This is a genomic window from Flavobacterium filum DSM 17961, assembly GCF_000425465.1.
Taxonomy (GTDB): Bacteria; Bacteroidota; Bacteroidia; order Flavobacteriales; family Flavobacteriaceae; genus Flavobacterium; species Flavobacterium filum.
The window spans coordinates 180,600-238,270 of record NZ_KE384381.1 but is presented as its reverse complement, the minus strand read 5'-3'; the positions used below and the strand labels follow the sequence as shown (position 1 = coordinate 238,270).

At 33.5% G+C, this 57,671-nt stretch carries 54 protein-coding genes and 1 tRNA gene (2 of these 55 cut by a window edge); 34 read left to right on the top strand and 21 right to left on the bottom strand.

The genetic code is table 11. The features are described from left to right. The 4 genes in view from H601_RS0114070 to H601_RS0114055 are tightly spaced (at most 58 nt apart) and all read left to right on the top strand, a layout consistent with a single transcriptional unit that may run on beyond the window. On the top strand, nucleotides 1-494 hold the 3' portion of the coding sequence (locus H601_RS0114070; RefSeq protein ID WP_026712086.1) for a mevalonate kinase family protein. The gene continues 445 nt to the left of window position 1, outside the view; only the last 494 of its 939 coding nucleotides appear in the window; the start codon falls outside the window, past its left edge; it ends in the stop codon at nucleotides 492-494. Nucleotides 495-515: 21 nt separating this feature from the next. Then, nucleotides 516-1,466, top strand: a complete 951-nt coding sequence (locus H601_RS0114065; protein WP_026712085.1) for a geranylgeranylglycerol-phosphate geranylgeranyltransferase — start codon at nucleotides 516-518, stop codon at nucleotides 1,464-1,466. 58 nt (nucleotides 1,467-1,524) lie between these two features. Next, complete coding sequence (locus tag H601_RS0114060) at nucleotides 1,525-2,400, top strand: pseudouridine synthase (protein ID WP_026712084.1); 876 nt, start codon at nucleotides 1,525-1,527, stop codon at nucleotides 2,398-2,400. Next, the gene (locus H601_RS0114055; protein ID WP_026712083.1) at nucleotides 2,400-2,762 is read left to right on the top strand and encodes a nuclear transport factor 2 family protein; all 363 of its coding nucleotides are present in this window, start codon (nucleotides 2,400-2,402) and stop codon (nucleotides 2,760-2,762) included. The genes H601_RS0114060 and H601_RS0114055 overlap by 1 nt, the downstream gene beginning before the upstream one ends. 67 nt (nucleotides 2,763-2,829) lie before the next feature. Here H601_RS0114055 and H601_RS0114050 read toward each other — a convergent pair whose 3' ends face one another. Beyond that, complete coding sequence (locus tag H601_RS0114050; RefSeq protein ID WP_026712082.1) at nucleotides 2,830-4,956, bottom strand: M3 family metallopeptidase; 2,127 nt, start codon at nucleotides 4,954-4,956, stop codon at nucleotides 2,830-2,832. Between the two features lie 108 nt (nucleotides 4,957-5,064). Further along, nucleotides 5,065-9,135: a T9SS type B sorting domain-containing protein gene (locus tag H601_RS0114045; protein WP_026712081.1), complete on the bottom strand. Its 4,071-nt coding sequence runs from the start codon at nucleotides 9,133-9,135 to the stop codon at nucleotides 5,065-5,067. A 374-nt stretch (nucleotides 9,136-9,509) separates the two neighbouring features. Here H601_RS0114045 and H601_RS0114040 point away from each other — a divergent pair, with 374 nt between their 5' ends. From H601_RS0114040 to H601_RS0113955, 18 genes are all read left to right on the top strand, one after another. Continuing rightward, complete coding sequence (locus H601_RS0114040) at nucleotides 9,510-10,832, top strand: site-specific integrase (RefSeq protein WP_026712080.1); 1,323 nt, start codon at nucleotides 9,510-9,512, stop codon at nucleotides 10,830-10,832. 220 nt (nucleotides 10,833-11,052) lie between these two features. Then, nucleotides 11,053-11,382: a hypothetical protein gene (locus tag H601_RS0114035; RefSeq protein ID WP_211223564.1), complete on the top strand. Its 330-nt coding sequence runs from the start codon at nucleotides 11,053-11,055 to the stop codon at nucleotides 11,380-11,382. A gap of 189 nt (nucleotides 11,383-11,571) precedes the next feature. Next, nucleotides 11,572-12,441 (top strand): DUF3347 domain-containing protein, encoded by an 870-nt coding sequence (locus tag H601_RS0114030; protein ID WP_026712078.1) that lies wholly within the window; start codon nucleotides 11,572-11,574, stop codon nucleotides 12,439-12,441. A 5-nt stretch (nucleotides 12,442-12,446) separates the two neighbouring features. Continuing rightward, nucleotides 12,447-12,917 (top strand): TlpA family protein disulfide reductase, encoded by a 471-nt coding sequence (locus tag H601_RS0114025; RefSeq protein WP_026712077.1) that lies wholly within the window; start codon nucleotides 12,447-12,449, stop codon nucleotides 12,915-12,917. Nucleotides 12,918-12,919: 2 nt separating this feature from the next. Continuing rightward, the gene (locus H601_RS0114020) at nucleotides 12,920-13,417 is read left to right on the top strand and encodes a heavy-metal-associated domain-containing protein (protein WP_026712076.1); all 498 of its coding nucleotides are present in this window, start codon (nucleotides 12,920-12,922) and stop codon (nucleotides 13,415-13,417) included. Continuing rightward, nucleotides 13,417-14,226 (top strand): hypothetical protein, encoded by an 810-nt coding sequence (locus H601_RS0114015; RefSeq protein WP_026712075.1) that lies wholly within the window; start codon nucleotides 13,417-13,419, stop codon nucleotides 14,224-14,226. Before H601_RS0114020 ends, H601_RS0114015 begins: the two co-directional genes overlap by 1 nt. Nucleotides 14,227-14,233: 7 nt before the next feature. Then, nucleotides 14,234-14,893: a class I SAM-dependent methyltransferase gene (locus tag H601_RS0114010; protein WP_026712074.1), complete on the top strand. Its 660-nt coding sequence runs from the start codon at nucleotides 14,234-14,236 to the stop codon at nucleotides 14,891-14,893. Between the two features lie 13 nt (nucleotides 14,894-14,906). Further along, a complete protein-coding gene (locus H601_RS0114005) occupies nucleotides 14,907-15,602 on the top strand; it encodes a DUF3347 domain-containing protein (protein WP_026712073.1) in 696 nt (231 codons plus the stop codon). A 1-nt stretch (nucleotide 15,603) separates the two neighbouring features. Next, a complete protein-coding gene (locus H601_RS0114000) occupies nucleotides 15,604-16,074 on the top strand; it encodes a heme-binding domain-containing protein (protein WP_026712072.1) in 471 nt (156 codons plus the stop codon). Nucleotides 16,075-16,079: 5 nt separating this feature from the next. Next, the gene (locus H601_RS0113995) at nucleotides 16,080-17,360 is read left to right on the top strand and encodes an efflux RND transporter permease subunit (protein ID WP_026712071.1); all 1,281 of its coding nucleotides are present in this window, start codon (nucleotides 16,080-16,082) and stop codon (nucleotides 17,358-17,360) included. 11 nt (nucleotides 17,361-17,371) lie between these two features. Continuing rightward, the gene (locus tag H601_RS0113990) at nucleotides 17,372-19,309 is read left to right on the top strand and encodes an efflux RND transporter permease subunit (RefSeq protein ID WP_035656081.1); all 1,938 of its coding nucleotides are present in this window, start codon (nucleotides 17,372-17,374) and stop codon (nucleotides 19,307-19,309) included. Between the two features lie 43 nt (nucleotides 19,310-19,352). Next, nucleotides 19,353-20,549 carry a TolC family protein gene (locus tag H601_RS0113985; protein WP_245571664.1) on the top strand — a complete coding sequence of 399 codons (1,197 nt, stop codon included), beginning with the start codon at nucleotides 19,353-19,355 and terminating at the stop codon, nucleotides 20,547-20,549. Between the two features lie 2 nt (nucleotides 20,550-20,551). Continuing rightward, the gene (locus H601_RS0113980; RefSeq protein ID WP_026712068.1) at nucleotides 20,552-21,799 is read left to right on the top strand and encodes a heavy metal-binding domain-containing protein; all 1,248 of its coding nucleotides are present in this window, start codon (nucleotides 20,552-20,554) and stop codon (nucleotides 21,797-21,799) included. A 2-nt stretch (nucleotides 21,800-21,801) separates the two neighbouring features. Beyond that, nucleotides 21,802-23,019: an efflux RND transporter periplasmic adaptor subunit gene (locus H601_RS0113975; RefSeq protein WP_026712067.1), complete on the top strand. Its 1,218-nt coding sequence runs from the start codon at nucleotides 21,802-21,804 to the stop codon at nucleotides 23,017-23,019. A gap of 20 nt (nucleotides 23,020-23,039) precedes the next feature. Further along, a complete protein-coding gene (locus H601_RS0113970) occupies nucleotides 23,040-25,577 on the top strand; it encodes a heavy metal translocating P-type ATPase (RefSeq protein ID WP_026712066.1) in 2,538 nt (845 codons plus the stop codon). A 13-nt stretch (nucleotides 25,578-25,590) separates the two neighbouring features. Next, nucleotides 25,591-26,463 (top strand): DUF2911 domain-containing protein, encoded by an 873-nt coding sequence (locus tag H601_RS0113965; RefSeq protein WP_026712065.1) that lies wholly within the window; start codon nucleotides 25,591-25,593, stop codon nucleotides 26,461-26,463. A gap of 41 nt (nucleotides 26,464-26,504) precedes the next feature. After that, the gene (locus H601_RS0113960) at nucleotides 26,505-28,769 is read left to right on the top strand and encodes a multicopper oxidase family protein (protein WP_026712064.1); all 2,265 of its coding nucleotides are present in this window, start codon (nucleotides 26,505-26,507) and stop codon (nucleotides 28,767-28,769) included. Nucleotides 28,770-28,864: 95 nt separating this feature from the next. Then, the gene (locus H601_RS0113955) at nucleotides 28,865-29,167 is read left to right on the top strand and encodes a heavy-metal-associated domain-containing protein (protein ID WP_156900418.1); all 303 of its coding nucleotides are present in this window, start codon (nucleotides 28,865-28,867) and stop codon (nucleotides 29,165-29,167) included. 84 nt (nucleotides 29,168-29,251) lie between these two features. Here H601_RS0113955 and H601_RS15865 read toward each other — a convergent pair whose 3' ends face one another. From H601_RS15865 to H601_RS0113915, 8 genes are all read right to left on the bottom strand, one after another. Further along, nucleotides 29,252-29,971, bottom strand: a complete 720-nt coding sequence (locus H601_RS15865; RefSeq protein WP_051220768.1) for a hypothetical protein — start codon at nucleotides 29,969-29,971, stop codon at nucleotides 29,252-29,254. 22 nt (nucleotides 29,972-29,993) lie between these two features. After that, nucleotides 29,994-30,254 (bottom strand): hypothetical protein, encoded by a 261-nt coding sequence (locus tag H601_RS0113945; RefSeq protein ID WP_026712062.1) that lies wholly within the window; start codon nucleotides 30,252-30,254, stop codon nucleotides 29,994-29,996. 11 nt (nucleotides 30,255-30,265) lie between these two features. After that, nucleotides 30,266-33,298 (bottom strand): Eco57I restriction-modification methylase domain-containing protein, encoded by a 3,033-nt coding sequence (locus tag H601_RS0113940; RefSeq protein WP_026712061.1) that lies wholly within the window; start codon nucleotides 33,296-33,298, stop codon nucleotides 30,266-30,268. Nucleotides 33,299-34,014: 716 nt separating this feature from the next. Further along, on the bottom strand, nucleotides 34,015-35,226 hold the full coding sequence (locus H601_RS0113935; RefSeq protein ID WP_026712060.1) for a primase-helicase family protein: 1,212 nt from the start codon (nucleotides 35,224-35,226) through the stop codon (nucleotides 34,015-34,017). Further along, entirely contained in the window at nucleotides 35,223-35,546 is a 324-nt protein-coding gene (locus tag H601_RS0113930) for a hypothetical protein (protein WP_026712059.1), read from the bottom strand. The genes H601_RS0113935 and H601_RS0113930 overlap by 4 nt, the downstream gene beginning before the upstream one ends. A gap of 5 nt (nucleotides 35,547-35,551) precedes the next feature. Continuing rightward, nucleotides 35,552-35,839, bottom strand: coding sequence for a helix-turn-helix domain-containing protein (locus tag H601_RS15860; protein ID WP_035656078.1), 288 nt, complete (start codon nucleotides 35,837-35,839; stop codon nucleotides 35,552-35,554). A gap of 93 nt (nucleotides 35,840-35,932) precedes the next feature. After that, nucleotides 35,933-36,805, bottom strand: a complete 873-nt coding sequence (locus tag H601_RS0113920) for a hypothetical protein (protein WP_026712058.1) — start codon at nucleotides 36,803-36,805, stop codon at nucleotides 35,933-35,935. Nucleotides 36,806-36,952: 147 nt separating this feature from the next. Continuing rightward, nucleotides 36,953-37,034: transfer RNA gene (locus H601_RS0113915), tRNA-Leu, on the bottom strand. Nucleotides 37,035-37,169: 135 nt separating this feature from the next. Between H601_RS0113915 and H601_RS0113910 the strand changes: the two genes are divergently transcribed. The 4 genes from H601_RS0113910 to H601_RS0113890 all read left to right on the top strand — a co-directional run bounded on the left by H601_RS0113910 (nucleotide 37,170) and on the right by H601_RS0113890 (nucleotide 40,839). Then, entirely contained in the window at nucleotides 37,170-38,558 is a 1,389-nt protein-coding gene (locus H601_RS0113910; protein ID WP_026712057.1) for a dipeptidase, read from the top strand. Nucleotides 38,559-38,748: 190 nt separating this feature from the next. Then, on the top strand, nucleotides 38,749-39,042 hold the full coding sequence (locus H601_RS0113905) for a type II toxin-antitoxin system HigB family toxin (RefSeq protein WP_026712056.1): 294 nt from the start codon (nucleotides 38,749-38,751) through the stop codon (nucleotides 39,040-39,042). A gap of 5 nt (nucleotides 39,043-39,047) precedes the next feature. After that, nucleotides 39,048-39,413, top strand: a complete 366-nt coding sequence (locus H601_RS0113900; protein ID WP_026712055.1) for a helix-turn-helix domain-containing protein — start codon at nucleotides 39,048-39,050, stop codon at nucleotides 39,411-39,413. A 325-nt stretch (nucleotides 39,414-39,738) separates the two neighbouring features. Beyond that, nucleotides 39,739-40,839, top strand: a complete 1,101-nt coding sequence (locus H601_RS0113890; protein ID WP_026712053.1) for a DUF4407 domain-containing protein — start codon at nucleotides 39,739-39,741, stop codon at nucleotides 40,837-40,839. Between the two features lie 68 nt (nucleotides 40,840-40,907). Here the strand turns inward: H601_RS0113890 and H601_RS0113885 are convergent, their stop codons facing one another. The 8 genes from H601_RS0113885 to ruvC all read right to left on the bottom strand — a co-directional run bounded on the left by H601_RS0113885 (nucleotide 40,908) and on the right by ruvC (nucleotide 47,461). Next, a complete protein-coding gene (locus H601_RS0113885; RefSeq protein ID WP_026712052.1) occupies nucleotides 40,908-42,110 on the bottom strand; it encodes an NAD(P)/FAD-dependent oxidoreductase in 1,203 nt (400 codons plus the stop codon). A 100-nt stretch (nucleotides 42,111-42,210) separates the two neighbouring features. After that, nucleotides 42,211-42,936 (bottom strand): PH domain-containing protein, encoded by a 726-nt coding sequence (locus H601_RS0113880; protein ID WP_026712051.1) that lies wholly within the window; start codon nucleotides 42,934-42,936, stop codon nucleotides 42,211-42,213. A 49-nt stretch (nucleotides 42,937-42,985) separates the two neighbouring features. Then, nucleotides 42,986-43,357 (bottom strand): MmcQ/YjbR family DNA-binding protein, encoded by a 372-nt coding sequence (locus H601_RS0113875; RefSeq protein WP_026712050.1) that lies wholly within the window; start codon nucleotides 43,355-43,357, stop codon nucleotides 42,986-42,988. Nucleotides 43,358-43,417: 60 nt separating this feature from the next. After that, a complete protein-coding gene (locus tag H601_RS0113870; protein WP_026712049.1) occupies nucleotides 43,418-43,789 on the bottom strand; it encodes a four helix bundle protein in 372 nt (123 codons plus the stop codon). Between the two features lie 67 nt (nucleotides 43,790-43,856). After that, nucleotides 43,857-44,621 carry a cyclase family protein gene (locus H601_RS0113865; RefSeq protein ID WP_026712048.1) on the bottom strand — a complete coding sequence of 255 codons (765 nt, stop codon included), beginning with the start codon at nucleotides 44,619-44,621 and terminating at the stop codon, nucleotides 43,857-43,859. 179 nt (nucleotides 44,622-44,800) lie between these two features. Then, a complete protein-coding gene (gene hemW, locus H601_RS0113860) occupies nucleotides 44,801-45,958 on the bottom strand; it encodes a radical SAM family heme chaperone HemW (protein WP_026712047.1) in 1,158 nt (385 codons plus the stop codon). A gap of 38 nt (nucleotides 45,959-45,996) precedes the next feature. Further along, the gene (locus tag H601_RS0113855; protein WP_026712046.1) at nucleotides 45,997-46,824 is read right to left on the bottom strand and encodes a DUF6252 domain-containing protein; all 828 of its coding nucleotides are present in this window, start codon (nucleotides 46,822-46,824) and stop codon (nucleotides 45,997-45,999) included. 79 nt (nucleotides 46,825-46,903) lie between these two features. After that, a complete protein-coding gene (gene ruvC, locus H601_RS0113850; protein ID WP_026712045.1) occupies nucleotides 46,904-47,461 on the bottom strand; it encodes a crossover junction endodeoxyribonuclease RuvC in 558 nt (185 codons plus the stop codon). A gap of 89 nt (nucleotides 47,462-47,550) precedes the next feature. On the opposite strand from ruvC, the gene H601_RS0113845 reads away from it, so the two are divergent. The 7 genes from H601_RS0113845 to clpX all read left to right on the top strand — a co-directional run bounded on the left by H601_RS0113845 (nucleotide 47,551) and on the right by clpX (nucleotide 54,203). Continuing rightward, on the top strand, nucleotides 47,551-48,471 hold the full coding sequence (locus tag H601_RS0113845; protein WP_169628274.1) for a lysylphosphatidylglycerol synthase domain-containing protein: 921 nt from the start codon (nucleotides 47,551-47,553) through the stop codon (nucleotides 48,469-48,471). After that, the gene (locus H601_RS0113840; protein ID WP_026712043.1) at nucleotides 48,468-49,553 is read left to right on the top strand and encodes a glycosyltransferase; all 1,086 of its coding nucleotides are present in this window, start codon (nucleotides 48,468-48,470) and stop codon (nucleotides 49,551-49,553) included. Before H601_RS0113845 ends, H601_RS0113840 begins: the two co-directional genes overlap by 4 nt. Nucleotides 49,554-49,602: 49 nt before the next feature. Further along, nucleotides 49,603-50,367 (top strand): alpha/beta fold hydrolase, encoded by a 765-nt coding sequence (locus H601_RS0113835; protein ID WP_026712042.1) that lies wholly within the window; start codon nucleotides 49,603-49,605, stop codon nucleotides 50,365-50,367. Nucleotides 50,368-50,399: 32 nt separating this feature from the next. After that, nucleotides 50,400-50,747: a phage holin family protein gene (locus H601_RS0113830; protein ID WP_026712041.1), complete on the top strand. Its 348-nt coding sequence runs from the start codon at nucleotides 50,400-50,402 to the stop codon at nucleotides 50,745-50,747. 96 nt (nucleotides 50,748-50,843) lie between these two features. After that, nucleotides 50,844-52,169, top strand: coding sequence for a trigger factor (gene tig, locus H601_RS0113825; protein WP_026712040.1), 1,326 nt, complete (start codon nucleotides 50,844-50,846; stop codon nucleotides 52,167-52,169). A 93-nt stretch (nucleotides 52,170-52,262) separates the two neighbouring features. Beyond that, nucleotides 52,263-52,922, top strand: a complete 660-nt coding sequence (gene clpP / locus H601_RS0113820; protein WP_026712039.1) for an ATP-dependent Clp endopeptidase proteolytic subunit ClpP — start codon at nucleotides 52,263-52,265, stop codon at nucleotides 52,920-52,922. A 48-nt stretch (nucleotides 52,923-52,970) separates the two neighbouring features. After that, nucleotides 52,971-54,203: an ATP-dependent Clp protease ATP-binding subunit ClpX gene (gene clpX / locus H601_RS0113815; protein WP_026712038.1), complete on the top strand. Its 1,233-nt coding sequence runs from the start codon at nucleotides 52,971-52,973 to the stop codon at nucleotides 54,201-54,203. Nucleotides 54,204-54,223: 20 nt separating this feature from the next. Here the strand turns inward: clpX and H601_RS16565 are convergent, their stop codons facing one another. Beyond that, nucleotides 54,224-54,385 carry a hypothetical protein gene (locus H601_RS16565; protein ID WP_156900417.1) on the bottom strand — a complete coding sequence of 54 codons (162 nt, stop codon included), beginning with the start codon at nucleotides 54,383-54,385 and terminating at the stop codon, nucleotides 54,224-54,226. Nucleotide 54,386: 1 nt separating this feature from the next. Then, nucleotides 54,387-55,913 (bottom strand): GH3 auxin-responsive promoter family protein, encoded by a 1,527-nt coding sequence (locus H601_RS0113805; RefSeq protein ID WP_026712037.1) that lies wholly within the window; start codon nucleotides 55,911-55,913, stop codon nucleotides 54,387-54,389. A 126-nt stretch (nucleotides 55,914-56,039) separates the two neighbouring features. On the opposite strand from H601_RS0113805, the gene H601_RS0113795 reads away from it, so the two are divergent. After that, nucleotides 56,040-56,834 carry a DUF2797 domain-containing protein gene (locus tag H601_RS0113795; protein ID WP_026712036.1) on the top strand — a complete coding sequence of 265 codons (795 nt, stop codon included), beginning with the start codon at nucleotides 56,040-56,042 and terminating at the stop codon, nucleotides 56,832-56,834. On the opposite strand, the gene H601_RS0113790 is transcribed toward H601_RS0113795, so the two are convergent. After that, a protein-coding gene (locus tag H601_RS0113790; protein ID WP_026712035.1) for an AsmA-like C-terminal region-containing protein crosses the window boundary here: on the bottom strand, nucleotides 56,835-57,671 show its final stretch. The gene runs 1,773 nt beyond the window's last position; only the last 837 of its 2,610 coding nucleotides appear in the window; the start codon falls outside the window, past its right edge — the gene reads right to left on this strand; its stop codon occupies nucleotides 56,835-56,837.

Below are 57,671 nucleotides of genomic sequence, written 5' to 3'. Positions count from 1 at the left end.
TAGATCCGTTAAACAGTTATTTAAGTTTGCCAATTTTAATCAATTCCAAAGATAATATCGAGCCTACCGGAATTCCATCTCAGGTAGCCAATGGAAAAGGAGCTGTATTTTTGTTAGATTCCGGAATTGTTGGAGAAACAGCACCGATGGTCAACATTTTTATGGAAAATTTGAAAGACCAAGGTTTTCGTACCATGTTGAAAAACCAATTTGTAAAATATACCGATGCTTGTGTAGAAAACTTTTTACAAGGCGACATTAAATCGCTTTTTAGTAACACTAAGAAGTTATCTAAAGTGGTATTGAATAATTTTAAACCCATGATTCCCGAACAATTTCATCAAGTTTGGCAAAAAGGGATTGACACCAACGACTATTATTTAAAATTGTGTGGTTCCGGTGGTGGCGGTTATATTTTAGGATTTACTCAAGATTTAGAAAAGGCCAAAGCTTCCCTAAAAGACTATAAATTAGAAGTGGTTTATCAATTTTAATATTGATTTAAACACTTCAGTATGACTTTATCTAGAAAAAATAAATTGATATTGATGAAAATCATCAGTTTATTTTCTGTGGTTAGAGGGTACAATATTCCAATAATCATAATAGCTCAATACCTGTCAGCTATCTTTATTTTGGCTGAAAAGCGAGCTTTAGACGTGGTATTGGATTTTAATATGTTTATCATTGTGTTGGCATCAACGCTTACTATAGCCTCCGGTTACATCATCAATAGTTTTTACGACAGTCAAAAAGACTTGATTAACAAGCCTAACAAAACGATGTTGGATCGTTTGGTTTCCCAAAAAACGAAACTACAAGTATATTTTGGACTTAATTTTTTTGTTTTTCTGATTGCCTTTTTGGTTTCTTGGCGAGCGGTTTTGTTTTTTTCTGTCTATATTTTTCTGATATGGTTTTATTCACATAAACTAAAAAAATACCCCATTATTGGAAATGTAACAGCGGCTTTGTTGGCTGTTTTGCCTTTTTTTGCCATCCTTTTGTATTATCAAAAAATTGATGCGATTCTTCAAAATTTGAATAATGAAAAGTACTATGTCATTTTTGCACATGCATCATTCCTTTTTTTGTTGATTTTGATTCGGGAAATGATCAAAGATTTAGAAAATATTAAAGGTGATTTAGTTTTAAATTATCGAACTATTCCCGTAATTTTAGGTGAAAATTTTTCTAAAAAAATCATTACATTTTTAGTTTTATGTACGGTGATTCCGGTTTATATACTTATTGAAATGTATGATGTGGGTTATATGGATAGTTACTTTTATCTCAGTTTCATCATTTTGATTTTCTTTTTGGCCAAATTGTGGAAATCCACTTCAAAAGAGAACTACCTACTTTTGCATAATATTCTGAAATTTATAATTGTAGCCGGGGTTTTATGTATTGTCTTGATCAAACCTTCTGTTCTAATTCACGGAAGAGAAGTGTTGGATATTTAATCAAAAATCGATTTACATTCCCAATTTTCAATTCCGTATCTTTGCAAAAATTTTTAAGATGAACAAAAAAGACGGAAGCAGCAGAAAATCAACTTCCAACAAAAATACAAGTGGAAAGCCAAGTGGTTTTAGCAAACCGAAACCGGCTATGGCGAAGCGTTCGCAAAAACCAAAAAAAGCTAAGCCTAATCCAGATGTAACTCCTGCTAAACCTAAAGTAAAATCGGATGATATTCGTTTAAATAAATACATTGCCAACTCCGGTGCTTGTTCGCGTCGTGATGCGGATATTTACATTCAATCTGGAAATGTAAAAGTGAATGGTGAAGTGATTACAGAAATGGGTTATAAAGTAAAACCCGGCGATGTGGTAAATTTTGATGGAGCGAACATTACACCTGAGAAAAAAGAATATGTGTTGTTGAATAAACCAAAGAACTTTACCACCTCAGTTGATGATGAACGCGATATGCGAAATGTATATGAGTTGATTAAAAACGCAACGCCAACTAAATTACAACCCGTTGGTAGAATGGATAAAAATACAACCGGTTTGTTGCTTTTTACGAATGATACCGATATGATTCGAAAATTTAGTTTGCCGAATCAAAAATCAACCAAAATTTACCAAGTTTCGTTAGATAAAAACTTAAAGTTTGAAGATTTAGAAAAGATTCAAGGCGGAGTTTCTTTTGATGAACACCGACTTTATGTAGATGAAATCAGTTATATTGAAGAGCAACCTAAAACTGAAATAGGAATCAAACTAAGAACTGCCAACGTAAAAGTAGTTCGCTCTATTTTTGAAAAATTTGGGTACAATGTTCTAAAAGTGGACCGTGTGGCATTCGCCGGATTAACCAAAAAGAATTTACCGCGAGGCAACTGGCGATTTTTAACCGAACAAGAAATCATCAATTTAAAAATATTTTAATGAGTGCCGAAGTAAATTTGTCTATTGCTTACAAATGGTTTGACGCCTTCAATCAACATAATTTAGAGCAATTGTTGTCGCTTTATGACGACCAGGCACAACATTTTAGTCCGAAACTAAAAATCAGAAAACCGGAAACGAATGGTTTAGTCATTGGTAAAGAAGCCATGCGAGAATGGTGGAAAGATGCGTTTGATCGATTGCCAACGTTGCATTACAAAGTAACTTCATTGACAGCAAATTCAGATCGTGTATTTATGGAATATGTTCGTTCTGTTGAAAATGAAGAAGAAATGTTGGTAGCAGAAGTGTTAGAAATAAGAGACGCTAAAATTATTTTTTCAAGAGTTTATCACAGTTAAATAAAATAAAAAATCCCGAAAAATAAAAGCTTTCGGGATTTTTTTGAATTAATAGTAACCTTATTTATTATTTTGTTTGCTTGTCTAAACCGCGTTTTTTCAACAAAGGTTGAATGCTTGGTTCACTTCCTCTAAATTTTTTGTATAATTCCATTGGTTCTTCTGTTCCACCTTTTTCCAAAACATTTTTGCGGAAAGAGTTAGCTTTTGCTGCATTGAATAATGAAGTTTGTTTGAATTGATCAAAAGCATCTGTATCCAATACTCCTGACCAAATGTAGCTGTAATATCCTGCGGCATATCCACCGGCAAAAACATGACTGAAATAATTGGCTCGATGTCTTGGAATAATAGATTTAATTAAACCCAAACGTTTCATGGCATCCATTTCAAATTGATTGGCAGAACCTGAGATTCTCCCATCAGAATTGTGAAAATCCATGTCTAAGAAAGCAGAAGCTAAATATTCAACTGTTGCAAAACCTTGCCCATACGTTCCTGAATTCTCTAATTTTTTGATTAATGCATCGGGAATTGTTTGACCTGTTTTATAATGTTTGGCATACATTTTCAATACTTCCGGGTCAGCGGCCCAATTTTCCATCACTTGTGAAGGAAGTTCAACAAAATCTCTTGGAACACTAGTTCCGGCTAGACTTTTGTATGTTACATTCGATAATAATCCGTGTAAGGCATGTCCAAATTCGTGGAAATAAGTTGTCACTTCATCAAACGTAAACAAAGCGGGTGCATTTTCTGTTGGTTTAGAAAAATTACACACAATGGAAATTACCGGAGCAATTCGTTTACCGTTAACGGTTTTTTGTGGTCGATAAGAGGTCATCCAAGCACCACCTCTTTTAGAAGCTCTGGGATAAAAATCCATATATAAAACACCAAGATGTGTGCCGTCTTTTTCTAATACTTCCCAAACAGTTGCCTCCGGATGATAAGAAGGAACGTTTTTCAATTCTTTAAATTTTAGACCGTATAGTTTTTCACAAACCAAGAATACACCGTTGGTGACTGCTTCTAAACTAAAATAAGGTCTTAATTCTTGCTCGTCTAAATCGAATTTTTCTTTTCTGATTTTTTCGCTGTAATAACGCCAGTCATAAGGTTGTACGTCATCATTTATTCCTTCAGCCACCATCATTTGTTTGATTTCCGCTTCTTCTATTTTTGCTTTTGCAATGGCAGGTTCCCATAATTGGTTTAAAAAATCAAGTACTTTTTCTGGTGATTTTGCCATACTTTCTTCTAAAACATAGTGAGCAAATGTTGGATAACCTAATAATTTAGCTTTTTCAGCTCGCATAGCTGCTATTCTAACCGCATAGGTATTATTATCAAATTCATTACCATTGTTGCAACGGTTTTTATAAGCTTCCCAAATTTCTTTTCTTAATTTTCTGTTGGAAGAATACTGTAAAAATGGCATCACACTTGAGTTAGACAAGGTAATCATCCATTTACCGGGTTTTCCTTTTGCTTTTGCAGTCTCAGCTGCGGCGGCAATTAAATCATCTGATAATCCGGAAAGTTCCTCTTTGGTGTTGGCAACATATTCGAAGTTGTTTGTTTCCGCTAAGATATTTTGACCAAATTTTAACGTTAAAACAGCCATTTCGCTATTAAGTTCTCTTAGTCGTCTTTTTTCGTCATCATTTAAATTTGCACCACTTCTAACGAAAGCTTTGTATGTTTTTTCAAGAAGTTTGTGTTGTTCCGCATTTAATTTTAATTTACTTTTTGCATCCCACAATTGTTTTACTTTTCCAAAAAGTTGACTGTTTAAATAAATATTATCGTTGTGTGAAGATAGCAATGGAGCAACTTCTTTGGCAATATTTTGAATTTCATCATTTGTGTTTGCCGAATTCATGTTGTAAAAAACAGTAGAAACATTGGAAAGCAGCTCGCCCGAATTTTCCATTGCTAAAATCGTATTTTCAAACGTTGGAACACTTTTATTGGTTGCAATCGCTTTGATTTCCAATGCGTGTCTTTTTATCCCTTCTTCAATAGCCGGTTTAAAATGTTCATTTTTAATCAAATGGAAAGGAGGAACATTAAATGGGGTATCATAAGGATTCAAAAAAGGATTGGTAGAAAAAGGTCTTTTAATTTCCTGAGCCTCTGTTTGTCCCAATGTTAATCCCATGATAACTAGTGCTAAAAATTTGTTTTTCATTGTTTATTTTGTTTGCCAAGCCAAAATAGTAATTTTTCAAAAGTGCGAAAGTTAGATTAACTTATTTTTAAGACAAAAGCCAGTCAAATCTGACTGGCCTCTGCGATATTAATTTTCTCTATTGATATAAATCCATCCGGTTTTGGCTTCACTGTTCCTAAAATGAATGACATAATAATAGGTTCCCGTGGGTAATTCTTTGCCATCATTGGTTTGACCTATCCACTCTGTTTTATAATTATTCTTTTGATATACTTCAAGACCATAACGATTAAAAATACTCAGTTTTTCAACATCAAGTAATTCTAAATCAAAATAATCATTGGCTCCGTCGCCATTAGGCGAAATACCTTTTTGAATGCCGCAGAAAATATTGTTAATGGTTATGGGTTGTTCAACAAAACATCCGTCAGCTGTTGTAATTCGAATGGAAAATTGAATTGGGAAGGTTTCTGTTTCAGAAGTACTTCTTACATATTCAGTCACATTAAAAGTAGGAGCATTCAACCCAACTGTTTGACCATTTTGGTTGAGCCATTCGTAACTTGTTACAATTAAATCTGAATTGTTTGCCAATTGTGCACCAATCATAAATACATTGTTTTCACAATCAGTAGTTACATCAATTTCAATTTCCGGTAAAACAGAAATAGTTACTAAAGTTGTGGTTGCACATCCTGAACTTGGTGTAAATAAATATTGCGTTGTTTGTAAAGTATTCACACTTGCAGGATTCCATGTTCCGGTGATACCGTTATCAGATAAAGTTGGCAATAAAACACTTGGGCTATTGTAGCAAACATTTTCCACCAAGTTAAAAGTGGGAATAACAGGTTGATTTACTGTTACCGTAAATTGAAAAACACTACTACATTGACCGGCATTTGGGGTGAAAGTATATACTGCCGAATTGGTGTTGCTTACCGTAGTATTATTCCAATTTCCCGAAATAGAATTGTTGGATAAATTTGGCAAAACCGGAACCGCATCACCAGCACAAATGGTTAAACTGTTTCCAAAAGAAAATGTTGGCACTACATTTTGATTCACATTTACGGTTAAAGTAAATGATGAAGCACATTGATTTGGATTAGGCGAAAAAATATAAGTTCCCGATTGGGTATTGTTGATGGTTGGAACATTCCACGTTCCTGAAATGCTATTGTTGTCAACTAGTGGCAAAGTTGGTACAGCATCTCCACTACAAATGGTTATCGTATTTCCAAAATTAAAAATTGGAGCAACTTGTGGATTTACTGAAACAGTTAAGGTAAAATTCACTGCACATTCAGAATTGTTAACGATAAAAGTATAAGTGCCGTTTGTAGTATTATCAATTGCTGCCGGACTCCAATAGCCATTTACGCCATTGTTGTCAACATCCGGTAAAACGGGAACGGTATCGCCTTCGCAAATGGTAAGTGTGTTACCGAAATCAAAAACTGGGGTTGCAAAATTTATAATATTAACGGTTAATATAAAATTAGCGGCACATTGACCGGCATCAGGTGTAAAAGTGTAAATTCCACCATCGGTATCGTCAATTTGTGACGGATTCCAACTTCCTATAATTCCATTATTATCAATAGTAGGAAGTAGAGGAGCTTGAACACTAGTACAAATAGAAATTGAATTATTAAAATTGAATACCGGTGTGATGACATCATTTACGGTAACGTTTAAAGTATATTCCGAAGCACATGGATTATTATCAGGTGTAAAAATATAAGTGCCTGATAAAGAATTATCTATAGAAGTTGGATTCCAATTTCCAGTAATTCCATTGTTGTCAATCATAGGTAATGAAGGAACAGCCTCTCCGTTACAAATAGAAATCGCATTTCCAAAATTAAAAACAGGCACTGTTGACGTAGAAACCGATACAGTTAAAGTAAAAGTGGAATAACATTGAGTGTCATTCGGGGTAAATATATACGTATTTGATTGTGTATTGTCAATTGTGGTTGGATTCCAAGTTCCATTTACTCCATTGTTATCAACAGTTGGTAAAACCGGTACATCATCACCTGAACAAATGGTTAAGGTATTGCCAAATGTAAATACCGGAACATTATTTTCATTTGGATTGGCTAATACAACAATTACTGCTTGTGAAACACAACCCGTTTGAACATCTCTAACAAGTACAGTATAGGTTCCGGGAGTTAAATTTCCAAACAATGGATTCGTTTGAAAGGTCGAACCATTATCAATACTGTAATCGAAAGAACCCGAGGAAACATTGATAAACTGACCAATATTCGTATAATCTTGTGGGTCAAATGCTTCCCAGTCAGCCGGATTCCATGTGGTGCTTGGTGCTATAGCGGTTGGTAATCTACGGTAAGTATATCCGGGTTCGTTATTTGGTGTAAAAGCAATTCCGTCTGTTCTTCCCCAAAGATCAATCAATACATCTGAGGCAGAAGTCAAACGAATGTTATCATCGATATTTACGCCACCGCAACTCGCAAAAACCAAATCCGGAACTACACCGCCTTGATTTCCGTTACTGCCAATGGAGACAACTTTTACAGTATTATGAGGTATTAAACCACTCAATAGTAAATTACAGGACGGATTGGGACCACCGTTATTATAAACTTTAATTCGGTAATTCGCTAAATCAATCATATTTCCGGTTCCGTTGAATAATTCAATATAGGTTAAAGAACCAAGCGACTCATCTGTAATTTCAGAAATAATTAAATCAGGATAAACATTTCCGGTAGAAATTGGATTGGTTATTTCAATACTGCCGGTTGGTGTGGCACATGTTGGTTGTACAACAGTAATTTCCGGTACAATTTGATTGTTCAACAACGCCAACACGGCTAGGGCTGAATTGCTTTCACAACCATTAACGGTTTGTGTAACATAGTAGGTGGTGTTGTTTACAATTGGAGTACTAGTGGCTAAAGGAATAGTTGCATCTTGATCGGCATACCATTGTAAATTAACTCCATTTACGATTAAATCAGCTAAAGTAAAGATAACAGTTGCATCATTACAAATCAACTGAACAGTGTCTCCGGTTGGAGCTAATGGAGCTGGATTAATAGTTAAGCTTACCGGAGTTCTGGTCGAACTAATACAGTTTGAAGTTGTGTTTTGAGCTTCTGCGTAATAAACTATTGTGCCAACACTAGATAAAGTTGGGTCTGTAACAATTGTGCCATCAACGGGTGCATCATACCACACAATAATTGACCCATCATTTGTAGTAGCTTGGGCAGTTAAGGTTTGAATGGGACTGTCTTCACAAACCGATTGATTTCCGCCGGATGTAGGTGGATTAACTGTTGGGTCATTTAGAGAAATTGTCGTGTTTATAGTAGTTGAACAATTGTTTATCACAAAGTTAAAGTTACTGTAGCTACCGGCATTTAATCCTGTAATCACAAACTGTCCATTATTGTCGGCGATTATAGAAATTGGCCCAACTGATGATCCATCGTCATTATAGGACAATGAATAAGAAGAATTTGGATTTAAATTTTCAATGGTAATTGTTCCTTCTGTTCCTGAACAAGTAGTAGGATTAAAAGCAATAAAGTTCGGATTGGCTCTAATCGAGAAGTAGGCTTTGAAATTATTTCCGTTATTGCTCACAAAAACTGTATCATCACATTGTGAAGGTGAATCAAAATCTCCTGTCACGTCATAAAAAACTTCCAATACATAATTTCCGGGTGCAAAAGTCGTTAAGTTTACCGGGCTAAACGGCGTGGTAGTCCCGTCAGCGATTACTCTTTGCCATTTTTGATCCCCTTCCCCACAGGGTCCACCGGAAGGGAATTCACTAATTGCCGTGTTACAATCATTAAAAAATGGAAAATCAATAGTGTTAAATCCGCCGGGAGTGTCTGATTCAAGGTAAATTCGGTAGTTCATTCGAACACTACAAGCGTTACCGTTACTGGTTTTAAATGTTTTCACTTCACCACCACGCAATATAAACGTTCCGGAGTTTTGAATAAAAACACCAAAATTGGTATCGGTAAATACATTTTGTGGAGGTCCAATTAAACTTGGTCCTTCACCTGTGGTATTAAAAAAATTGGATGTATTACAATCTGTCAACCAAACAGCGGATGCAAAAGTCCCAAAATTTTGACTGTAATGTGAAGTAGATAAGAACAAGAAAAAAGCACAGAAAAGCAACGTAATTCTTTTCATAAAGTTAAATGTGTTTTTTGTTTATTGAAAATTGCAAACTAAGATAACTATTTTTAGATATATCTAAATAGTTAACAACTTTTTTTTTAAAATCTGCATTTCTCAAACGTTGTAGTTTAATAAATAACTGAAAATGAATCAAAACAAAAAAGCTCAAACTTTCATTTGAGCTTTGTGCGGGTGATAGGTGTACTTTGCTAGATTAATGATAATTCAAAAAAAGTAGTTATTATCATTAATGTATTGTAAATAAAGTATTTAAAAACATTTTAAATTAATATTAATCTTTGTTGATTTCTATTAATTAACAAATTTAGGGGAACATTAGGGGAATGGAGCAAATGTTTTTTATATTTGTTTAAAATTTAAAAAATATGGCTTCAGGTAGTTTCAGAGTTAAGACTAAAAATGATTGGAATGCAATTTATTATCGTTTCAAACAATCAAATGAGTTTGACTTAGAATGTTCAACTGGATTGAAAATTCCAAATGGAAGATGGAGCATTTCAAAGTCTGAAGTTTTGCAAACGAATGGCTTTGATAGTGATGGTGTTAATTTGACTATTAAAGATTTAGATCGGTTCATAGTAAGCGAATTTAATAAAGGATTAAAAGAAGGAGTAGTTTTCAATTCTAAATGGTTAAAAGAGAAGATAAAAGTTTTTCTCAATAGAGAAACAAAAAATGATTTGATTGATGATCGAATATTTTTTTCAAATTATATTAATTCATATATAGATGAATCTAAAACGAAAAAAACTAGGAATAACACTTTAGTAAAACCAAGAACTATTCAGCATTACAAAACGACATTAAAAAAAGTTGAAGCTTTTGAAAGTTATAAAAACAAGAAATTATTAATAACTGATATTAATTTGCAATTTCATTCTGATTTTGTTGATTTTTTAGAAAAGAAACAAAAATTAAATCCTAATACCATCGGTGGTTATGTTGATGATATAAAATTAATGATCAACAATGCAGAGAGAAAAGGTATAAAAGTGAATAACGAGATAAAGATGCAAAGTTTTTATACTCCAAGCAATAAAACGAAGGATATTTACTTGAATGAAGTTGAAATCAATTCAATCTTTAATCATGTTTTTGAGTTGGATTATCTCGATAATGCGAGAGATTGGTTCATAATTGGATTAAGAACAGGATTGAGAATTTCAGATTTTTTAAGATTAACTCCAAAAAATATTATTGATGGATTTATAGAAATTCAAACTAAGAAAACTGATTACCCGGTTATCATTCCAATTCATAGCCAAGTCCAATCAATTCTTGATAAAAGAAATGGCAAATTTCCCCGAGAAATAAGTGACCAAAAATTTAATGACTACATAAAAAAAGTATGTGAAGAAGTTGGGATTAATGAAAAAGTTGAAGGTGCTAGGATGGATGAAATTGAAATCAAAGCAAATGGAAAGAAAAAGACAATTTTCAGAAAAAAAGTAGGGATATATAAAAAATACGAATTGGTTACTTCGCACATTTGCAGACGTTCCTTTGCAACCAATTTATATGGTAAATTGGATACTCTGACTATTATGAAAATTACAGGGCATCAGACTGAAAGTCAGTTTTTAAGTTATATTAAAATTACACCTAGACAATATGCTCAACAACTAAAAGAATATTGGAAAAAAAATCAGTCATCAATGTTGGGCGATAGTAAATTTAATGAGAATTAAAAAGACGAATTTTAAATATTTTTGGAAGAGATATTTAATTAAAAACTAAAATCTAACAAGTTAAATTTCTTAAAGAAAATTAGCTTAAAAGTGTAAATGTATAATCGTTTTAACAAATTCTTAGTTGAATTTGATTTAAAACTATGTATTTTTGTGATGTTTTGATTTAATAATGATAAAATTTCACTACATAATAGTTCTATTTATAGGCATGCTCTTTATGCCTAATAATGCTATTGCATGTAGTGTCAAGAGTTCAAAAAAATGTTGTGGCACAGAGGTTTCTTTCTCCAAAACAGAAAAAAAAGAGTGTTGTTGTACAGATAAATCCAATAGTGAAGAAAACAAAGGATGTAATGGCAACTGCGATAACTCTCTTTGCGGATGTGCATCAACCTGCACCACATCAACAGTTAGTTTTTTATCAGAAATTAATTTTGAAACACGTGTTTTTAACTTCCCTGCGGTAGAAAAAGTAAATTTTCCTAACGCTCAATCGTCTATCTCAGATGGTTTTTATTCTATTTGGCTAATTCCTAAAATAAGCTAAATTACTTTTTTGACAGCCAAAAGTGTGTCAAAATGGTAGCTTTTTTGCTATCCACATACAAATTCATACAGTTATAAATTATGCTACATCACTAATAATGATGTTATAGCCTTTACATCAACTGTAATTCATTAAAAATTATTTTTATTAACTAATCAAAGTACTCGCTTTGATCAAATATCATTTAAAATGAAAAATTCATTTATAAACATAATGGTAGTAATCTGTGTATTGCTATCAACTACAACAAATGCACAAATTAAGAATGCTACAACCGAGACAGTTAGAATTTACGGTAATTGTGGTATGTGTAAAACAACCATTGAAAAAACAGGAAATATCAAGAAAATAGCGAAAGTAGAGTGGGATCAAGACTCTCAGTTGGCTACTTTAACTTATGACGCAAAAAAAACAAACCAAGATGAAATTCTAAAAAGAATTGCATTGGCAGGATATGATAGTGATAAATTTCTTGCTCCGGATGATGTATATAATAATCTTCATGGATGTTGTCAATATGAAAGAGTAGCTAAAGTTCCTGTCAAAGAAGAAAATAAAATGATGACTACCGAAGCACATTCTAATCACAGTAATCATTTTCAATCAGCTACTGATGTAATCCCAAATGAAAATCAATTAGATGCTGTGTTTAGCAATTATTTTTTAGTAAAAGATGCATTAATTACATCCGATGCAACTAAAGCAGCTGTAGCTTCTAAAGAACTTTTGAGTGCAGTAAATAACATCAAAATGGAGAAACTTGAAATGGATGTCCACATGGTTTGGATGAAAGTTGTTAATTCAATCAAAGAAGACGCAAAACAAATTGGAGATAACAAAGACATCAAACAACAACGACAACATTTTTCAAATTTATCAAAAGATATTTATGGTCTAATGAAAGTTGCCAAATATGAATCCCCTATTTACTATCAATTCTGTCCTATGTATAACGATGGAAAAGGTGCAAATTGGTTAAGTAAAGAAGATGCCATTAAAAATCCATACTACGGTTCAATGATGTTGAGTTGTGGTAAAACGGTAGAAATTATAAAATAAATAAAATGAGAAAAGTAATTTTTATGATTTTGATGGTTGCCAATACTTCTATAGTAAATGCACAAATAGAAGTTGGCGATAAAATCCCATCAGTAACGCTAAAAAGTAGCGACAATAGTGATGTGAATACTTCCTCTTTTAACGGGAAGTATGTACTCGTTGATTTTTGGGCATCTTGGTGCGGTCCTTGTCGCTTGGGTAATAAAAAGTTAGTAAAACTGCATAATGAAGTTAGTACTGACAAGATTGAAATCATTGGAATATCAATAGATACGGATGCTAATAAATGGCTCAAAGCTATTGAAAAGGACAAAATAAAATTTACCCAATTAATTGATCCCAAAGGATTTGATGCTAATGCAGCTATATTTTTTGGTGTGGAGGAGTTACCGTCTAAATTCTTATTTAACTCAGAAGGCATTCTAATTGCAAAAAACCCATCAGATGAAGAAATAATTAAGTTAATAACACAATAAAAATGAAAAAAATAAATAAAACATATATCCTAGTTGCATCAATAATTCTGATGTTTTCACTAAAAAGTAATGCACAAATTGTTAAAGCAGAAATCAGAGCAACGGGTTTAACGTGTTCAATGTGCTCCAATGCAATAAATAAGCAGTTAAAAAGTATGCCCGAAGTGGCTAATGTAGAAACCGACTTAAACACAAACACATTTACAGTAACATTAAATGAAGGCTATAATTTAAGTCCAAAATCTTTTAAGGATAAAGTAGAAAATGCAGGTTTCTTCATAGGTTCCTTAATTATAACTGCAAAGCCGGAAACCATAACCCAAAGTACTTACATTTTGGTTAGTGACAAACCAGATAACATGAATGAAATACAATTTCAAGTGGTTGACAAAGGCTATGTGACTGAAAAAGAGTTCAAAAAATTATCCAAATCATACAAAAGTGTTGAAACTTATGCTTCAAACAACGAAGATGATTTTCACATTAAAATTCTAAATTAATGAGAAAGATTATTTTAGTTGCAGTTGCAATAAGTTGCCAAAACATTTTTAGCCAGGAGTTATTTGTAGTAACGGATCCGGCTAGTAATGTTCCTGCAAATTCCCTGGCGGTTAATGTGATGCAGTCACTTTTCAAAGAGGAAATGAAATCAGGCTACAATTACCATTTTATGCCCGAAGCAACTTATGGACTAAACAAAAACATTATGTTCCGGGCTTCTGCTTTCATAAGTAACCGAAGCAACCAACTGGTGACTGAAGGAGGTAGTTTTTATACAAAGTACCGTTTCTATTCCTCCGATGATCTGAACAGTCATTTCCGAATGGCAGTATTTGGAAGATATAGTTTCAATAATGCCGACATTCACCAGGAGCAAATAGAAATCTTAGGACACAACACAGGTTTCGAAGGAGGATTTGTAGCCACTAAGCTGATTAAAAAACTGGCAATAAGTTCGTCAGTAAGTTTTGAGAAAGCCTTTGACAACAAACCTGATTATCCGTTTCCAGATAATATGGGCGACAATGCTACCAATTACACCTTATCATTTGGTAAACTGATGTATCCAAAAAAATATACCAGTTTCAAGCAAACAAATATTAACTTTATGGTAGAATTTGTCGGACAAACCATCAATGAAAACGGCAAATCGTACTTAGACGTTGTGCCGGCAATACAATTTATTTTCAACAGTCAGGCACGACTGGATTTTGCATACCGTCAAGAATTAATGAGTTCAATGGTACGTTCAGCACCAAATGGCTTTTATTTTAATCTGTACTATACTTTTTTCGATTTAACAAAATAAAATCAAGATGAGTGAAACAAAATTTATCCCGGCATTAGGTTATGATTTTTTAAGCGATTACTATGATTTAGCTATAAAAGTAACAATGCCTGAAAAAAAGTTCAGAAACAGATTAATTGATTTTGTTGACCCAAAGGAGAAAGAAAAAATTTTAGAATTTGGTTTCGGAACAGCCCAAAACATTATCATACTCAAACAACGATTTCCTAACTGTAACATACAAGGAGTTGACATCGACCCTAAGATTAAGTCAATAGCAGAATATAAATTGAAAAAAACAGGAATTGAAGCACCTCTTTTTTTATATGATGGAAATAAGTTACCATTTGAAGATAATTCAATTGACAAGGTTTATAGTTCTCTTGTTTTTCATCAGTTAGACATGATTACAAAATTGAAATGTTTATTAGAGATTAATAGAATATTAAAACCAAATGGAGAATTAATCATTGGAGATTGGGGTAAAGCAAAAACAAAATGGATGAGGTTATCCTTTTACTTAGTTCAATTATTAGACGGTTTCAAAACTACCACTGATAATGTAAATGGATTGATGATAAAATACATTACTGATGCAGGATTTAAAAATGCTCGGGAAGTAGATTATATCAACACATCAATCGGGACTTATTCTTATTATAAAGCAGAAAAAATAATTAATAACTAAAAAATAACACAGTATGAAAGCACTTATTTTAACAGCTATTTTAGCAATCACTTTAGTTTCTTGCAATCAAAAAAACAAAGAAACAGAAAACAACACTACAGAAACTTCCGCAAATTCAAGTGAACTATATGCATGCCCAATGCATCCCGAGGTTCAAGGAAAAAAAGATGAAACATGTTCCAAATGTGGTATGGAATTAACCGAACTGGTAACTCAAACGCAAGCACCTCACGAAAAAAAAGCAACAGAAGCATCCTCTGCTGCAACAACACAATCCAATGTTAACATCGAGGATATTTTAATTAGTTACATAAATTTAAAAAACAAATTGGTTAAAGATGATACAAATGGTGCTGCCGAAAAAGCAAAAATACTATTCACCTCATTTGACAGATTTGACATCAAAGTTTTAAGCGAAAAACAAAAAAAAGAATATTTGGATATTGCAGATGATGCCAAAGAACACGCAGAGCATATTGGAGATAATGGAGGAAAGATAGAACATCAAAGAGAACATTTTGTAATGTTAAGTAAGGATATGAATGACTTAATTCAATTATTTGGAACCAGTCAAAAACTATATCTGGATTTTTGCCCAATGGCAGATGACAACAAAGGTGCTGTTTGGATAAGTGAAACAAAAGAAATCAAAAATCCATATTTTGGAAAAGAAATGGCTACTTGCGGTTCTATAAAAAAAGAATACTAGTATGAAAAAAATCATCAAAAAAATACTTTTTATTGGGTTAATTATTTTTTTGTTGATACAGTTATATCAACCTGCTCGGAACATTAGTTTTGAGCAGGATATAACTGGTAATTTTACAAAAGTCTATAATGTTCCTAAAAATGTTGAAATCATTTTGCGAACTTCTTGTTATGATTGCCACAGTAACAACACCAATTATCCTTGGTACTCTTACATTCAACCCGCTCGTTTTTTTATGGAAAGTCATATTGCAACAGGAAAAGAAAATTTAAATTTTAATGAATGGGGAAATTATAGTAGCCGAAAGCAAAATAATAAATTAGAAAGAATTGCAAAACAAATCGAATCAAACGAAATGCCTTTGAGTTCTTATACTTTAATCCATAAAAAAGCAATCCTTACAGCCTCCCAAAAAAAAGAAGTATTGGATTGGATAAATAAAACAAAAGATAGTATTTCATTACTAAATTAAAAATAATGGTAGAAAAATTAATAACATTCTCACTACGAAATCGAGCCGTTGTCTTGCTGGTTTCAGCTTGCTTATTTGCTTGGGGAGTTTACAGCGTCCAACAAAACCCCATTGACGCCATTCCTGATTTATCCGAAAATCAAGTTATTGTGTTTACGGAGTGGATGGGAAGAAGCCCACAGGTTATCGAAGCCCAAGTAACATATCCCTTGGTTTCCAACCTGCAAGGTATTCCTAAGGTTAAAAACATTCGAGGCGCATCTATGTTTGGGATGAGCTTTGTTTACATCATTTTTGAAGATGATGTCGATATTTATTGGGCAAGAACCCGTGTATTGGAAAGACTAAATTATGCCCAACGCTTGTTGCCTCAAAATGTAGTTCCAACACTTGGACCCGATGGCACAGGTGTGGGTCACGTTTTTTGGTATCATTTAAACGCCGACGGTATGGACTTGGGAGAGCAAAGAGCCTTACAAGATTGGTACGTGAAATTCGCCTTGCAAACTGTTCCTGGAGTTGCCGAAGTGGCATCTTTTGGTGGTTTTGAAAAACAGTATCAATTAGTGTTGGATCCCTTGAAAATGCAATACTATAACGTCAGTATGATGGAAGTGATGAATGCAGTCAAGGCTAATAATAACGATGTTGGTGGGCGAAAATTCGAAATGAGTGATATGTCATACATTATAAGAGGATTAGGATATATCAAAAACATAAAGGACGTGGAAGAGATTGCTATTAAAAATTATAATTCCGTTCCTGTAAAAGTTAAAGACATTGGTTCAATACAAATGGGTGGCGATTTGAGACTAGGTATTTTTGATGAAAATGGCACTGGTGAAGTTGTTGGCGGAATTGTGGTAATGCGTTATGGCGAAAATGCTGATAAGGTAATAACGGCAGTCAAGGAAAAAATGAAAGAAGTTGAAAAAGGATTGCCTGAAGGGGTTACTTTTAAAACCTCTTATGACCGAAGTGATTTAATAGAAAAAGCAATCGCATCAGTTAAAGGAACTTTAATCGAAATTATGATTACTGTTTCTCTTGTGGTTCTTCTTTTCCTTTTTCATTGGCGAAGTGCTTTAATTATACTCATTCAATTACCTATATCTGTGTCTATTGGCTTTATTTTACTTGAAGCATTTGGCATTTCATCTAATATTATGTCATTAACGGGTATTGCTCTGGCAATTGGTGTTGTTGTTGATGATGGTATCGTAATGGTAGAGAATGCATACAGGACAATTTCGGAGAAACAGGAAGAAATGGACAATAATCAGTAATTGGAAATAAGATGAAAAATAAAATTAAAAATATATTCAAAAAAGAAAACGATCCGTTGTCTTCTGAAGATAAGTTGAAGCTTATAGAAAGCTCTTCCAAATTAGTAGGTCCAGGTGTTTTCTACTCAACAATAATTGTAATTACATCCTTTTTGCCTGTATTTCTTCTCACGGGAATGGAAGGCAAGTTATTTAGTCCACTAGCTTGGACAAAATCGTTTATACTGATAGTTGATGCTTTTTTAGCCATTACACTTACACCTGTGTTAATTAGTTTCTTACTAAAAGGAAAACTTCGCCCAGAAGACAAAAACCCAATTAACAAAAAATTGGAAAGCATTTATACACCCATTTTGATTTTTTGTTTAAAATGGAGGAAAACGGTATTGGGCATCAACATCATTGCCTTGCTGATTGGTGTTTTAATGTTTACTCGTTTAGGCTCAGAATTTATGCCTCCTTTAGATGAAGGATCTGTACTGTTTATGCCGGTAACCTTGCCTGATGTGTCCAATTCTGAAGTAAAAAGAATTTTGCAGGTTCAGGACAAATTGATAAAATCAATTCCCGAAGTGGCTCACGTGCTTGGAAAAGCAGGCAGGGCAAATACGGCAACGGATAACAGTCCAATAAGTATGGTGGAAACAATTATTTTGTTAAAACCTCAAGCAGAATGGCGAGAAGACAAAACCAAAAATGACATTATCACGGAAATAAACAACAAATTGCAAATCCCTGGTGTGACCAATGGTTTTACGCAACCCATTATAAACCGGATTAATATGCTTTCGACAGGAATCAGAACCGATGTGGGAATTAAAATCTACGGAGCAAGTTTAGATACTATAAATGTTTTGGCTCAAAAAATTAAAAAAACATTGGAAGGAACTTCTGGTGTTAAAGATTTGTATGCTGAACCAATAACAGGCGGTAAATATATTGATATTGAAGCAAAAAGAGACGTTATTGGCAGATACGGACTAACCATAGATGATATAAATAACGTAGTTGAAGCCTCTATTGGAGGTATGAAACTAACCACAACTATCGAAGGAAGACAACGTTTTTCTGTAAATGCACGATATGCACAAGAATACAGGAATAGCCTTGAGGCCTTAAAAAAACTACAAGTACAAACAATGGATTTTGGTCCAATACCATTAGAAACTGTAGCTAATGTAAAAATAAGTGACGGTCCTCCAATGATAAATAGCGAAAATGCAATGCTTCGTGGCACTGTATTGTTCAACGTTCGGGAACGTGATTTAGGAAGTACTGTAAAAGAGGCACAGGAGAAACTCAATACAATGATGACTAAAATGCCAAAAGGATATTATGTGGAATGGAGTGGTCAATGGGAAAATCAAATTCGAGCTAACAAAACATTAAGTTTAATACTGCCCATTGTTGTGGTCATTATATTTCTTGTTTTATATTTTACGTACCATTCAATGAAAGAGGCGTTAATCACAATGATTACAGTACCCTTTGCTCTAATTGGAGGGATTTTTATGGTTTATTTTTATGGCATTAATTTATCTGTTGCCGTTGCCGTTGGATTTATTGCACTGTTTGGAATGGCAATCGAAACGGCGATGTTAATGACCATTTATTTGAATGAAGCTATGAATAAAATGGTAGAAAAGTACGGAAATAGCAAGGAAACCATAACTGAAGAAATATTGAAACAATATATTATTGATGGTTCTGCCAAAAGGTTAAGACCAAAATTGATGACTGTTTCCGTTTCACTATTTGGATTAATCCCCATTCTTTGGGCGACAGGAACGGGATCCGATATAATGCTTCCCATTACTGTTCCACTAATTGGAGGTACAATTACTTCCACGATTTATGTATTATTAGTAACACCAATTGTTTTTGAGATGGTAAAACTTCGAGAATTAAGAACAAAAGGTAAAATAGATCTTATAGATGTTAAAGAATAAATTTTATATAGTCCTAAGTTGTTTGATTTTAAGCGCCACAAATTTGGCTGCCCAAACACTTTCCTTGGATAATGTATTGAATACCATCAAAACAAATAATCCACAATTGAAAATTTATGATGCCGAAATTCAAAGTATGGATGCTGCAGCAAAAGGAGCCAAAAGCTGGATGCCCCCTCAAGTAGAAACCGGTTTTTTTATGACACCCTACAATACCAAAATGTGGAAAGCAAATGAAATGAACCCTGGTATGGGAAACTATATGTTGGGTGTTACGCAAATGATACCCAATGCATCCAAGTTAAAAGCTGATTTTAATCTTATGAATGCAATGTCATCGGTCGAAAAGGAAAACAAAAACTATACAGTTAATCAATTGAAAGCATTGGCAAAAACAAATTATTATCAATGGTTGGTTTTAAATAAAAAAATAAAAATAGCCGATGATAATTTGTTGCTTTTAGATTATATGATTAAAAGTATGGAAATACGCTACCAGTATAATATGGATAAATTGCCTACTTATTACAAAGCAAAATCGCAATACAGCGCATTAGAAAGTATGATTCTAATGTTGCAAAATGACATTTCCCAAAAGCGAATTATGCTAAACACCTTGATGGCAAGAGATAAAAACACCAAATTTGAAATTGATGAAACTTACGAAATAAAAGATTTTAATTTGGCCATATCAGATACAACTTCTCTTTCTAAAAACCGAAGCGATGTACAAGCCATCGAAAAAACGATGGAAATAAATCAACTCAAAATTGCAGCCGAAAAAACAAAATTATTACCCGAGTTTGGTATAAAATACGACCATATGTTTGCTTTTGGAACACAACCTCAACAGTTCTCCTTGTTGGGAATGGTTACTATTCCTATGCCTTGGTCAACCAAAATGAATAAAGCCAACATCAATAGTTTTAAAATTAAAAATGAAAGTCTGAACTGGCAAAAACAAATGATTTTGAATGAAGCCACAGGAATGATTTCGGGTATGAACAATGAATTGACCGCTTTAAAAAAGCAATACGAGATTGCACAAAAAAGCATCATTCCTGCCTTGAAAAAAAATTATGAAACTGCAATTTTGGCTTGGCAAAATAATACTGGTGATTTATTTGCCACTCTCGATGCTTGGGAAGCATTAAATATGGCTCAAATTGATGCCTTGGACAAATTACAAAGTATTTTGGCAGCACAAGTAGAAATTGAAAAACAATTAGAAACCAAATAATTATGAACAAGTATATAAAGTATGGTTTAGCTCTTATTGTAATTTCCATTATTGGAATTGCAATCTATTTCTTTGCCAAAAAATCAGATAATCATTCAGAAATGGGGCATCAAAACGAAGTTTACACTTGTTCGATGCACCCGGAAATCATTAGAGATAAACCTGGAAATTGTCCCATTTGTGGAATGAATTTGGTAAAAAAAGTAACAGAAAACAATCCCGTTGACGACAATTCAATCGACAATCTTATAAAACCTACCGACAATTTTATTGTAGGTAATTATCAAACGACAACGGCAATAGACACCACCTTAAGCAGTGAAATAAATTTACCAGGAATTGTGGGATATGATCCCAATTCATCTGTAAACATTGCAGCTCGAATGAGCGGAAGAATCGAACGAATGTATGTCAATTATAAATATCAAAAAGTAAATAAAGGACAAAAACTATTTGATTTATACAGCCCAGAATTACTGACGGAACAACAAAACTTCATTTATATGATAACTAATGATGCTGAAAATCCTTCGATTATTAATGCCTCCAGACAAAAATTGTTGCTTTATGGAATGACTGAAAATCAAATAAATGCGCTGTCTAATTCCAAAAAAGTTAACCCACTAATAACCATTTATAGTCCAGCTTCTGGTATTATTGAAGGAACAGCAACGATGGATAATACAACTAATCCTGTGATGCAAAGTGCTAGTAACAACACTGAAGTTTTGAATGTTAAAGAAGGGAGTTATATAAAAAAGGGAGAGGTCATTTTTAAACTATTAAATACGGATAAAGTATGGGGAATATTCAATGTTATCCAAGGATACAATAGTCTAATCAAAGCCAATCAATCCATCAGAATTACTTCCGAACTTGACAAAGGTGAATTTATGGATGCAAAAATAAATTTTGTTGAAACACAATTAAATCCAGCCGATAAAACCAATAGAATTCGAGTTTATTTAAATAACAATAAATTCAAATTACCAATTGGTTTGCGATTGCAAGGTGTTGTTAAAACAAATGCAATAAAAGGAATTTGGATACAAAAACAGTCAATGGTAAGCATTGGAAACAAAAAAATAGTTTTCTTGAAAATGGACAATGGCTTTAAGGCATCTTCAATAAAAACCGGAATTGAAATAGATGATTTTATCCAAATTATGGAGGGTATTTCAGTAAAAGACACCATTGCCAAAAACGCACAATATTTAATTGACAGCGAAAGCTTTATTAAAACCGAATAATGATGAAGACAATAAAAAAAATAAGTGTACTATCAATACTATTTATGGTAATGGTGGCTTGTAATACTAAAGACAAAGAAGACCATAGCAAACACAATAAGAGTGCAGCAACAACATTTTACACTTGCTCTATGGATCCACAAGTTAAGGAAGACAAACCCGGAAAATGCCCCATTTGCCATATGGAATTAACACCAATAAGACAAGATGATACAGAGACAAACGAAATAAGTTTGAGTAAACAGCAAATACAGCTGGGAAATATCACTACCCAAACTATTTCAGAAACCCAAAGCAGTTTAGAGCAAAATTATACGGGAGTCCTGACAATTAATCAAGAGAAAATCAAAACCATTTCTTCAAGAGCAATGGGAAGAATTGAAAAGTTGTATTTCAAGACCGTTGGTGATTATGTGGCTAAAAACCAAGCCGTATATCAATTGTATAGCGAAGATATTGCCATTGCCAAACAGGATTATTTCACGGCATACAAACAACTGGCAATGCCTGGCGATTTTGGAAAAAATGCCCAAAATATGCTCAATGCAGCAAAACAAAAACTGTTGTTCTTTGGTCTAACCAATGCCCAGATTGAAAGTTTAAAAACCATTAAGGAAGTTTCTCCTTATACCATTTTTTATAGCACTACCAGTGGAACAATATCGGAAATAAGTACCACGGAAGGCAGTTATGCAATGGAAGGTTCTAGTATCATTAAATTAGCTGATTTAAACAGTCTTTGGCTAGAAACACAAGTCAACGTAAACTATGCTAAAAATCTAAAAATAGGACAAAAAGCCCAAATTACATTTACCGATTTTCCTGATAAAACCATAAATGCACAAGTCTCTTTTATCAATCCAGAAATAAATCCAGATACTCGTCTGCTTTTAATTCGATTGGAAATACCAAATCCAAATTTGCAATTAAAACCTGGGATGCAAGCGATGGCAAAATTAACACAATCTAATCTGAAAGGATTGTATATCCCTGTTGATGCAGTTATAAGGGAAGAAAACGCTTCCTATATTTGGGTTGAAAAAAGACCGGGAGTATTTGAAAACGTAATGGTAGAAACTGGAATAGAAACCAATGGAATGATAGAAATCAAATCTGAAATAGATCCTGCCAAAAAAGTCGTTATTACAGGGGCTTATGCCATAAACAGCGAATATAAATTCCGAAAAGGAAGTGACCCAATGGAAGGGATGAAAATGTAATATTTAAAAACTAAAAAATTATGACACATACCTATACCATTACCGGAATGACTTGCAATGGCTGTCGTTCTAAAGTCGAAAAAACATTGAATGCTATTGATGGCGTTGAAGCAAAAGTTTCCTTAAACCCATCCATAGCTACTATAACAATGGAAAAACACATTCCAATAACACAGTTGCAAGAAGCATTATCTGCCGTTGGAAAATACACCATAGAAATAGCCAATGATAAAATGTTACAACAAGCAACCTCAAATGAAAATACTGTAAAATCTTGTTGCTCTACGCATTCCCACAGCGATAAAAAAGAAATCAAAATCGCTGTTAATGCTAATGGCAAATATTATTGTCCAATGCATTGTGAAGGCGAAAAAGTGTATGACAAAGCAGGCGACTGTCCTGTATGCGGAATGGATTTAGTCAAAGCTCCGGATTTAACTCTTAGCAAATCCCTATATACTTGTCCAATGCATCCAGAAGTAATTAGTGAAACACCAGGTTCTTGTCCTATTTGCGGAATGGATTTAGTGCCTATGAATCCAACTGACACAGAAGATCAAAAGACCTATAAAGATTTGGTCAAAAAAATGAAAATAGCGGTCGTATTTACAGTTCCCATTTTTGCAATCGCAATGATAGAAATGATGCCAAACAATCCGTTACTTAAAATAATGGATGCTACAAAATGGAATTGGGTACAATTTATACTTACACTTCCTGTTGTTTTTTATGCCTGTTGGATGTTCTTTGTTCGTGCCTTCAAATCTATTATTACTTGGAATTTGAATATGTTTACCCTTATCGGTATAGGAACCGGAGTTGCCTTTTTGTTTAGTTTAGTGGGTATGTTTTTTCCAAACATTTTTCCAAACGAATTCAAAACAGAACACGGAACAGTCTTGCTTTATTTTGAAGCCACAACAGTAATTCTAACATTGGTTCTATTAGGACAATTAATGGAAGCCAAAGCACACAGCCAAACTAGTGGAGCAATTAAGGAATTACTAAAACTCGCTCCTACCGAAGCTATTTTAGTAATTGATGGAAGTGATAAAGTAATTTCGATTCACGACATCAAAAAAGGGGATTTATTGCGCGTAAAACCCGGGGACAAAATACCAGTTGATGGCAAAATTACCGATGGAGAAAGTAGCATTGATGAAGCGATGATTACAGGCGAACCCATTCCAGTGGACAAAAAGAAAGATGACAATGTAATTGCAGGAACTATAAACGGTAACAAATCCTTTGTAATGATTGCCGAAAAAGTAGGTTCAGAAACTTTACTTTCTCAAATCGTGCAAATGGTCAACGATGCTTCTCGATCTAGGGCACCAATTCAAAAATTGGCCGATAGTATTGCCAAATATTTTGTGCCAATAGTGGTGATTATTTCAATAATTACTTTTTTCATTTGGGCTAAGTTTGGTCCCGAACCTGCTATGGTTTATGGGTTTATAAATGCCATTGCTGTATTGATTATTGCTTGTCCTTGTGCTTTAGGTTTGGCAACTCCCATGTCCGTAATGGTGGGTGTTGGTAAAGGAGCACAATCGGGCGTTTTGATAAAGAATGCCGAAGCTTTAGAAAATATGAATAAGGTTAACGTTCTAATTACAGATAAAACAGGAACTATCACCGAAGGAAAACCATCTGTCGAAAAAATATACTCAACCGATAACAAAGATGAAGATTTATTGCAACGCATTGCTTCATTAAATCAATATAGTGAACATCCATTAGCACAGGCTGTAGTTAATTATGCTAAACTAAAAACTGTTTCATTAATTGAAGTTAAAGATTTTGAAGCCGTTGCAGGAAAAGGAGTTACAGGAACGGTAACCAATAAAAAAGTAGCATTAGGTAATAAAAAGCTAATGGAACAAGTCAAAGCAACAGTCTCTGACGATTTAGAAAACAAAATTATTGCAGAACAAAAACTCGGAAAAACAGTTTCCTATATAGCAGTTGAAGGCATTGCTATTGGTTTTGTATCAATCTTCGATGCGATTAAAGAATCAAGTACAGCAGCCATTAAAGAATTAATGAGCCAAGGTGTAAAAGTAATTATGCTAACTGGGGATAATGAAAATACAGCCAAAGCGGTTGCTGATGAATTAGGGTTAGCATCATACAAAGCCGGATGCTTACCCGAAGACAAACTCAAAGAAATAAAAATATTACAAGCAGAAGGCAAAATTGTGGCCATGGCTGGCGATGGTATAAATGATGCTCCGGCATTAGCACAAGCTGATATTGGAATTGCCATGGGAACCGGAACTGATGTAGCTATTGAAAGTGCCAAAATCACTTTAGTGAAAGGAGATTTACAAGGCATCGTAAAAGCTAAAAATTTGAGTCATGCTGTTATGAGAAACATCAAGCAAAATTTATTCTTTGCTTTTTTCTATAACGTATTGGGTGTGCCAATTGCAGCAGGAGTTTTATACCCATCTTTCGGAATCTTATTATCTCCAATGATTGCAGCTCTAGCCATGTCATTTAGCTCAGTATCTGTAATTGTGAATGCATTACGATTACGAAATTTAAAACTTTAAATAAAAAATGAAAATGAAAAAAATAATCTTTATAAGCTTTATGCTATTTCAATCGTTACTAATAGGTGCCCAAGAAAAAGTTCAAATCAGAACCAAATCAGCAAGTCCAGCTTCATCATTTGATCAAGAAGTGGGCAGTGCAATAATAAAAATAGCATATAGCAGACCTTTAGTAAGAGGCCGAAAAATATTTGGTGAATTAGTACCTTTCGATAAACTTTGGCGTACAGGTGCGAGTGATTGCACAGTAATTAACACTTCCGAAGATATTTCCTTTGGTAAAAGTATATTAAAAGTCGGTAGTTATTCAATATTCTCAATTCCATCAGTTAATGAATGGACGATAATTGTTAACACAGATACTACTTTACATGGTGAAACGGGCTATGATGAAAAAAAAGACGTGATGCGTTTCAAAGTCCCTACAGAAAAAAGTCCCAACTTCTATGAAACATTCACAATTGAATTAAATGACATCAATAGCAAAGGAGAGGCATTTCTAAAAATATTTTGGGAAAATACTATGGTCAAAATACCAATAAAGAGTAAGGAGGACGATACTATATTAGCATTAATAGACCAACATATTGTTAAAGGCAAAACACAAGATGCTACTTTATTATTTCAGGCAGCTAATTATTATTATAGCACAAATAGAGATTATAAACAAGCAATTGAATGGCTTTTGGAAGCTGAAAAATTAAACCCACAAAATTTCTATTATCCAAATTTGAGACAAAAATTAGCCTCAGAAAATAAAGATTACCCAAAAGCTATTGAAGCTGCAAAGAGAGCAATTTCGATAGCTGATAAGGAGAAAATGAAAAAAACTATTGAACTATTAAACCATAAAATAGCTGATTGGGAAGTGTTATTAAAAAAATAATATCGTAAGAGTAAATTTAAAGAAAAATACAATTAACTAAAATGAATAATCAAAATAAGCTTTTCAAAAAACTATTGCCGATACTAATCCTTGTTTTGGCTACACAAACGCTGTTTTCACAAAACATAGTTCGATACGATTTATACGTTAGGGATACTATCGTTAATTTTTCCGGAAAAGAAAAAAGAGCCATTGCGGTAAATGGTCAAATTCCCATGCCTACGCTTACTTTTACTGAAGGTGATATTGCTGAAATTTATGTGCATAACGAATTAAAGGAAAGCACTTCTTTGCACTGGCACGGACTATTTTTACCCAATAAAGAAGATGGTGTGCCTCATCTCACTCAAATGCCAATTGAACCGGGAACTACTCATAAATACACGTTTCCTATAATTCAAAACGGAACACATTGGTATCATAGTCATTCCGGTTTACAGGAACAAATCGGGATGTATGGTATGTTCATAATGAATAAAAAAGAAAATGATAAAACATTCCGAAAAGGAATCGACGATATACCAACCGTTCCAGTAATCTTAAGTGAATGGACGGATTTAAAACCAGAAAACGTTCACAGAATGTTACACAATGCTTCCGACTGGTTTGCTATAAAAAAAGGTTCTACCCAAAGTTATGCAGAAGCCATCAAACAAGGTCACTTCAAAACAAAAATTGGTAACGAATGGAAACGAATGAACGCTATGGATGTGAGTGATGTGTACTATGAAAAGTTTCTCATTAATGGTAAAAATGAAAGTCAGTTAACCCAATTTAAAGGTGGAGATAAAGTACGACTTCGCATTGCAAACGGTGGTGCGTCCTCTTATTTTTGGCTAACGTATGCCGGTGGAAAAATTACTGTAGTTGCCAGTGATGGTAACGATGTAGAGCCTGTGGAAGTTGATCGACTTTTAATTGCAGTATCAGAAACCTATGATGTCGTAGTGACAATTCCTGCTGATAACACTTCTTATGAATTTCTAGCTACTGCCGAAGACAGAACTAAATCAGCCTCTTTATATCTTGGTGGTGGTATCAAACAATTAATTTCTCCTTTACCAAAATTGAAATATTTTGAAGGAATGAAAATGATGAACGACATGATGAAAATGAACGGAGAGTTAAATGATATGGGAATGCAAATGTCATTAAATCAAATGGATATGAATGCGGTTATGTATCAGGAAATAACGGATGCTGCAAAAGACAGGAATAAGAAAAATACAGAAAGTAGCGACAGTATGAATGATCATTCCAACCATACACAAAACCACGGTAATGAAAAGGCAACAATTACAACACTTAATTATGCCATGCTGAAATCTACAGAAAAAACAACGTTACCTAAAGATGCTCCGGTAAAAGAACTTCGTTTTGAATTAACCGGAAATATGAATCGGTATGTTTGGAGTTTAGACAATAAAGTAATTTCCGAAACCGATAAAATTTTAATCAAAAAAGGTGAAAATGTCAGGATTACCCTTTACAACAATTCGATGATGCGACACCCTATGCACCTGCACGGTCACGATTTTAGAATCATTAACGGTCAGGAACAATATGCTCCATTAAAAAACGTAATGGATTTAATGCCAATGGAAACTAATGTCATTGAATTTAATGCGAATGTAGAAGGCGATTGGTTTTTCCATTGTCACATTTTATATCACATGATGGCAGGTATGGGCAGAATTTTTACTTATGAAAACCAAGAGCCAAACCCATTAATTCCCAATCCTAAATTAGCAGAACGAAAGCTATTTGCAGACGATCGAGCTTTTCACATCATGGCTGAAAATGATTTTGCTACCAATGGAAATGATGGTATGGCCATGATACAAAATACACGTTGGAGTTTAGGTGCAGAATGGCGTTTAGGCTACCACGATATGCACGGCTACGAAGCCGAATTCCATTTAGGAAGATACATAGGAAAAATGCAATGGTTGATGCCTTTTATTGGTTTCGACTGGCGATACAGAAAAATGAACGATGAAGTTGAAAAAAACATCTTCGGGCAAGAAAATACGAAAGATAGAAGAGCAGTTTTAAGTGCCGGAGTTAATTATACATTACCTATGTTAGTGATGGCACAAGCAGAAATTTTTCAAGACGGTAATGTTAGAGTACAATTAATGCGTGAAGATATTCCGGTTTCAAAACGACTTCGAATGGGATTTATGGTTAATACCGACACCGAATATATGCTTGAAGCAAAATACATTTTAAAAAGAAATTTCAGTATCAGAACACATTATGATAGCGACATGGGATTTGGAGTTGGGTTGAATTTGAATTACTAAAAAATATTTTAATTATCTTTGAAAAAACAATCAATTTCAAGATGAAAAAAATCAATTCTAAAACTTTGTTTCTACTTGTATTTACTCTTTTTACAATGTTTACAGTATCTGCTCAAAATACAAATCAAAAAGCAATAATCAAAACTGTATTACATTGTGATCATTGCAAAGTATGTGAAACCTGTGGTATGAAGTTCAAAACAGAGATGCTGAAAATAAAAGGTGTGAAAGCCTATCAATTAGATGATGAGAATATGACTTTCACAATCTTTTACAATGAAAAGAAAACAGATTTGCAAACGATTAAAGTAGCCATCTCTAAATTAGGTTATGATGCAGATGAAGTAAAAGCAGATCCTGAAGCTTATGAAAGTTTGGACGATTGTTGTAAAGCATGATTTTGCATTTCCTTTTTTAATCTAAATATGTAGATTTAGTTTAAAGTTTTCTTATATAGTGAAAAACATCCCCATTCTTTTTAATTAATTATATTGCCCCAAAAATTTATCATCTGTTTTTAAATAAAATAGTGGTATGATAAAGTTTGCATTTTCATTAAAACTATAATCTTTAAATTGAGTAATGTTTGTCATTGTTTCAATAGGAGGTGGGGAATCAATTGCTAAAAAATAACCAAACGGATTAAATGTAATTTCAGAATGTGCATTGAAAGTACCGTTCAAATTATTCCATTGTATTCCAAAAAGTCTTTTGTGTTTTGAGATTGTAATGTATAAGTAAATTTGATATTTGTCAGGAAGTGACTTGTTTTCTTTTTCTAAAATGAATTCTACTAAATTCTTATCATCTCTCAAATAACCAGAATGATCTATCGCTAAGAACATAGTTAGGATTTGCTTTAGGACGTTCAAAGGTTTATAATTTAATTCTACTAAATTTAGTTTGCTAACCCTACTTGTTTTTTCAAAATGAACATAGGCTTGTTTTACAAAGTTGGAGAAATCGTTAGCGTACCATGTTCCGGTGTTATTATTGCAACTTTCACAAAAGCAATAAGAACCTGAGCCATTATTACTTCTAAATGATTTACCATACAGGTAACTTTTTTTATCAAAAAGATGCTCATAGTTTTGTATTAAAATGGGTTTATCATTAAAAGCAGATTTCGGAGGAATGTGTTCAAATGTTAGCTCTTTGAATTGTCCGCATAAATGACAAAAGTCAATTTTTTTCTTTTTCATCTTTATAATAAACTTTTTTTCTTTATCTCAACCACCCTTGCAAATAGCGAAGTCTATCATTTGATTTCTTGTCATAAAAAAAATCATGTTTTCTGAACTCTCTCTCAAACTCGTATATCGATGAAACTTTAATAAATCCATCATCAGGTGTTTCTCTTATGCAAATACCTAATTTGAATGATTTATTGTTTTTATCAATTTTAATATATAAGGGGTTTTCATTGAGATTGATGTAATCATAAATATCAACTCCTGCTATATTTTTTAGGTCAAAACTTTTCATATTAATATAATTTAACTCCCCTCCACAATTTTAATCTCCTCCTCCGTCAACCCATACAACTCATAAACCATCCGATCAATTTCTTTGTCGGTGGCATCGATTTCATTTTTGATTGCAACCGCTTTTTGTTGCTCTTGCAAAAAGTAATCTTCCCATTCAGATTCTTCGGAAAGAGAAAGTTTTATTTTCTTTTTACCTAACTCTTTTACAAATTCTGCAAAGGTTAATTCATACCAGCTTTCTAGTTTTTTGTTAACTTCTATTCCTTCAAATTTTCGTTGCAATGTGCGTTGGAATTTTATGGATTTTTCTAATAAATCCTTGTTTAAAGAAAGCATTTGATCTGCTTTTGCAACAAATGGATTTTGATGTAAAAGTGATATTTTCTTTATTCTTGTATTTTTCAAATTTGGTGCAGAAAACAATAAATATCCTCCTGACATTCTTAAACCATCAAAAAGGCATTCAAACGTATAATTAAAAAGCTTCGAGTTTAACCAGCAAGTTATATATTCAGGCAAAAATAAATCCGAAAAATTATAAATGCAATTTGTATTTATAGAAGCATATTCAGATTTTTTATCAAAAAAAGCTTCACATTTTAAACCAATTTTTGAAATTATAATTTTTTGTGTACTGTATAAATTATGCCTATTTGTAGATATAATATTAGATGTTTTAGGTAAATAAGGTCTTAAATATTTTGTTCCTTTGTCTGTTAAAAAATCAATTCCCCATAATGAAATGTATGGATCAATCGTTCCTGTATTGATTAATTTATAGCCGTTTTCATCAGTTATTAAACTTGAATACAAGTCAGCTTCACTAGCTGTCGATGTGGCATTAATTTTACCACAATTTTCTAATGGCTCTGATTGTGAAAACACTTTAATTGTTAGGTTGATTTTATCGTTTAATAAAAAGCCTAAAATAAAATCATCTAAAATATTTAGCTTATCAGATGGATATTTATTAGAAATTAATTTTTTGGTTAAATCATCAAATTTACCAGTTATTAAATTATATGTTTTTAAAGGCAATTGGTTTCTTATAAAAGTAATAACGGGGTAGGTACTGGCATCAGCAAACACATTCTTATCACTATAATCTATTAATGAAATTAATTCATAATTTGTTAAAAGAATCTCTCGGAAAGCTTTACCATAGCTCGCAGAAAGAAATCTATTGGGGGTTATATATGCCAACAATCCGTTAGATTTAGTAATTTCTAATCCTTTTTCAAAAAAATACAAATACAAATCAACTGTCCCTTTTGCAATTTTAAATTTTGATTTTAGAAATTGATATTCACTTAATGTTGAATTTTTCTTAATATCATTTGCATTTACATAAGGCGGATTTCCAATTATCACATCAAAACCACCTTTTGCAAACACTTTCGGAAATGCTTCTTGCCAATTAAACGCTTTCTCTCCGGCAACTTCGGGGTCATCAATTAAAGAGTTGCCACATTTGATATTTCCGCTTAGGTCATTTAGTTTTCTGTTGGGTTGAGCCGTTCGCAACCATAACGAGAGTTTTGCAATCTCAACACTTTCCTCATTTAAGTCCACACCAAACAAGTTATTTTCCAAAATGCTTTTTTCAACATCACTCAAAATCATGGCATCACCAAATAATTTGGCTTGCAACTCGTCAACGTAAGCATGTTCATTAATTAAAAAGTCTAAAGCTTGGTTTAAAAACGCTCCACTACCACAAGCAGGATCACAAATAGTAATTTGCAACAACCAATTGCGGTAGGTTTGCAACCGTTCATTTAACTGTTGTACTGTTTTCTTTTGTCGTTTTTTGTCGGTTGTATAGTCTTCATCCACCAGTTGCAACTCATTTTTCTTTTCATTGCAAAGTTTGCCAATGGTATTTTCTACAATGTATTTCGTGATGTATTTCGGTGTATAAAAAACACCATCTTTTTTGCGTTTGGTTTTAGATTTATCAATTTCTTGACCTTCTAATTGGGCTTTCATTTCATCCAATTCATTCAATGAATTTTCAAAAATGTGACCTAAAATATTTACGTCAACTTCGCTTGCAAAATCATAATCAGAAAGTTTTAGAGTATGTTTATACAATAGATCATTATCAATCGTGACATGGTCTAAAATTTCATCGGGCTTAAAAAGTCCACCGTTGTAGGCATACACATCATAGCGTTTACCTTTGTAGCCCGTGTTTAGGTATTCAAAATATTTTTTAAAGCGATCATACAACGGAATGTCCACATCTCTATCTTGCAAATCTCTCCAATCACTCAAAACCAACCGAACCGAGTTAGGAGGGAGGAGGTGACGATCTTCTGCAAAAAACAAAAACAAAAAGCGATCCAATAACTTTTGAGATTTTTTGAATAAATCAATGGGTTCAAATTGCATATTGTTTGCAACCAAATTATGAAACAGTTCTCGTTTGAATAAGGAATAATCTTTATACAAACTCTTTGTAATCTGGTCTTCTTGGCTCAACGATTCCTCTTTAATCCGCTTTGCAAGGTTGTTTGCAAGATTGTTGCAACCTAAAATAAGGTATAAAACATCAAACTCAGTCTTTTTAAGTTTGAATAAATTAAACTCAATGTACTCAATGGCATTATCAATATAAAATCGAATTTTCTCAAAGTTGGAGGTGATAATATAGTTGCAATCCGGTTGATTGTTTTTATAACCAAATGCTTGACTTTCAATTTTACCTAAATCAGTAGTTTCAGTTCCTTTTAATTCGATTACTGCAATCACTTTTTCATTAATCACAATTGCACCATCGGCTTTTTTGCTGTCTTTGACGTTTTTGTATTCGGTTGTTAGATTAAAATTCGGTTGCGGATTTTTGGTGTAACCTAAGATTGCAACAAATAAGTCAAGTAAAAATTCTCCTTGATATTGTTCCTCTTTACTATTTCGGATATTGTCCTGAATAGTCACATTATGAAAATGATTCTGAAACTGAATCCATTTTTCTTGCAAAAGGTTTTTATCTTGTGTTTTTAAGTATTTTGCAATGACTGTTTGTTGAAATAACGGCATAAAAAAATGAAAAAAATTGATTCCATAAATTTAGTAAGAAATTCCGAAAAAAAATCTTTCTGTAAGAAACTGTTTTTAACAATTTAAGTTTATTACTAAATGATTTTTATTTATTTTTTGTATTGAATTTTAATATTCATGATATTATCGGAAAGTGATTTATAAAATTCCGAGCATAGTGTTTTAAAATATAAATTATATCCTAATTTGATTAGGTTAACATGAAAATAAATGAAAATTGTCCAATATGACTCGGGAATGACTTGGGATGACTCGGAATAACTCGGGAATGCCTAGAAATATCTCGGGAATATCTCGGGAATGACTCGGGAACATCTCGGGAACAACTCGGGAATATCTCGAGATGACTCGGGAACATCTCGGGATGACTCGGAAATATCTCGGGAATATCTCGGGAACAACTCGGGATGACTCGGGAACAACTCGGGAATGACTCGGGAGTAACTCGGGGAAAAAGGTATAGCTTATAAGATGTAATTCTTGAATGATCTGAAAGCATTATTGTGAATTCTAGTAAAAATTTATTTTAAAAAAATTGCGAATAAGATTTTTTCTTTAAATAATTTTATGAATAAAAAAACTGTTGAACTGTTGAAAATATATAAAGTACTTGATTTCATTGTGATTTCGATTCAACACCTTGTTGAACTTTAAAGTTTACTGTTGAAATAAAAATTACTTAAAATCGGGTATTATTAAGCTGTTTTCAACACTTCAACACCTGAAATAAAGTTTTCTTTTTTAAAGGTGTAAAAACGACCTTTTTCAATTGTGTAATTTGCTCCTGTTTTGTCATTAGGATTTAATATTTCGGTTCTGTAATATTTATAACTACTATTTGTAGGCTTTAATTTGTATTTTTCTTTGAGTAATTTTATGATGTAATTACTTTGTGCAATTACATTATTTCTTTTTAGCATATCCAATAGGTTTTTTGCGGTATAGTAAAGTTCATCTTGACCAGAATTTTCAAATTCGTCAATCAATAGTTCGTAAAGTTCTTTTTCAACGTAACTTCGATTACCGTTAATAAGATTTCCTAATGCTTGAGTATATAATTCTTCCGAATTAAACCACATTCGAGATGATGGAATAGTACTAATATTTCTACTATTCAGAAAATTTGCAAAATAGGGGACTTCAACTTTCATTTTTTGCAATAAGTTAATAACGTCTCTATTTTCCAGTGGATTGATTTTTCTAATCCAATACCTGATTTCCTCGTTATCAATTTTTATAAAACTATCTTCATTATTAGAATATAAGATGAATTTACCAAAAAAACTTTGCTCAAATTTATCTCTACCTTTTGGTTCAATTTTATTGGATTGAGCAGTTGATAAATTTTTGATTCGTTCGCTATCCTCTTTTTTGTCTAATAGCACTTCGTCAACTCCAATAATTAATTTTCCAGACCAATCGGCATTAAATCTACTTCTAAAATCGTCATTTGTGTTGATCGTCATATTAGACTCAAAAATCAATTTCAAAAGATTAATAAAGGTTGTTTTTCCGGTATTTCGTTCTGTGCTAACCAAACAAAGAATGGGTAAGATTTGTGTTGGTTTCTGCCATAAGATAGTAAGGTAATCTAACCCTAATTCAAATTGTTCCCCAAAAATGTGTTTAAGAAATTGAATGATGTTCTGGTAATTATTACCTTCTTTTAATTCATAACTCAACGGTTGATATTGATTATAACAGTTATTGACAACCTGTTCGAATTGATTGTGCGATGGTATAATACAAAAAGAATCATATTTTTTCACTTTTGCAATGGATTCTTTGCCATAATCATCAATAAGAGTTTGCCGATTCCACTTTTGCAAAATCGTTTTACCTTCTGGAGTTTCTGTTTTTTTGTAAAACTCTGTTCCTACTCGCATGTAATTGTTTAGCTCTTTCATACTAAAAATTTTAAATGTCCAGGATAACAGTTGTGATTTCTTTTTAGGTTAATAAAATGCAATATAACATCACTTAAAGAGGGATCACTTTTATAGAGTTCATTTACCTTGATTACAATTTCTAATGCCAGTTTCAAATTTGAAGTTTCAATTAATTGCTTTAAAATGCATAAATCAGAAATCGTAGAATGTGTAAACAAGTTAATTTCTTTATCTCTAATGTTATTAAATTGTAATGATTCTAATTTTGAGATAATTTTATCAAAATATTGAAGAACATTATCTATTCTTTGTTGCTGTTTAGAATGTACTGTACTCATAATTTCTATAAGTTAGAGTTTATGAATTCAGTTACCTCATCATACTTGTAAAGTACTTTTCCTCCTATTTTGTACTTTTTTAAGTAACCTTTTCGAGTAATGTCCCAAAGTTTTACAAGCGAACAGTTGAGTCGCTCCGCAGTTTCAAAGCGAGTTAGCATTTCTTTCGGTTCGGGTTTTGCAGGAGTTTGTTGAAATAAACCACGATTTGTAAGTTCATCAACAACACCGGAAATTATTCCATTTTTGAAATCTTCCGGGATTTCGATTTTAATTTCAAGATAATTTGCCATTTTATAATTTATTGGTTATAAATGGCACGAAGGTAAAATCAATTAAGGGGGAGGGGAATCCCAAAAAAACTCCCGCATGATATTTTATTGTTTTTAATTCTTTTTAAGAATTTCAGGTATAATTTTACCTAGATGTTTATGGGATGTATATTTTGAAGTATTTTCATTTGTAAATGGAGCTAAAACAGCAATATTTCTTCTAATTGAGTCCAGACTATTTTTATCTGATTTCATACCTAACAGAAAAGCGATTAAAACTTGTTGTTCAACACTGGAATATTTATTAAATTCATTAGTTTTTAAAAATCCTAAATCATGAATTAGAGCAATTTTTTTTGGCAGAGAAATTTCTACTGTAGAAATCGAATTAAATCCTTCAATTTCATTAATCATGTCTATATAAAGATTGTTTAATAAAAAATTGTGGTAATTTATATGGAAATAATTACTTTTATTATCAAATCCTGTAAGATAATCATAAATAAATTTATGATCATATTTTGCAAATTCTTTTATTATTTCAATATGGCTTATAAAATCTTTATAATCTAATTTGCTTAAATTATAGTAAAAAATAGTTCCCAGTTTATCGCCAATATTAGTTTTGGTTGAAACTTTAATTTCATCAATTTTTTGGCTTGGATAAGCCCGAAATTGTTCAAGATACATTTCTTTTTTATCGAATATTTTATCATAAATATTTTTACACATTTCTAAAATACAGAATTCAATTTTCTTTATTAATTGTTTATTAATTGTAAAATCTCCTAGGGTAGTAAACAGGTGATTTCCAAAAACTGTTGATATTTCGCTGCCAGAATGAATATTGATTTCTTCCTGCGAATATTTGTAATGAATATCTGTATTGAATTTTTCAAAAATCTTTTTTTCAATTAAAAAAAATTGTCTTTCTGCGAGGTCAAGCTTTGAAAATTCTTGAGGGTTTATGATTCCTTTAAATTTCATTTTTACGTTTATTAATTTTTTTAATTAAAAATAGTTAAATATTCATTAGAATAAAAATTTAGATATTTTTTGGGGAACATTTGGGGAATTACTAAAAACAAAAACGCTTAAAGCATTGATTTTCAATAGCTTTAAGCGAATTTTAAGTGCGGGTGATAGGACTCGAACCTACACACCTTGCGGCACCAGATCCTAAGTCTGGCGTGTCTACCAATTTCACCACACCCGCAGGGCTATAAAACAGTAGCTGTTTCAATAAGTGGGTGCAAATATAGAGATTATTTTGAATTTTATTCAAGAAGAATCAATTTTTTTACCCTTATTTTTTTCGTACTTTTGAACTTTATCATTTTTACTTTATATAATGGACAACATAAAAAACTACGTTCAACAAAACAAAGAACGATTCATAAGTGAACTGATCGATTTACTTAAAATTCCATCCGTAAGTGCTGATTCGGCTTATGCTCAAGATGTGATTGATACCGCCGAAGCCGTAAAAGCCAGCCTCGAAAAAGCCGGATGCGACTTCGTAGAACTTTGTGAAACCCCTGGTTATCCTATCGTTTATGGAGAAAAAATCATCGATAAGAATTTGCCAACCGTTTTGGTATACGGACATTACGACGTGCAACCGCCTGACCCCATGGATTTATGGACATCGCCACCGTTTGAACCCGTTATCAAAACCACTGAAATTCACCCAGAAGGAGCCATTTTCGCACGTGGTTCGTGTGATGACAAAGGGCAAATGTACATGCACGTGAAAGCATTTGAGTACATGATAGCCAACAATTGCTTGCCTTGCAACGTCAAATTCATGATCGAAGGCGAAGAGGAAGTCGGTTCAAAAAGCCTCAGTTGGTTCGTAGAACGCAACCAAGAAAAACTAGCCAACGACGTAATCTTGATTTCCGATACGGGAATGATTTCCAACCAACAACCGTCTATAACCACTGGATTACGCGGTTTAAGTTATGTTGAAGTAGAAGTTACCGGACCAAACCGTGATTTGCACTCTGGACTTTACGGAGGAGCAGTGGCAAATCCGATCAATATTTTAGCCAAAATGATTGCTTCGTTGCATGACGAAAATAACCACATCACCATTCCCGGTTTTTACGATAAAGTAGAAGAACTTTCAACCGAAGAAAGAGCCGAAATGGCCAAAGCACCCTTTTCATTAGAAAACTACAAAAAAGCACTCGATATAGAAGATATTCACGGCGAAGCCGGATATGTAACCAACGAACGCAACTCCATCCGACCAACTTTAGACGTTAACGGAATTTGGGGAGGCTACACTGGCGAAGGTGCCAAAACCGTGATTGCCAGCAAAGCCTACGCCAAAATTTCCATGCGATTGGTGCCTAACCAAGACTGGCAAGAAATCACCGAATTGTTCAAAAACCACTTCGAAAACATCGCTCCAAAATCGGTAAAAGTAAAAGTTACCCCGCATCATGGCGGTCAAGGTTACGTAACGCCAATCGACAGCATCGGTTATCAAGCGGCTAACAAAGCCTACACAGAAACCTTCGGAGTACCGGCTATTCCGGTCCGTTCCGGCGGAAGTATTCCAATTGTTGCTCTGTTCGAAAAAGAACTAAAATCCAAAACCATCCTAATGGGATTCGGTCTCGATAGCGATGCCATTCACTCGCCAAACGAACATTTCGGAATCTTCAATTACTTAAAAGGAATCGAAACCATTCCGTTGTTTTACAAATATTTTGTAGAGTTGAGTAAGTAGTATCACGCTTTTTTTGCCAAAACAGATAGCTGCGTCTTTGCGACTTTGCGAGATTATTTCACGCTAAGTCGCAAAGACGCAAAACATTAAAACCGTTTATTTTGTTGAATATGTGATATATAATTTTGTTTATTGTAATATAGTGCCAAAAAACAAAATTATTTATATATTTGTATTCAGTTTGGTAAGCATGCGAATAGTAACTTTTTCTAAAATCAAAGATTTTGTAAAGCAACATCCTAGTGCTGATGTAGCTTTGCGAGATTGGTATTATAAAACAAAACGAAGCGAATGGGATCATTTCAACGACATAAAAAACACGTTTAATTCTGTTGATTATGTTGGAAATAATCGTTTTGTTTTCAATATAAAAGGAAATGATTTTAGGTTAGTTGCCATTGTTATTTTTGCCTCAAAAAAAGTTTATATTCGGTTTATTGGAACGCATGCAGCGTATGATAAAATAGATTGCTTAAATTGTTAAATGAGATGAGAAACATTCAATCAAAAAAAGAATATCAAGCGGTTTGTGATCGTATTGAGGAGTTGTTGGCGGTTGTAACTAACGAAACTCCTTCTAACGACAATAACTTTATTGAGTTAGATTTGCTCTCTGACATGGTAGCTGACTATGAGGAACAGCATGAACCAATTGAATTGCCAACACTTGTAGAAGCCATGAAATTACGCATGTATGAACGCGGATTAAATCAAAAACGCTTGTCTGAATTATTAGGAGTCAGCACTTCTCGGGTGAGCGAATACCTCACCGGAAAAAGTGAACCACCTTTAAAGACCGCCCGTGATATTAGTCGTAAACTTGACATTGACCCAACTATAGTTTTGGGGGTTTAATCAATTTCTGTAATTAATTTACATCGTTTATTCAATTGAGTAAGCGGTTTTTTTATGGCTCCATTTCGGGCTATTCGCTGCAAGTCCTCGTCCGTTGGTTGGTTTTTTGTCGGGTTGGGCTCGGCTTCCGTTGGTCGCCGGCCCAACCCGCAAAAAACGCAACCCCCAGCCTGCGGGCTTTCCGCTGCTATCCCGAGTGCAATCTGTGCTATCAAAACATTTCAACTTGAAACTTGAAACCTGAAACAAATAAACTGAATCACAACAATTTGAAACAATTAGCGTTATTTCTCTACTAATCAATCATCATCAAAAAACAATCATCATGCTCAAAAAATTCTTCCTGCTTTGTTCGGGTGCCGACAAGCAAATTATCGAAAGTTGTTCCGATGGCGAACAAAACAAATATGCCGGAATTGGTGCAACGGTTTTCTTTACGGCCGTCATGGCTTTTATTGCTGGTAGTTATGCACTATACACCGTTTTTGACAACGTTTATACTGCAGTATTTTTTGGTTTCGTTTGGGGTTTACTTATTTTTAACCTTGACCGCTTTATTGTTTCCACCATCAAAAAAAGAGATAGCTTTCTGGATGAATTCATTCAAGCTTCACCCCGAATTGTGTTGGCAATAATCATCGCAATCGTCATTTCAAAACCATTGGAAATCAAAATTTTTGAAAAAGAAATTAATACTGTTTTGTTGAAAGAAAAGAACGAAATGGCGATGAATAATAAAAAACAAGTCGCCAATTATTTTCAAACCGACGTCGATCAAAACAAAGCTCAAATCGACAGTTTGAAATCCGACCTCTTGAAAAAAGAAAAAGAAGTCAACGATTTATATTCCGTTTACATCACCGAAGCCGAAGGAACAGCCGGAACCAAAAAACTCGGAAAAGGTCCGGTTTACAAAGAAAAACGTGAAAAACACGATGCGGCGTTGCAAGAATTAGCCACTTTAAAAACGACAAATCAAGCAAAAATCGCCGAATTAGAAGCCAAAGGGAAAACCTTGCAAGCCGATTTGGATAAAAAAGTGGCCGAAACGCAACCCATCATCGATGGTTTTGATGGATTGATGGCTCGCATCAATGCGTTGAATAAGCTACCTTGGTTGCCGTCATTTTTTATCATGTTACTTTTTTTAGCGATTGAAACGTCACCCATTATAGCCAAATTATTATCGCCACGAGGTGAATACGATTATAAACAAGAAGAAGGTGAGTGGGCGGTAAAAAATGTTTTAGCCCAAAACAAATACCAAAGCGAATTGCAAAAACAAACCGATGCATCTATCTACGATAAAGTCTATGCCGACATTCGAGAAGACAAAGGGTTATATGATTACAAGAAAAAACGAGCCATCGAATTGTTAGAATTGCAAGCTGATGGTTTTGTGGAGAAGCAGAAGAAATCACTTTAGTAAAAAAATTAAACCCTTCCAGTGTTCTAAATTCCGGAAGGGTTTTTAATTGTTTTTTGTGGTATTTCTTAAGGCAAATAAGACAACCCATTTCGGGTTTTCCAAAGGAAATATTTTTCAAATAAAACTTTATTGAAATCATAGAGCACATTTGGAATCATAATCGCAAACGTTCTGGGTTTGAATAAACTGGTAGAAAGCAATAAAACCTCTTTTTTACCGGCATCCATAATACACAATCCGGGAATTCTTCCCCAAGCTTTTTCCTTTAAATCGGTTCTGCCATTGGTGACTCGAATGATATTTTCGGCTACAATTTTTCCGGTTTCATCAGAAGGATAACCTGTTTTAGGTGAGGCAAAAGGCACTTTTCCCGGGGTAAAAGGAAGTGGTACATTCACCGCAATTCCGGCAGCCCAAACATTTGGATAATCCGGATGTCTGTAATCATCACCAACCGGAAGATAACCGGTGGGAGTCGCATATAATTCCGGTGAGTTGGTCACAAAATCTACCCCAATAAACGGTGGCATTAGCATGGTGAAATGACTAGGTAAAATTTCATCGTTGGTCAAAATCACTTTATTTTTTTGAACTTCTTTTACCCCAACTTGAGTGCGATAATTAATGTTGAACATACTCATAAAGGATTTTAGCATCGTTTCGCCCATCGGCATTCCATCGATCCCAAAGTGACCTAAATAATCTTCAGGCGTAATCCAATATAAATCTACTTTTTTACGTATGTTTTGTTCGCGAAGCCATTTTTCTATGTTAAATAAAAATTCGTAAGCAGCACCCATACAACCCGCATTTTGAGTCGCTCCAATCACAATCGGACCCGGGTTTTTCTTGAATTCTTCCAATGCCTTTCGTGTTTTCATGGCTCCATTGGGTGTGCCGATGTAATGAGCAAATTCCTCTACTCCGGGAGCAACGTCGTATTTCACTTTTGGACCTGTAGCAATAACCAAATGGTCGTAATGAAATTCACCATGGTCGGTAAAAACAGTACTGGTTTTTGGATCTACTTTAACTGCTTCGGCAACAACAAAATCAACGCCTTTTTTCTTTAGAATGGCTTCTTTTTTAAAGGAAATATCTTTGATTTCTCTTCTGCCAAGCGGCACCCAAATGAGTGAGGGAATAAACAGAAAAAGAGGAGATTTATCAATTAATATGACTTTGTGTTGCTCTTTTCCTTTTCGTTTGATTTCAAGGGCGGCCGTCATTCCGGCAAAACTCCCTCCAATTACAACTGTTGTGGTCATGATGATTAATTTTATAGTATAAAGGTACTTATCATCAACCACTTAAAAGGTAACACTTGTTACATAACACAAAAAAACCGGCTATTTGCCGGTCATTTTATTACATATAGTTCAATATTTCTCTCTTAAAATTATCGTATTCGCCTTGAAGAATTAATCCGTTGTCGAGCAGTTTTTTATAGTTTTGTAATTTTTCAAACAATTCATCTTGTGACATTTCGCTCAATTTTCTTTCAGAAGATGTGTTTGATGATGAGGATTCTGTTTTCGGTTCTACATCATCAGAGAAGTTGGCAACCGGAACAATTTCTGCAAAATGAGTGACTTCTTCGGTTTCAACTTCTTCAATTTCTTGAACTTTATCTATGGGTTGAATGGGAATTTCATCTGTCAGAATTTCATTATTCGAAATAGAAGTATTGGCAACATTATTTTTCAGAATATCCAATTGTTCTTTGGCGTATGTATATAATTTTCGGGCTTGCGTTTTGGGCAAATAATCAACGGTATGCGTTAAATCGGATTTAGTAGTAAAAGTGAATTCGGCACCCAAAATTCCTTCTTTCACAAAACTAGCCGAAATATCATCCCAATCGTAGTCAATAAATTCCATAGATAACCCAAGATTTTTGGGTTTACAAAGTAAAATTCGTTTGTTGGTTACTACAATGCTATCCGGAAAAATGGTTACAGCCGGTTTTTTTTGAACAGCTATATAACCCACTTCTTCATTAGACATTAGTAAATTATCTAGCTTAGCCGAAATTTTTTCGATTGCTTTTGGGTCTTGATCTTCGTTTAGGATTTTCTTTAAATTTTCAATCATATTTTCCTTTCAGTATTAGGTTTGCCATTTTCACTCGCAAAAATACTACCTAATTTTCTAAATTTTCAATTTCGGATTGAATTTTCTTAGTCAAGCTTTTGAAAACCAATTCATACGAATGATTAATCAATTCCCGCATCAATTTGTCATCCACGTCACTGTGAAAAGCAACCGTGTTCCAATGTACTTTACTCATGTGATACCCAGCTGTTATGGCATCATATTCCGCACGAAGTTCTACTGCTTTTTCAGGATTACATTTTAAATTTAACGAAGGCGTTCCGTTTTCCCACTCTTTTAAAGAAGTGAGGCAGAACATTTTTCCTCCGACTTTAAAAACTAATGTGTCTTCATCGAAAGGGAAGTGTTCGGTGACGGCTTTTTTGGAGAGACAATAATCATATAGTTGTTGGATGTTCATAATTAGTTGGGAGTTTATAGTTGGGAGTAAGGAGTTTATAGTTGGGTGTAAACTAAAAAATCAAATTTTTGAAGAACCAAATTTATCAGGGTTGTTCATCATATAGCGAATTAATTTTCCAATTTCATCATTTAAACTACTTAATTCAGAATGTTTTATTTCATTCAAATAGCCACAAGAAAATGAGAAATCAAGCCAAACTTGAGTTTCTGAGTTTTCAGCTTCTGTGTCTGTTAATTTACTAAAAAAGTTTTTTGGATATGTTCTTTTTCTATACGCTTCTGTTAATGTAACGGTTACACTTCTTGAACTTCGTCTTATTTGATCGGTTAATGAATATTTCTCCTCCTTCGGGAATTCTTTAGAAACTTCAAAAATCATCATCGCTAAAGCAAAGGATTTTTTATAGGCTAATAAATCTCTATAATCCATAATTTTATTTTTAACTCCTTATTCCCAACTATTTATTCATAACTATCTACTCCCAACTAAAAACTCCTTACTCCAAACTAAATAAAACCGGCTTACTCGGACTCGCATCATTTTCAAACGAAGCAATCTGCAAATTCAATAAATATGAACCATCCTTCACAGCGTCATCCACAAAAATCAATTCAGTAATCGTGGCATTTTTTTGTGCATCGTTATTTAAATCATTTACATCTTTTACGTTCCAAAAGGCTTTGTGAGCCAATAATTTGCCTTCGTCTTTTTCTTTGTCCACACTCGGTAAATCGATTAATAAATGTTGTATACCCCTTTCGCGAATAAAAGTAGCCGCATCTTCATGCAAGAAGGGCGGATTGGTGTGTGAATAATTTTTCGATTTTTTTTCGTCTAAATTGGGTAAGGTTCGAATGATAATGGCTTCCGGAATTGCATTCCCTAACGCATTTTCCACTTGACTTTTTGTAATCACAAAATCCTCTCCTTGTTGTTCCGGTTGAATGGAAATCAGTTGAGCTGTAAAGAAAAAGGTTTTCAAAGCTTGATTGATACTGAAAAATTCCTTCGTAATATGTCCCAAACATTCCGTGTGCGTTCCGTGTCCGTGCGGATTGAAAAAAATGTTATTGAAATTGGTCGTTGCTCCGCCTTTCACACTTCCCACCCAAGAACCAAAACGAACAGGTTCTATCTGCGGTTTTTCAATGTACCACGCAATCGGATTGTTTTCTGTGTTGGATAAGGGCAGCGAAATATCAATTGGTTTTGATAAATCTACTTGGAAGGTTTTGTTTTGATGGGTGATGGTTGCTGTCAATTTTTCAACTTTTTTATAACATTAAGAAATTAAGGGTGATTTCATTAAGTTTAGTTAAGACTTAATGAAGACCTTAATTTTCCTTAACTTCTTAATGTTAAAACCTTTTTCAAATTTAGTAAAAATAAATAAAGGCTTAATGAAAACCTTAATTATCCCTAACTTCTTAATGTTAAAAATTAACTTAAATTCAACATGAAAAGATCAGAAGCAATCCCATCGCTCAAAAACTTACCTTTTCGAGTGGTTCGCAAAATATTTTCATCCACAAAAAGCAAATGATCTTCAATATATTTGGTGGCTAGTTGGTTGAGGTAGTCTAAATAGGTTTGACCAAATTCGTTTAAAATTCTATCCAACGAAATTCCCCAAATGGTTCGCAAACCCGTCATCACATATTCGTTGTAGCGATCGGTTTTGGATAACGTTTCGGTTTCAATGGGCAATTTTCCTTCTTGAATGGATTTGATATACTTTGTATTATTCGACACATTCCAACCCCGTTTTTCACCATCATAACTGTGAGCCGACGGACCAATGCCGATGTATTTTTTACCCAGCCAATAACTCGAATTGTTTCTGGAAAAATAGTTTTCCTTTCCAAAATTGGATAATTCGTAGTGAATGAAACCGGCTTCTTCCAATTTTTCAACCAAAATTTCAAAATGTTCCTGAGCCACTTCATCATCCGGGACCGGAATAATTCCTTTTTGAATAAATGAATGTAATGCGGTTTTAGGTTCAACCGTCAACGCATAACTTGAAAAGTGTGGAATGCCAAAAGACAAAGCTGTTTCAATATTTTGCATCCATTTTTCATTACTCATTCCAGGAATACCATAAATCAAATCAAGGGAAATGTTGTCGAAATGTTTGGTTGCTTCTTCCAAACACTTTTTGGCTTCTTGGGCATTATGAGCCCGATTCATCATTTTCAAATCCTCTTCAAAAAAAGATTGAATGCCAATGGAGAGACGGTTTACTCCGATTACTTTGAGTTCCTCAAAGAGATTTCTCGTTCCTCGAAATGACAACTCGGAGGATAAGTCATCGGGATTAGCTTCTACTGTTATTTCAGGGTTTTCAATGACATTATAATTTTTATTCACTTCATCAATCAACAATCGCAAATCTTCAATCGTTAATATAGATGGAGTTCCTCCGCCGAAATAAATAGTTTCAACCACTTCATTTTTGAATTCCTCTTTTCGCATGGCAATTTCTTTCGCTAAAGCCAAAACCATCTCGTCTTTCTTTTTCATTGAAGTTGAAAAGTGAAAGTCGCAATAGTGACAAGCTTGCTTGCAGAAGGGGATATGAATATAAATGCCAGACATAGGTCTGGCAAATATATTTATTTTATAGAAGGGATAATTTAAAAGTTAGTTTTAAATGTACCGTTAGTGACTTCTATTGTATTAGAACCGTTGGTAGCCGTAAAACTAAATGTTCCTTCAATTACACGAACTACTCCAGAAACTATTGTATTTGAAGTAATGGTTACTGTTCCGCTAGTATTGTAACTATCATATTCTTTGGTAGTTGTATTAAATTTTGCAAGGCTTAATTTATTTACATTGCTGCCATTAAAAGTATAAGTGCCTGGTTCTATAGATTCATCTTCAAAATTCATGATAATCATTTTATCATCATCGCTGATAAATTTTCTATCAACATTCGAAAAACCATTGTCCCAAAAATCCGTTTCATACCAATTTTGACCACCAATTTTACAACTTAAACCTAGACCTTCAATTAATGGAGTTTGGTTGATATAATTAACATTGAAACTTCCGGAAATTGAAATACTATTGGATTCCAAATCATTTTCATTACTATATAATGTACCTGAGTAAGATATTTTTACTGAATTATTACTTTCGTTAATTGAAATTAAATCAAAATCAAAATAATTGGATTTAAAATATTGGTAATTGTAAAACGAATTAAAATTTTGGTCATCATAAATTACTGATTCCAAATTGCCATATTTGTTAAAACCAATTTGAATTGAAGAGCCGTCAGAGGCACTTGCATAAATAAAAAGTGATTCTTCACTTTTTTGTGCAATTACAGTACCTAGTGTAACAGTAGTTCCGTTAACAGTTAAAGCATTAGAAACTGAGCTTCCGCCACTGCTGTCAGATGAACAAGATGTTAAACCTGCTAGTACAAAAATTAAGATAAATTTTAAAATTTTCATTGTAAATAAGTTTGATTAAAAAACAAACATAAGAAAATTTTTAGTTTTAAGGTTTTTTTAACAAATATTTTTTTGTGATTTATCTCTTACTGATTTTATCCTCATTCTGTTTCACAAAAGCATCCCAACCTGAATAGCTTTTTTCTCCAATCACTTTTCCTGAATTAAAAAAATGACAAACTGCTGCCGCCAAACCATCGGTAGAATCCAAGTTTTTAGGCAATTCCTTCAAGCCTAACAACTGTTGCAACATTTTAGCCACTTGTTCTTTACTGGCATTTCCGTTACCGGTGATGGCCATTTTTATCTTTTTAGGTTCGTATTCCGTAATCGGAATTTGTCGTGACAATCCGGCTGCCATCGCAACCCCTTGAGCTCTTCCGAGTTTGAGCATAGATTGTACGTTTTTACCGAAAAAAGGAGCTTCAATCGCAATTTCGTCCGGATGATGGGTTTCAATCAGCTCGATGGTTCGTTCAAAAATGATTTTTAATTTGGTGTAATGATCGTCGTATTTGCTTAAAATCAATTCGTTCAACTGCATGAACTCCATTTTTTTGTTCACCACTTTAATTAAACCAAATCCCATAATGGTGGTTCCGGGGTCAATGCCTAATATGATGCGTTCGTTTGCCAATCTTTTTTGATAATGTTAAAGGAATCAAACGAAAAGTTTGTTTCTTTGTGTTAATGATTTCAATTTCATACAAAACTAAACAAATCCTTTTGGTTCTCATCAAACTTTTCATTGTTTGTGGAGCGGTATTTTTTTTACTTTCCGAATTAAAACAAAAACAGGAGGGAGTGAATTGGAATGTAATGGTAGACCGATTTAGCTTCATCACTTTTACAGGAATCCTTTCAATGTCTGTACTGAATTGGGTTTTGGAATGTTTGAAATGGAAAAATTTAGTATCCAGTTTTACAAAAATCACTTTTTCTAAAGCGGTTGAACAATCTCTAGGCTCTTTAACGGCCTCTATTTTTACGCCAAACAGAGTAGGAGAATATGCTGCAAAATGTTTGTATTATTCGAAAGAAAAGACAAAAAAAATAATTTTCCTCAATTTTTTAGGAAACAGTACTCAAATGTTAGTGACGGTTTTTTTTGGTATAATAGGTGTTTTATTTCTATTTATCCTTTCCCCACTTTTTGGAGATTATGAATCGTTTGAAAACAGTTATCTTTTTTGGTTGCCAATACTACTCATTTTAGGGATACTTATATTTATTTTTAAAATTAAAAAGTGGAGCTTTTATGGGTATTCCATCGAACATTTATGGGGAAGAATTAGACTTTTTCCGGCAAGGAAACACTTTGCCAATTTTCAATATTCCGTTTTGAGGTATTTGTTGTTTTCCCATCAATTTTACGTTTTATTGTTGATTTTTCATGTTGAAATTTCTTATTCGGATGCTATTTTGACGATTTTTACCATGTATTTTTTGGCTTCCATTATCCCAACAATTCACTTGATGGATGTAGTAATTAAAGGAAGTATAGCTGTTTTTTTGTTTGGAAAATTAGGCGTTGATGAATGGATTATTGTTTCTATCACCACGTTAATGTGGCTCATGAATTTAGTGCTGCCGGTTTTAATTGGTACTTTTTATGTTGTGAAATATAAGCCGTTAAACATTTCATGATGATTGTATTATATTGTATTTTCGGAATTTATTTATTGTTACTATTCGCTTTTTTGTTGGGATTTAGAAAATATAAGAAGAGTGATTTTCATGTAAATTCAGAAAGAATTACTTTTAGTATTGTGGTTCCTTTTCGAAATGAAGCAGAAAATTTAAAAGCACTACTTTTTTCTTTTCAACAGTTAAAATATCATCGAGATGATTTTGAGATTATTTTAGTCAACGATCATTCTGAAGATGATTTTCAAATTTCCGGTTTCGATTTGCCGATTGTTTTATTGAATGTATCTGAAAAATCGCTTTCGCCAAAAAAAGCAGCCATTGAATTAGCTATCCACCACTCAAAAATGAATTGGATTGTAACCACCGATGCCGATTGTTTAGTGCCTTCGGATTGGTTGATTAAGTTGTCGGACTTTATTCATCACACTTCCGCTGAAATGGTAGCCGGCCCAGTTTTTTTTCAAAAAGAGGATAATTTTTTAACTTATTTTCAGCAAATTGAAATGGCAAGTTTGCAAGCGGTTACCTTGGGTAGTTTTGGGTTAAAAAATCCATTTATGTGCAATGGAGCCAACTTTTCTTACTCAAAAACCTTTTTCAACACATTGAATGGCTTTTTAGGAAATGAACAACTTGCCAGTGGTGATGATGTTTTTCTGTTGCAAAAAGCAGTTAAAAAATTTCCTGAACGAGTACAATTTTTGAAAGATGCTAATTTTTATGTGATAACAAAAAGTGCTTCATCATGGAAAAAACTTTTTCATCAACGAGTGCGATGGGCCGGAAAATCAACGGCTTATTCTTCTTTCATGGGTAAAACGACAGCAATTGTGGTTTTTCTGACAAATAGTGCATTTATTGGAGCGTTAATTTTGCTTTTTTTTGGAAAATTTGAAGTAGTGACTTTACTGATTTTAAAAGGGTTAATCGATATTTTTCTAGCTTTTCAAGTAGCTAATTTTTATCAAATTCGATTGAAACATCTTTTTGCGACCTATTTACTCTATCCATTTTTTAGTACAGCTGTTGCAGTTTGGTCATTATTTGGTCCATTTGAATGGAAAGGAAGAAGGTACTAATTTGAGTATTTATCCGTAATTACTTAACTTGCCAACAAAAAATTACATGATACTACATTCAAAAATTGAAGGTTCTGGTAAACCGCTTTTGATTTTGCATGGTTTTCTCGGTATGTCTGATAATTGGAAAACGCTTGGTACTCAATTTGCCGATAAAGGATTTCAAGTCCACATGCTTGACTTAAGAAATCACGGAAGAAGTTTTCATTCAGATGAATTCAATTATCAAGTGATGGTTGAAGATGTTATAAATTACTGTACATTTCATCAGCTTGATAAAATAGACATTATTGGTCATTCCATGGGAGGAAAAGTAGCCATGTTTTTGGCTATAAATCATCCGGAAATGATTCATAAATTAATTGTTGCGGATATTGGTCCGAGATATTATCGTCCGCATCATCAGGATATTTTAGCCGGATTAAATGCAGTTGATTTTTCTTTAAAACCAGAAAGAAGTGAAGTGGATGAAATTTTGAAGAAATACATTCCTGATTTTGGTACTCGACAGTTTTTAATGAAAAGCTTATATTGGAAAGAACCCGGTCAATTGGCTTTCCGATTCAATTTAAAGGCTTTTAATGCAGAAATTGAGCAAGTTGGAACGGCCTTGCCTGAAGGAGCACTATTTTCGAAAGCAACTTTATTCATCAAAGGAGGCAATTCCAATTACATCAAAAATGAAGAACATGATGAAATCCGTCAATTTTTTCCTTTGGCTCAATTTGAAACTATTCTCGGAGCCGGACATTGGCTGCATGCCGAAAATCCACAATTATTTTTTTCAATTGTGAACCAATTTTTGAAAAGGTAATTTTTTTTATACATTTATAAAAACTTTTAAATATGAATTTAGTCATTCGAATATTAGTAACAGCCGGATTGGTAATGTTAATTGCTCATTTGTTGCCGGGGGTCAAAGTGGATAGTTTTATTCAATCCGTATATGTAGCTATCATTTTAGGTTTGTTAAATGTGTTTATCAAGCCAATCATTATCTTGTTTACTTTACCGGTTACTATTCTTACGTTAGGGTTGTTTTTATTGGTGATAAATGCTCTTTTGGTACTGTTATGTAGCAATATTGTGGGAGGATTTTATGTAGAATCATTTTGGACGGCCATGTTTTTTAGTATCATTCTCTCCATTTCTCAATCATTAGTGTATAAATTAACCGGAAAAGAAGAGCGTTAAAAACGCTTAGAATATTTTAAAATTCAATAGATTATTACTTGGTTGGGTGGTTTAAAAGTTGTACTTTTGCCACCCAATTTTAGTATGTAAACAGAAATGAATATCACAAGAACAAATGTGGACGCTTTGAATGCGGTGGTTACCGTTGAAGTTTCCAAAAATGATTATGCTTCTAAAGTAGAAAAAGTATTAGCAGATTACCGTAAAAATGCTTCCATTCCAGGTTTTAGAAAAGGAGCTGTGCCAATGAGTTTAATTCAGAAACAATATGGAAAAGCTGTGTTGTTAGAAGAAGTAAACAAAGTTTTGCAAGAAAATTTGAATAAATATTTAGTAGAGGAAAAATTAGATATTTTAGGAAATCCGCTACCAAAAGTAACCCAAGATTTTGATTGGGATAAAGAAGATTTTACGTTTGATTTTGAATTGGGATTAGCTCCTGAATTCGCAGTAGATTTATCCGCTAAAAACAACATTACATCTTTCAAAATTATTGCTGATGATAAAATGTTGAACGATCAAGTGGAGAGAATCCAAAAACAATACGGAAAATTAATTTCGAAAGATACCGTTGAAGAAGGAGACGATTTGAATGTAACGTTCACAAACGAAGCAAACGGAATCAATAATACAACTTCCATTTCTTTGGATGTTTTTAAAGATAAAAAAACTGCCAAAAAATTCATCGGAAAAAAGGTGGGAGATGTTGTGGAAGTAAATACAAAAGGCCTATTTGATGACGACCACAAGTTAATGGATTATTTGAAAGTAGATCATGATATAGTACATGGTTTAGAGGTTGAAGTAGCTGTAAAAATTGAAGGAATTACTACAAGCGAAAAAGCAGAATTAAATCAAGAATTATTTGATAAGTTGTTTGGAGAAGGAAATGTAACTTCTGTTGATGAAGTGAAAGCTAAAATCAAAGAAGATGCTGAAAAACAATTTGCTCAACAAGCCGATCAAAAATTCTTAAACGATGTAACTGAATTTTTGTTAGAAAGCACCAAATTTGATTTGCCATCTGAATTTTTAATTAAATGGCTACAAAACGCTGGTGAAAAGCCATTAACTGAAGAAGAAGCAAGAGAAGAATTTGCGAAATCTGAAAGAGGTCTTCGTTACCAATTGATTGAAGGTAAAGTAATGACAGAAAACAACTTACAAATTACATTTGATGATTTGAAAGCGTATACTTCTGAATTAATCAAGAAACAAATGGCTCAGTTTGGTCAAATGAATCCAACTCAGGAAGATATTGACGGAATCGTTGCCCGTGTACTTTCTAATCAAGACGAAGTAAAAAGATTGTCTGAACAAGTGATGAACGAAAAGATGTTAGGTCTTTTCAAAGAAAAAGTAAAAGCTAAGACAAAAGAAGTTTCTTACGAACAGTTCGTTAAAGAAATGTATGGAGAATAAGAATTTTCAAAAAAAGTAGTATCTTTGGGCGTCAAATGTAAAATTTGACGCTCTTTTACGTTTAAAAGAGCAGTTCAAAAAAGCCTATTTAAGATGAATTTCGGAAAAGAATTTAAAAAATTTGCTACCAAACACCACGGTGTGAACAGCATGTATTACGATAAAATTGTAAGCGGAATGACCCCTTACATCATTGAAGAACGTCAATTAAATGTATCGCAATTAGACGTTTTTTCTCGTTTGATGATGGATAGAATCATCTTTTTGGGAACCGGCGTTGACGATTATGTGGCCAACATTATTCAAGCTCAGTTATTGTTTTTGGAAAGTGTTGATGCTTCAAAAGACATTCAAATTTATATCAATTCTCCGGGCGGAAGTGTATATGCCGGTTTAGGGATTTATGATACCATGCAATATGTAAAACCTGATGTTGCTACTATTTGTACAGGTATGGCTGCTTCAATGGGAGCCGTATTGTTATGTGCCGGTGCTGCCGGAAAACGTTCAGCTTTACCGCATTCAAGAGTAATGATTCATCAACCATCAGGTGGGGCACAAGGTGTTGCTACTGATATGGAAATCAACTTGAAAGAAATGTTGAAGTTGAAGGATGAATTGTATCAAATTATTGCTAATCATTCCGGGCAATCTTTTGAAAAAGTGTATAAAGATTCTGAACGCGATTATTGGATGATTGCTGATGAAGCGAAAGAATACGGAATGATTGATGAAGTGTTAAGAAGAAAATAGTTTTAGGGAAAGGATTTACCAATTACCTATAACCAATTACCATAAACAATGGCAAAAGAAATGTTGGAATGTTCTTTCTGTGGAAGAAAGAAACCCGAAACAAATTTGTTAATCGCCGGAATTGATGCTCACATTTGTGATAAATGTATCGATCAGGCACACGGAATTGTTTTAGAAGAACTAAAGCAAAACAAGCATTCACATGGCTTGGGTGATTTAGTGCTCAAAAAACCGAAAGAAATCCGAGCATTTTTAGATCAATATGTGATTGGTCAGGACCAAACCAAAAAAGTAATGTCTGTTGCGGTGTATAATCACTACAAACGATTGATGCAGAAGACTCATGATGATGATGTGGAAATTGAGAAAAGTAACATCATTATGGTTGGTCAAACAGGTACGGGTAAAACGTTAGTAGCAAAAACCATTGCCAAAATGTTGAATGTGCCGCTTACGATTGTAGATGCTACCGTTTTAACAGAAGCCGGATATGTAGGAGAAGATGTAGAAAGCATTTTAACACGATTATTGCAAGTAGCTGATTATGATGTAGCCAAAGCAGAACGAGGAATCGTTTTTATTGATGAGATTGATAAAATCGCACGTAAAAGTGACAATCCTTCGATTACAAGAGATGTTTCAGGTGAAGGTGTTCAACAAGCTTTATTAAAATTATTGGAAGGGACAATTGTTAATGTTCCACCTAAGGGTGGCAGAAAACATCCCGATCAGAAGTTTATTGAAGTAAACACACAAAACATTCTTTTTATTGCCGGAGGAGCATTTGACGGAATTGAAAGAATTATTTCCAAGCGATTGAATCGTCAAGCGGTTGGATACAGTGCTTCTGCTAATACAGATCAAATTGACAAAGACAATCTAATGCAATACATCATTCCGAAAGACATCAAAGATTTTGGATTGATTCCTGAGATTATTGGTCGTCTTCCGGTGCTATCCTATATGAATCCTTTAGATAGAGAAACATTGCGTTCTATTTTAACTGAACCAAAAAATGCGTTAATCAAACAATATCAAAAGTTGTTTGAAATGGATGGTGTTGAATTTTCTATTTCTGAAGAAGCCTTAGATTATATTGTTGACAAAGCCTTAGAATACAAATTAGGTGCTCGTGGATTGCGTTCACTCTGTGAAGCCATCTTAACAGATGCCATGTATGATTTGCCAAGTTCAGACGAAAAGTCCTTACATATAGAAAAAAGCTATGCTGAACATACGTTGAACAAAAATATGCTACAACGCTTAAAGGCAGTTTCTTAAAGAAGAAAAATATTATTTACTTACACTAATCCTGAAGTTTTTACTTCGGGATTTTTTATGGGTTTACTATTTGGAATTTCTTTTTTTGAATCCACCTCACATCTACGAGGACCGCATCCTAATCTTTTTGGACCGCAGGAATAAAGGATTGTAATTAAGAAAAAGATAGCTATTTTTTTCATTTTAAATCTTTTCTACAAATTGCAATTGTAATAATTGTTCCAAATACGTTCGCTCATTTGATAAACGGGGAATTTTATGCTGCCCGCCTAATTTATCTTTTTCTTTTAACCAATCATAAAACAAATTGGTACGAGCCACATTTAGTACTAACGGATTTAACGTCATATTATTACGTCTTTTGGCTTCGTAATCTGAGTTTAAGGATTGCAAAGAGTCATCTAATACCTTTTTGAAGAAGTGTAAATTTTCAGGAGCTTTTTTGAATTCAATGACCCACTCATGTGCACCTTTTTCCTTTCCATCCATGAAAATTGGAGCTACAGTGTAATCGGTAACCTCGCATTCTGTTTCTTTACAGGCTTTTGCAAGTGCTTGATCGGTGTTTTCTACAATTAATTCTTCTCCAAAAACATTGATAAAATGCTTCGTTCTTCCGGTTACTCGAATTCGATATGGATTTAAAGATGTAAACCGAACGGTATCACCAATCATGTATCGCCATAAGCCCGAATTAGTAGTAATCACAACGGCATAATTTTTAAATAATTCTACTTCCGCTAAGCGAATAATTTTTTGTTCTGGTGTGCCAAAAGTATCCATTGGAATGAATTCATAGAAGATTCCGTAATCCAACATCAGCAATAAATCGTTGGAGTAATTCAGGTCTTGTATGGCAAAAAATCCTTCCGAAGCATTATAGATTTCATAATAATTGAAATCAGTTTTTGGAAAAAGGTTTTTATATTGTTCGCGATAAGGCTCAAAACTTACGCCACCGTGAAAATAAACTTCTGCGTTGGGCCAAACTTCCAGTAAGTTTGTTTTTCCGGTTTCTTCCAATACTTTGTTCAATAAAACCAGCATCCAAGAGGGAACACCGGCTAAACTTGTTACATCTTCATGAATGGTTTCTTGTACAATAGCCATTAATTTTATTTCCCAATCGCCCATTAGCGAAACTCGGTTACTTGGAGTGGAACTAAATTCTGCCCAAACAGGCATATTATCAATTAAAATGGCTGATAAATCGCCAAAAAAAGTATTGTTGTCTTCATATAATTCTTTGCTTCCACCCAAACGAAGACTTTTGCCTACAAACAATTGTGAATCTTCATTATTGTTCAAATATAAACTCAATAAATCTTTGCTTGCTTTATAATGACAGTTTTCGAGAGCTTCATTACTTACCGGAATAAATTTACTTTTTGCATTGGTGGTTCCACTCGATTTTGCAAACCATTTGATAGAAGTTGGCCAAAAAATATTTTGCATTCCTTTTCGGGTTTGCTCAATCATGGGTTCTAAATCTTCATACGTAGATACCGGAATTCGCTCTGAAAAGGTTTGATAATTTTTTATCGAATTGAATTCATATTGTCTGCCAATTACCGTGTTTTCCGAAATTTTCAGAAGTGAGAACAACAATTCTTCCTGTACTTCATTCGGATATTTCATAAACAATTCAATTTGATGAATCCTTTTTTTCAAAATCCATGAAGCAATTGAATTGATAATAGGTAGTGGCATTTTGATTGAGTTAAATTGTTAATAAGTGAAATTGAATTTTGAAAGAACAAAACTTACCTTTACAACTTCATCAAATGTAACGAATTTTGTGAAACAACAAAATGTAGTGTTTAAACTTTCTTTTTCATGACATACGAAGGCGTTCTAACCAAAATGCAAACCGAGTTTGGAAATCCGATTCAATATTATTTAGTATTTGAAAATAGTTTTCTCCATCTCAATCAGTTATTAGACAAAGAACTTGAAATTTCTTTTCAAGGCTACCAATGTTTGCAATGTGGTAAAAAGAAAAAAATTTTTCGTCAAGGTTTTTGTTATGATTGTTTTATGTCAAGTGCTTCTGCCGGTGATTGGATTATGAAACCCGAACTAAGCACCGCTCATTTAGATATTGAAGACCGCGATTTAGCATATGAAAAGAAAGTGCAATTGCAACCCCACATTGTTTATTTAGCTCTTTCAAGCGAAGTGAAAGTTGGCGTTACCCGAAAAACCCAAGTTCCTACCCGTTGGATAGATCAAGGTGCAGTTCAAGCGGTGCCAATTGTTGAAGTGCCAAATCGTTATTTGGCCGGAATTACAGAGGTGGCATTGAAAAATCAATATGCTGATAAAACCAATTGGCAAAAAATGTTGAAAAATGAAGTGCCCTCCGTTGATTTAGTTCAGGAACGCTTAAAGGCAGGAAATTTTCTCCCTAAAGAAGTTCAAGAATATTATGCAACCGAAACACCAAATCTTTTTGAACTTCACTATCCTGTTTTGAGTTATCCCAAAAAAGTGATGAGTTTAAACTTAGACAAATCACCTCAATATGCTGGAAAACTCTCCGGTATAAAAGGGCAATATTTACTTTTTCAAGACGGAACCGTTTTTAATGTGCGGACTTTTGAAGGCTATGTGGTGAAAATTCAAATTTAATTAATTGTCTTTTTTCTTTTTATTGAAAAGATTATTTAACCCTTCTTTTACTTTATCTTTCACAACTTCTTCAGTTTTTGCTTTCACCTCTTCTTTGGTTGCCGGAACAGATGTTTTAGTAGTATCTTTTGGATTTTTATTTTGATTCAAAAGATTAGTTAATTGATTAGTTCCTTGTTGGATTAATTTTTGTTTTTGTTGTTCTACCAATTGTTTTACTAATGTGGTAGTTGCTTGTTTCATATCAGTTGAAACGGTTGGTTTTGTAAAATTTCCACCCACTAAAGCCGTAACCGGAATATTTTGAATTTTAGCGGCATCTGAAGGGGATAGTTTTGACAATAGATTGTTAACTTCTGTACCTAAATATTTTGCAGGAACATCAAATTTAATGTTGTAGTTCATCGTTTGGTCAAAACCATGCGAACCACCAATATTTAATGTAACATCCTGGTATTTAATGTCAAATGGTTTTACATTTACTTTACCGTTTTGAAAGGATAAATTGGTTTTTAAATCATTTAAATTGATTTTTTTCAAATCAATAAAATTTATTTGGTTGTCCAATGCACTCAATAAAGTTGAATTTGAAGGGTTTACCGTTGTAGAAAGCAACTGACCCATCAAATCTCCGGTTAGTGATTTTAAATCAGGGGTCATTTCTTTTGCGTCTAAATTCCCCGAAAGTTGAATGGTTGAATTCAATTTACCGTTGATGACATTGGCAATCGGTGCGATGTTTTTCATCATATCCAATTGTGTAAATGTTTCACTAATATTTACCGATTTCAAATCTAAATTCATGGCAAAAGTCGGTACAGTTGTTTTGGTAGAAAC

Bases quoted from the DNA above. Each gene is read 5' to 3' on its own strand.
- H601_RS0114065 (WP_026712085.1), top strand. From the start codon at position 516: ATGACTTTATCTAGAAAAAATAAATTGATATTGATGAAAATCATCAGT.
- H601_RS0114060 (WP_026712084.1), top strand. From the start codon at position 1,525: ATGAACAAAAAAGACGGAAGCAGCAGAAAATCAACTTCCAACAAAAAT.
- H601_RS0114055 (WP_026712083.1), top strand. From the start codon at position 2,400: ATGAGTGCCGAAGTAAATTTGTCTATTGCTTACAAATGGTTTGACGCC.
- H601_RS0114050 (WP_026712082.1), bottom strand. From the start codon at position 4,956: ATGAAAAACAAATTTTTAGCACTAGTTATCATGGGATTAACATTGGGA.
- H601_RS0114045 (WP_026712081.1), bottom strand. From the start codon at position 9,135: ATGAAAAGAATTACGTTGCTTTTCTGTGCTTTTTTCTTGTTCTTATCT.
- H601_RS0114040 (WP_026712080.1), top strand. From the start codon at position 9,510: ATGGCTTCAGGTAGTTTCAGAGTTAAGACTAAAAATGATTGGAATGCA.
- H601_RS0114035 (WP_211223564.1), top strand. From the start codon at position 11,053: ATGCCTAATAATGCTATTGCATGTAGTGTCAAGAGTTCAAAAAAATGT.
- H601_RS0114030 (WP_026712078.1), top strand. From the start codon at position 11,572: ATGAAAAATTCATTTATAAACATAATGGTAGTAATCTGTGTATTGCTA.
- H601_RS0114025 (WP_026712077.1), top strand. From the start codon at position 12,447: ATGAGAAAAGTAATTTTTATGATTTTGATGGTTGCCAATACTTCTATA.
- H601_RS0114020 (WP_026712076.1), top strand. From the start codon at position 12,920: ATGAAAAAAATAAATAAAACATATATCCTAGTTGCATCAATAATTCTG.
- H601_RS0114015 (WP_026712075.1), top strand. From the start codon at position 13,417: ATGAGAAAGATTATTTTAGTTGCAGTTGCAATAAGTTGCCAAAACATT.
- H601_RS0114010 (WP_026712074.1), top strand. From the start codon at position 14,234: ATGAGTGAAACAAAATTTATCCCGGCATTAGGTTATGATTTTTTAAGC.
- H601_RS0114005 (WP_026712073.1), top strand. From the start codon at position 14,907: ATGAAAGCACTTATTTTAACAGCTATTTTAGCAATCACTTTAGTTTCT.
- H601_RS0114000 (WP_026712072.1), top strand. From the start codon at position 15,604: ATGAAAAAAATCATCAAAAAAATACTTTTTATTGGGTTAATTATTTTT.
- H601_RS0113995 (WP_026712071.1), top strand. From the start codon at position 16,080: ATGGTAGAAAAATTAATAACATTCTCACTACGAAATCGAGCCGTTGTC.
- H601_RS0113990 (WP_035656081.1), top strand. From the start codon at position 17,372: ATGAAAAATAAAATTAAAAATATATTCAAAAAAGAAAACGATCCGTTG.
- H601_RS0113980 (WP_026712068.1), top strand. From the start codon at position 20,552: ATGAACAAGTATATAAAGTATGGTTTAGCTCTTATTGTAATTTCCATT.
- H601_RS0113975 (WP_026712067.1), top strand. From the start codon at position 21,802: ATGAAGACAATAAAAAAAATAAGTGTACTATCAATACTATTTATGGTA.
- H601_RS0113970 (WP_026712066.1), top strand. From the start codon at position 23,040: ATGACACATACCTATACCATTACCGGAATGACTTGCAATGGCTGTCGT.
- H601_RS0113965 (WP_026712065.1), top strand. From the start codon at position 25,591: ATGAAAAAAATAATCTTTATAAGCTTTATGCTATTTCAATCGTTACTA.
- H601_RS0113960 (WP_026712064.1), top strand. From the start codon at position 26,505: ATGAATAATCAAAATAAGCTTTTCAAAAAACTATTGCCGATACTAATC.
- H601_RS0113955 (WP_156900418.1), top strand. From the start codon at position 28,865: ATGTTTACAGTATCTGCTCAAAATACAAATCAAAAAGCAATAATCAAA.
- H601_RS15865 (WP_051220768.1), bottom strand. From the start codon at position 29,971: ATGAAAAAGAAAAAAATTGACTTTTGTCATTTATGCGGACAATTCAAA.
- H601_RS0113945 (WP_026712062.1), bottom strand. From the start codon at position 30,254: ATGAAAAGTTTTGACCTAAAAAATATAGCAGGAGTTGATATTTATGAT.
- H601_RS0113940 (WP_026712061.1), bottom strand. From the start codon at position 33,298: ATGCCGTTATTTCAACAAACAGTCATTGCAAAATACTTAAAAACACAA.
- H601_RS0113935 (WP_026712060.1), bottom strand. From the start codon at position 35,226: ATGAAAGAGCTAAACAATTACATGCGAGTAGGAACAGAGTTTTACAAA.
- H601_RS0113930 (WP_026712059.1), bottom strand. From the start codon at position 35,546: ATGAGTACAGTACATTCTAAACAGCAACAAAGAATAGATAATGTTCTT.
- H601_RS15860 (WP_035656078.1), bottom strand. From the start codon at position 35,839: ATGGCAAATTATCTTGAAATTAAAATCGAAATCCCGGAAGATTTCAAA.
- H601_RS0113920 (WP_026712058.1), bottom strand. From the start codon at position 36,805: ATGAAATTTAAAGGAATCATAAACCCTCAAGAATTTTCAAAGCTTGAC.
- H601_RS0113910 (WP_026712057.1), top strand. From the start codon at position 37,170: ATGGACAACATAAAAAACTACGTTCAACAAAACAAAGAACGATTCATA.
- H601_RS0113905 (WP_026712056.1), top strand. From the start codon at position 38,749: ATGCGAATAGTAACTTTTTCTAAAATCAAAGATTTTGTAAAGCAACAT.
- H601_RS0113900 (WP_026712055.1), top strand. From the start codon at position 39,048: ATGAGAAACATTCAATCAAAAAAAGAATATCAAGCGGTTTGTGATCGT.
- H601_RS0113890 (WP_026712053.1), top strand. From the start codon at position 39,739: ATGCTCAAAAAATTCTTCCTGCTTTGTTCGGGTGCCGACAAGCAAATT.
- H601_RS0113885 (WP_026712052.1), bottom strand. From the start codon at position 42,110: ATGACCACAACAGTTGTAATTGGAGGGAGTTTTGCCGGAATGACGGCC.
- H601_RS0113880 (WP_026712051.1), bottom strand. From the start codon at position 42,936: ATGATTGAAAATTTAAAGAAAATCCTAAACGAAGATCAAGACCCAAAA.
- H601_RS0113875 (WP_026712050.1), bottom strand. From the start codon at position 43,357: ATGAACATCCAACAACTATATGATTATTGTCTCTCCAAAAAAGCCGTC.
- H601_RS0113870 (WP_026712049.1), bottom strand. From the start codon at position 43,789: ATGGATTATAGAGATTTATTAGCCTATAAAAAATCCTTTGCTTTAGCG.
- hemW (WP_026712047.1), bottom strand. From the start codon at position 45,958: ATGTCTGGCATTTATATTCATATCCCCTTCTGCAAGCAAGCTTGTCAC.
- H601_RS0113855 (WP_026712046.1), bottom strand. From the start codon at position 46,824: ATGAAAATTTTAAAATTTATCTTAATTTTTGTACTAGCAGGTTTAACA.
- H601_RS0113840 (WP_026712043.1), top strand. From the start codon at position 48,468: ATGATGATTGTATTATATTGTATTTTCGGAATTTATTTATTGTTACTA.
- H601_RS0113830 (WP_026712041.1), top strand. From the start codon at position 50,400: ATGAATTTAGTCATTCGAATATTAGTAACAGCCGGATTGGTAATGTTA.
- tig (WP_026712040.1), top strand. From the start codon at position 50,844: ATGAATATCACAAGAACAAATGTGGACGCTTTGAATGCGGTGGTTACC.
- clpP (WP_026712039.1), top strand. From the start codon at position 52,263: ATGAATTTCGGAAAAGAATTTAAAAAATTTGCTACCAAACACCACGGT.
- clpX (WP_026712038.1), top strand. From the start codon at position 52,971: ATGGCAAAAGAAATGTTGGAATGTTCTTTCTGTGGAAGAAAGAAACCC.
- H601_RS16565 (WP_156900417.1), bottom strand. From the start codon at position 54,385: ATGAAAAAAATAGCTATCTTTTTCTTAATTACAATCCTTTATTCCTGC.
- H601_RS0113805 (WP_026712037.1), bottom strand. From the start codon at position 55,913: ATGCCACTACCTATTATCAATTCAATTGCTTCATGGATTTTGAAAAAA.
- H601_RS0113795 (WP_026712036.1), top strand. From the start codon at position 56,040: ATGACATACGAAGGCGTTCTAACCAAAATGCAAACCGAGTTTGGAAAT.